The following is a 57,537-nucleotide window of genomic DNA, read 5'->3' on the forward strand; positions in this document are numbered from 1 at the left end:
GCCCTTGCGCACATTGCCGCCCGCCGCGATGGCTTGGCGAAACGTGAGCCAGCCGGGACGCTGCCAGCCATTCGCCAGTGCCGAGGCCCAGAGCAGCAGGATATTGATGCCCGAATAGCTGCGGGAGGTCAGGGCGTTGCGCGGCAGGCAGGGAACCGCTCCTGCTCCCCCCGCCCCGCCGCAAGCCGTGCTGCTCCATGGCTGGACCCACGGGACACGCCCCGCTTCCAGTTCGGCAATGATCCGGGCCGTGACCTCGTCATAAAGCGAGACCCGCGCCTCCTTCCTGCGGGTGTCCCGCCTGCCCGCCGAAGGACTGCCTGCGGAGTTACCCCCAAGGTTACCCTCAGGGTTATGGCGGGGGTTATGGTCAGGGTTATCCACACCCTCCGAAAACCCGCGCTCCCGAACCCGCACCGGATCGGCATTTCCGCCTCCCTGGCCCCTGCCGGAACAAGCATCGCCCTGAACCTGATCTTGCGGCCTCGCGCATTGCGGGACCTTGCGATTGCTGCGCATGTCTCACCTCCTGCACTGCCCAAAAACCCACCATGGGCCTCCCCCGGAAAGGCGGGGGGTGGGCGGCCCAGACGACCGACAGGGCCCGCAGCAAGCGGAGCCAGCACCTGAAAGGCCGTAACGGAGTGGAGGAGCCGCGACGCAGGAGCGACTTGCAGGGGCCGATGGCGGGCCCAGACGGTTGTTGAGTCCGCACCCCGACTTTCATCGGGAGAGGCTCACAAATGGTGCCGCGCGCGGGCGCAGCCTGCGCGCGTCCACATCGAGGCGGGGCATGCCCCGCCGACCCCGACGTCCCCCTTGAGCGCCAGCGATCGCAACCGAAGGCCGAGACCCTTTAAAAGGGGCTCGGTGCCGAAGCGCGGGCATCAGGGGCGGTGAGCCCGCCCGCGCGCGGCATAGAGCGCGGTCATGCCTTAGGGCAGGAGGCGCCGCTGTTCGCTCTTCCCGGCAACCTATTCAGTGCGACTTCGCCTTCCCGGCCTTGCATTGCCGACTGACGAAAACGGATAAGCCCCCGCACTTATCCACGAGGGAAACCGCCGCTCAGCCGATGGACCGAGGACACCCCTGCTGCCACTTTGCAATCAAAGGCTTATCCGAGGCGAGGCGAGGCGAGGCGAGGCGAGGCGAGGTCAGGGTAGGTCGCTCCTGACGACGCGAATGCTGTCGGCATCCGGCCCACCGGCCCCGGCAGGATCTCCCGCGGAACCGGCGGCCGAAGCGACAAGAGCGTCGTGCTCGGCAAAGACCCGCTCGATCTCCGCGCGCTTGTCGAAGATCATCCGCGCCACACCGCTGGTCATGCCCCCTTCATCGCCAACCCGGCCCAGGACTGCAGCCAGGTCTTCCAGCGTCGCCTTCTCGAGGCTGCTGTGAAGTCCGCCCTTGGCGTCGCGATAGGCCACACATTCGATCGCCATGATTTTCCCTTCGCATTAGGCTCGCCGCAATAATCTCAGAAGGGACAGCGGCGTTCCGCAAGAATCGCGAGGGCGCCGCCGGAAGAGCTCTGCAACAGCGGTACCGGCATCTATCAGGCGCTGCTTCCCGGTAGCCCGGGCTGAGCCGATGCCGGCTAACACGCCCTGCAACCTGACGTTCTTTCCCGTATGACAGGAATGAGGCCGCCGTTCGGAGGAAAGGTAGTCTCGAGATCGGCGTAGCCACGGGGCAGGTCACCCCTCGACGAAGTGTCTCGCTCATGACTAGCCACGGGCAAGCCGAAAACCTGCTGTAACTGGCAGCGCGCTGTGAGGCGGCAGCCCCCGTTGGAGCAGCGTCGCATCATCGGTGATGCCGATTGACGTTTGGCATCGCAGTTGTGGAGGTTGACCGTCTTGCGGTCTAGTGTCAGCCTGCTTGCAGTCCGACAGGAGGATTATTCATGCGCGAAAAGAGCATCTTCGCAGCGATCGCAGCACTTGTTGTTTTCTCCGTTCCTGCCGCGGCGCAGTACGATAATGGCGGCTACGGTAACCGCGGCAACGATAACGGTTATAGCCGAGGCGAAGGGTTTTATCGCGAACAGCGCGACCGGACAGTCTATTACCAATATGACCGAAATCGCTACTGCGGCGTGCAGAATGAAGAGCAGATGAAGATGCTGGGCGGCTTCAAGCAGGTGAACGTAGTCAACCGTCTGCGCCTTCAGGGTAGGAATACAGGTGCCTGCCAGTGGCCGAACGGATTCTATCGCCGCGACAATGGCCCTGCAGTCTATATGCTGGAAGGCTACGGTAGCGGTCAGGACGGAGGGCGCATTTGTGCGATCGGCAGTCCGCAACAACTACGACAGCTTGGCGGCAACAAGAACGTGAAAGTGATACCGGGCAATTCAAATCTTGAAGCAGGAAGAGGCCGAATTCGGCCATGCTAACGCCTTAAACAGCATTCCTGAGATGTCCGCTCTCCGACTTAGCCGTCCTTCAGATGGCCCCTTGCGCCTCCCTGCAAGCGACCGCTCGTTGGGTTGTTCACGATCTGTACGGACGGCCGATATGGATGGCGCAGATCGAGACCTTCTATGGCCAAAACGAAGGGCGTCAGACCTTCCGCTATCGGACGGGTAACTGCTCTACCGGCTACCCCGGTTCCTAGCGAGGAAGCGTGGAGATAATAATCGCAGCAGCGGTGACGCTCTACGCATTTTCAGGCACTCCCGCCAACGCCAGCGACATAGTGGAGCCGGGACGGTTCGGCGGCTATTCGCCGATTATCGGTCTGCTCGATGGTGAGAAGGTCACGACTCTGGAAGGTGGGATACACGGAGACAGCCTCCGCTGGGAAGGTGCTTTCCGGCGCGATGGACGCGGGCACGTTTTGTGCCGGCCTATCGGATGCAATCATGAACGCGCATAAAAGTGCCCGTTCATGCCAAAGCCTCGAAAGCACCCGGCCCGCAGGAACAAGGAAGCTTTCTTGACGAACATCGTTATCCTCACCGGTGCTGGCATCTCGGCCGAAAGCGGAATTGCGCCGTTTCGTTCGTCGGCAGCGGCCTGGGACGACAGCCGGATGGAAGAAATCTGTTCCGCCGACGCCTTCGCCGCTGACCGCTACCGGGTTCACGATTTTCACGACGCCCGGCGGGCGGAACTCGAGCGGGCCGCGCCCAATGCGGCGCACAGGGCACTGGCGCGGCTGGAAGAGCACTGGGCCCGCGAAGGAAGAGGCGAGTTCACGCTGATCACGCAGAACGTGGACAACCTCCACGAGCGGGCGGGAAGCGGCGAAGTCCTGCACATGCACGGCGAACTCAACGCGGCGCGCTGCGAGAACTGCGAACGCCGGTTTCCCTGGCACCGGGACCTTGCCGTTCGCGAGGACTGTCCGGTCTGCGACGAACCTGCGCTGCGCCCGGATGTCGTGCTGTTTGGAGAAAATCCCTATCATAGGCACCGGGCCGAGGAGGTTTGCGTACGCGCCAACATCTTCGCCGCGATCGGCACCTCGGGCCTGGTCCATCCCGCTGCCGGCCTCGTCAGGTATGCCCGCGAGAACCGGGCGATCACGATCGAGGTCAACCTGCGACGTTCGGGCAACCCGGATTTCCGGAGATTCTTCGAAGGACCGGCAACGATCGCGGTTCCGGCGATGGTCGATCTGCTCACCAGCCGGATCGAGACCGCCCGCTGAGGATTGTTCCAGGATACCGGAATTGCGCGCGGAGATCTCGCCCCCGGCCCATCTCTCTCCGCTCACCGTAACGTCGCAGCGGTATGGCGGAGACATCAGGGTCTGGCTTACAAGAAGCCCTTTCAGGCAATTCAACAAATTCTTGAAACTTCCATTTAACGGAAGTATCTAGAATTTATGTCTAGCCTCTCAGACGCCGTAGCGGCATCCGGCTTTGCAAGCCGGGTCGTCCATGACAGCCAGCTTGCCGATCTGCTGGGCGGCAGCGACGCGCGTCGCTACGGTCTGGTTAATCGGGCGCTGGCCGACCGCTCCCTTATCCGTCTGAGGCGGGGCGCCTATGTATTGGCCGAGGCGATGCGCAGCGGTGACCTTCACCCCTTCTCCATCGCCCAGGGCCTGGTGCCCGGAAGCTACGTCTCCTTCGAGAGCGCGCTGTCCTGGCATGGCTGGATTCCCGAGGCCGTCTTCACGACTTCCAGCGTCGTACCGACGCGCAAGACGATCGAGATCCCGACCGCACAGTTCGGGACCTTCACCTTCCATCCGTTGGCGATCAACCGATATCAATTCCTCACCGGGATCGATCGGGCGGCGGCGGGCAGCAGCATCGCCTTCGTCTCTCGGCCGCTACGGGCGCTGATGGATATTGTCGCCCTTCGCAAGATCGAATGGCCGGGTCTCGGCTGGGTGACCGACGGCATGCGGATCAGTGAGGAAAATCTCTCCACGCTGCGCCGCGCGGATTTTCATCGGCTGAGGCAGGTCTACAAGCACAAGGCCGCAAACGCCTTTCTGAAGGAAATGGAAGCGGCGGTGATGGATCTGAAGGGCGACAGGCGAAGCGGGAGCAAATCATGATCGACATTATCCGCGAGAAGCTGCGGCAATACGAAGCGACCAGCGAGCTCGAGGAAGAGAACGCGGTCAAGGAAATCCTGCAGGAAGTGGCGCTCTACGCGCTGTGGAGCGCCGGCTTCTTCAAGGTGGCCCTGTTTCAGGGCGGCACGAGCCTGCGCATTCTGCATGGCCTGCCGCGTTTTTCCGAGGATCTCGATTTCCTCCTGCGCTCGCCCGACCCAGCCTTCGACTGGGCGCCTTATCTTGGGGCGCTGATCGAGGTGACAGCACAGTTCGGTATCGTGCTGGAAGCGGACCCAAGGTCGCGCATGGACCGACCGATCCGCCAAGCTCTGCTGAAGAACGATTCCATTGCCAGCCAGCTCAACCTCTCCTTTGCGGGAACAGGCCGGCCCAAGACGATCAAGATCAAGCTCGAAATCGACGTCAATCCGCCCGAGGGTTCGGGCGAGGAGATGACGTTCCTTGATTTCCCGGCAGATTACGAGGTCCGCCACCAGGATCTGTCATCCAACCTGGCGCTCAAGATCCATGCCATGCTGTGCCGGCCGTACCTCAAGGGGAGGGACTGGTTCGATTTTTCCTGGTACGTGGCGGGCGGGACAGCGCCAAACCTAACCCTTCTACAGGCAGCGCTCCGCCAGGCCGGCCCGTGGTCCGGCGATGCAGGCCTCGCCGTCGATGCAGCCTGGCTCGAGGAAGCCCTTGCCGTCAAAATCGAAGCGATCGATTGGCAAGAAGCAAGCGCCGATGTGATGCGCTTCCTGCGACCCGCAGAGGCGAAATCGGTCGGTCTTTGGAGCGTGCGATTCTTTCAATCCCGCCTCGCAAAGCTGACCGCCTCGATCGCGGGGCGCATCGATTAACTTCTGCCTCCAGCGGATACTCAACCGGCCGGACCGCGCCCGCAATCTAAGAGGCCGCCCGTCCAGCGAAGGGCGGCCTCGAGATCAACGTGGCCGTGGGTGGGTCCGCCGCCGAGCTTGGCAGCATTAACATGCCGCGAGGCCGGTTGCTCCCTTCCCCATCAATGATAATCTGACGAACGCTGCGGCAGCACGGAAGGTCCGGCCCGCCCAAGCGACCACTTCGGCGGTGGGGCCTGGCGAGTGAGATAGCCAGGCAGCCGGTGTCGAACCCGGCCCGCAGCATTCGCTTCCAGACATGACGAGCGCGGTTCAGAACCCTCCGGGGATCTTAACAATGTCCCCGCGCCCGGCCCGGCGTTATCGCCAGCCGGCGCAAAAAAGCCGGCCAACAGCAAAAGACAGCTTAGAGCATTGGACTGCGTCAGCTACGCATGAGCCGCCTGTAGCCGCCTGCCGCCATGGCGCGGGCCTCACGGGCAAGGCGCCGGACCCGCGAGCGCAAGGAATCCGATCTGCGCGCGCTGTCAGCATCGTACACCCCCGCGCCGTACAGAGCTTCGGCAAGATCGCCGAGACTGGCACCTACGCCAAGGCCGTCGTGGACCCGCAGCATTTCGATGAGACGCGGCATTTTCGGATCGGGCGGAAAGAGCGAGGCGACGAAGCGCCGGTGGGTGCACAGCGCCAGGAGGCGTCGAAGCGGCAGCACGCGGGGACGCAGCGCGGCTATGCCTTCAAGCCGGTATCGCAGACAGACCGGTCCCTGCATCAACGAACCGGCAACGACATCCAGCCTGATGCGGCGAAACCCGTCGCTGATTACGGTATGCTCCGTGAAATCGTCTCCGCAGGCTATCGACAGCCACTTGCCGAATACCGCAGGATCGACGGCATCGCGGCTACCGGGCGAGGCGGGCAGCGCTTCGACCTCGATCGTTCCGGGATCGAATTCGGCCGACCAGATGAGCCTTGCCTCCGCCCCAGCGACCTCGGGGTTCTCGGCGAAAGTGGAGCCCCCACGCCCGGGCGGCGCCACCGTCCCATCCCGAACGCGTCACCTCGCTCGCGCGCACATACCAGTCGATATATCCCGGGTCGCGCCGCAGCCACTCCCATGCAAGTGCAGCCCGGTCCATCCCCGCAAGCGCACGGTAATGCCGCGGATCTAACCATTGGGACTGAAGAGCGGATATCCGGGCAATCGGTTGCGGCGCTACCGCAGGGAAATTCATGACACTTTTGTTACGAAATATGTTTTGCGGTTTGGCCTGCCGCTTATAGGATAAGCGCCATCTGCAATCGCGCGCCGGTTCCGGAATGAAGGCCGGAGGCCGATGTGCCTGAACATGCAAAGGACGGTTCGGTGCATAAAGGCGGCTTGAGACGCCGCGCCGAACCGAGGCGAAGCATGGGCTTCACAAGGACATACAGGATTTTCCAGAAGCGGATCGAGAACGCGGCCAACCTGGAGGACCTGAACAGTGCACTCGCCGAGATCACGCGTTTGATTGGCTGCGACTATTATGCGCTCGGTCACCATGTCGACTGGAGCGAAGAACGGAACAAGGCCCTGCGGCTGTGCAACTATCCGCAAAGCTGGGTCCGTTTCTATGACGACAACCATCTCGGCAGCCGCGACCCCGTCCACCGGGCGGTAGGCCGCACGCGCGAGGCGTTCCTGTGGAGCGAGGCGGGACAGTACATCGAATTCAGCCGTACCGACCACCGACTCATGGAACTGGCACAGCGCCACGGGCTTGGCGAGGGCTTCACGGTGCCCGCGCATATGCCCGGAGAAATCCAGGCTTCGTGCTCGTTTGCAGCGGTCCCTGGACGCAAGCTCGACGAGGACGGCCTCATCCTGGCCAGGCTGATCGCGGACGATGCGCTCAAGGCCGCACGCCGGCTGATCGGCTACCGGGAGTTCATCGAACAAATGCGCAGCGCTCCGCTCACCAGGAGGCAACGCGAGTGCCTCGCCTGGGTAGCTGCCGGAAAGACCGATTGGGAAATCGGCCAGATCCTCGGGATCCGGGAAGGGAGCGTAAGGCGCCATATCAGCGGCGCCTGTGCCCGGCTGGGTGCGGTGAGAAGGCCACAGGCAGTGTTCCTCGCATGTCGCGGCGGAGCGATCAGCTATCACGAGGTCCGCTGCGCCCGGTAGGCACGGTTCCGTCCCTACCGCAAAGCGCCGTGCGACAGGCAGGATCGCGAACCTTTTCGCAAAGGAGGTTTGCAATGATCCATTGTCTGCCCAATGCCCCCGGCGCTGCCGAACTAACGGTCCTGCGCAGCATGTTCGAGGCCCGCAAGCGCGTCTTCATCGATCTGCTGCACTGGGACCTACCGATGATTGCCGGCCGCTTCGAACTCGATGAATTCGACATGGAGCCTGCCACTTTTTTGGTGCTGAGCGGCGAGGATGGCGGGCACCGCGCCTCGGCCCGCCTGCTGCCGACCACGAGGCCGCATCTTGTCGCTGCCCTGTTTGCCGGGCTTTGCGATGAGGATATCCCGCGCGGTCCCACGACGATGGAGATCACCCGCTTTTGCCTGGAGCGACGATCCGGCGCCGCGCGGTGCCGACGCGACGGCGACGAACTGATCCACGCCCTCGTGGCATTTGCGCTGAGATGCGGCATCGAGCGTTCTACCGGCGTCGCCGAGGCTCCATGGATGCGCCAGATCGTATCGTTCGGCTGGCGGTGCCGCCCGCTCGGGACACCCAGAGCGTTCGGCACGCGCACACTTGCCGCCATGGTCATCGAGATCGACGAAGATACCCCGGCGCGGCTGCAGCGCTGCGGCCTCAACGTACCTGCCCCGTGCCGGGAGACATACGATGTCTTGCGCTGAACGCCGCCAACTCACCACCGGCGCCCTGTATCCGGTCGGGCGACGAGACGGGAGATGAACGCGGGCCCGCGCTCAAGACAGGCGTACGACGACCTGAAACGCCTGCTGCTGTCGGGAACTATCCCCCCCGGCGAGCGGCTCGATCCCGCGAGGCTAGCAGAAGATCTCGTTTCCGGCCTCACGCCGGTACGCGAGGCCTTGCTGCGGCTTGCAGGCGAGCGGCTAGTCGAGATCCGGCTCAACACGGGCTTTCACCTGCCGGTTATGACGGAGACGATCCTTATCGATCTCTATCGCCTGCACTTCGAGCTGCTGCGGCTGGTGCTCACCGCGACGGGCAGCAGGGAGCCTACACTGCCGATCTCCACACTGCCGATCTCGATGCCTGCTGCGTCCTATGCCGAGAGCGCCGCGGCCCTGTTTCTCGCGATCGCCGATTCGTCGCAGCGACCGGAACTTTTCGCCCAGTTCGTCACGATCAACAACCGGCTCGCGAGCGCCCGCGCAGCGGAAGCCATAGTGTTCGGCGACGTCATCGAGGAACTCAAGTCAATTAACGACATCAAATACGAAAGCAGAAACGCATGCATACGAAATCTCCGAACCTACCACAGCAGGAGAATAGCGAATGTGCGGGAGTTAGTTTCGGAAATTTACAATACAGACTGAGTTATATTGGAAAATATATTTGCATTATAACAAGATTATAAATTTTTTATAACCAATAATTCGCGTCACCTTGTTCCGGCCGCAATGTCGCGGTGCTTGAAGAAGGAGACTGACATGGAACGAGAAGACACCGTCATCGACCTGGGAGCCGCCAGCGTCGAAACCAGGGGCCCGATCGGCCAGGGCAACGATCTCGTGCTGGCTCTCGAGCAGCCGGGTCTCACGGACGACTGACCCACGAGGATGCGCGGCCGCGGCCGCGCATCCTTCTGCTCAGGACATTGTACGGGAAAAAGCATCATGCCGACATCGCTGCGCGGCGGCCTATCGTTCTGTGAGCTTGGTGATCGCATCGTCTTCCTCGACCTGCCCGCCGATCGCTATTTCGGCCTGTCGAACGACGCGGAAGATGTCTTCAGGCGGGCGTTGGCTGGTCTTCCGATTTCCGGGGCCGAGCGGGACCTGCTGGTAAAGGCCCGGATCATCGTCCCGGCCGATAACCCGCTGTACCTCGCACCCTGCGCCGCAGAAACCGCACATTACAGCGCTTTCGACCAGACGCCCTGCCCTTCGCGTCCACGTGACGTCGCCGCCCTCACCTGGCATTTGCTCCGTGCGCGGGCGAGCCTGCGGCTGCGAGGTCTACCGGCTACGGCAACAACTCTCGCGCGCTGCAAGGCCGCGGCGACACGGGATCGAGAGGCAGGCCCCGACACCGCACCGCAAGCTCTTGCTGCGATTGCCCGCGCGCAGGAGACCTGCGCCCGCATGTTCGGTTCCCATGACCTGTGCCTGCCTTATGCGATCGCGGCGGCGCACAGCCTCCATGCAGCCGGCGTCCCCGCCGATGTCGTGATCGCCGTCGGCATGCCGCCGTTCCGCGCCCATGCCTGGGTTCAGTGGCGAGATGTGCTGGTCAACGAGCGACTGGAGATCGCCGCCCACTACACGCCGATCGCGGTGCTGTAATGCAGAAGTATCTCATCGCCGTCGGGCTAGGCGAGGATCGGCAACACCACCTGCGTGAAAGAGTCCGCCGTGCCGGCCTTGCCATCGTTCTGGATCGCCCGGGACTGCTCACAGCAGGCAACGCGCCGTCCAAAACAATCCCGATCGGACAATCGGGCTGCATTTTCGGTTCGCTGTTTGCGCAGGGCAGCGCGAAGCGGGTGCTGTCTCTGCCCGGAACCGAGGCGGAGCAAATCCTGGTGAGCGGCGGCAGACACCTGATCGACCAGTATTGGGGCGACTACGTCGCGCTGATACCGCTTGCCGGAAGCGTAGCCATACTGCGCAGCCCGTTCGGTACGCTGCCCTGTCTCTATCGCGCCCCCGACCGGCATGCGCATCTCGCCTCCGATATCGACACCTTGCAACTCGGCACGGAGCAGTCATGGTCCATCGACTACGATGCGGTTGCCCGGCAACTTGTGTTTGCCGACATGCGGCTGCGGGAAACCTGCCTCGAAGACGTCCGCGAAGTGCGCGGCGGCGAACGGGTCCGTTTCCTCGGCGGCAGGGCCGAGCATCGCATCCTCTGGTCGCCATGGCATTTCGTACATGCGGGCAGGGTCCTGCCCGGGCCCGAGGAAGCCGCAGCAAGGCTTCGCGAGCAAGCAATCCGCTGCGTGCAGGCCAAAACCCGTGATGCAGATCGATGCCTTGTCATGCTCTCGGGCGGGCTTGATTCCTCGATCGTTGCTGCTGCGCTGACCGCCAATGGCCGGGGCGTCGCTTGCCTCAACCTCGTCGCCCCGGCTTCAGCCGGTGACGAACGCATCTATGCCCGTGCAGCCTGTGAGCGCCTCAAGCTCGCTCTTGCCGAGAGGAGAATGAATGAAGGCTCGCTGCTGCTGGAGCTGCCAGCTACAACGAGTCTGCCGCGACCGGTGGCCCGCAGCTTCGAACAGATGCTCTACCGGACGGCAGGAGACATCGCAGAAGAGCTCGGATGCGACACGATCGTCGACGGCGGCGGCGGCGACAATGTGTTCTGCTCGCTGCAGTCGGCTTCGCCCGCCGCGGATTGCCTGCTTGATCGGCAGGGGCCACGCGCGTTCCGGCAAACCTGCAACGAGATAGCAGCACTTACCCATGCCTCTGCATGGCGGGTAGCAAGAAAAGCCGCCCGGCGTGCCTGGGAGCGGTCGCGGCCTTACCGCTGGCCCACCGCCGAGCAGATGTTGTCGCCGGAAGCCGTCGCCGCGGCGCATCGCTCACCGCTGCATCCATGGCTGTTGGCCGGTATTCCGCCGCGACCGGGCCGGTCTGCCCAGATCGCGCAGCTCATCGGCGCCCAGAGTTTCATGGAGGACGGGCCCCACGGCGCGAAATGGAATGTCGTGTCTCCCCTCGTGAGCCAGCCGCTCATCGAACACTGCCTGTCGCTCGCGCCATGGCAATGGATCGAGCGCGGATGCAACCGGGCCATCGCCCGCCGCGCTTTCTCGGACATGCTGCCGCCCGAAGTGATCTGGCGGCGTAGCAAGGGCATCCCGGACAGCTACATCGTGCAGCTCTACGAGACCAACCGGGAGATGATCCGCGATCGGTTGCTCGGCGGCCTGTTGGCCGCGGCAGGCGTGATCGATATCGCTGCCGTTGAAGCCGCTCTGGACGATCCGACTCCCTTCAGGGGACGGGAATGCAGCCGGATCGTCAGGCTGATGGATGCAGAGATATGGGCCCGCGGAATCAGGGACTCATCGAGGTTCCTCCCTTCGGCGCCCTGCGCGCAAGCTCCTGCCAGCGAGCGTACTGCTCCCGTTTCCCAGGCGCCGGATCTTCATGATCCCGCAGCCAGAAGTTGAACCAGTCGATGGCGCGGTCATAGACCGCAAGCCGGTGTGCCGGCTGCCATTTGTTGTGATACTCGTCAGGGAACACATAGACTTCGAGCGGTTTGCGCGCCTCGGTCAGAGCGCCGATGGCCGGTAGTCCAAGCGACGCCTCCCGGTCCGCCACCTGCATGAGTATCGGGGTATCGATCTTGCGCGCGTTGACCGAGAGCGAGATGGGCTTCCAGTACTCCCGATCGTTGTCGACCGAAGGCGGGACGCCCCGCCGCAGGATTTCCTCGCCCCATGCAAAGCCCCCGAGCACAGTCTGGGTAAGCAGGTCGTCGCAGCAGGTGCTCATGGCCGCCGCCTTGAAACGGCGGGAATTGATCAGCGCGAACTCGATGGTGGAGGCACCGTCGCTGAGGCCGCTGATGCCGATGCGTTCAGGGTCGATTGCCCCGGTGGCCACGGCAGCATCAATGCCCGCCTCGATCGCTGACAGCGTATTCTTGCGATCGGCCCAGCCGTTCCAGTCGACGGCACGGCCCTGCTCGAAAGTTTTCACGGAAGGGTCCTGGCTGCCGACCGACGGTGGGCGATCGAAGCTCAGTACGGCAAGGCCTTTCGCGGCCATCGGAAAGATCGGATAGTCATCGCCGATCCCGCCACGCAGGAAGCCGGCGCTGCGATACTGGACGACGACGAGAGGGAGCTTGCTCCTGCCGTCGTAATCAGGTGGCAGAACCAGGTCGGCCCAGGCAGGATAGCCGCGATCGCTCCTGACCTTCAGGCGCGTAACCTTCCCGAGGTTAAGCTTCGCAAACTCCGGGTTCGGGTCGAAAATGAGGCGGCTGCGCCCCGACGCAAGATCGACCCCCATGATGCGTCGGGGCGTGGCGGCGTTCTCGCGGCCGCATACGAGCTCGTCACCTGCAAAGATACAGCCGGTCAGGGCATCGCTGGTGCGCAGGATCGTGGTGAGACGATTGCTGGACGGCACCCAGCGGTAGAGGACGAAATCCTCGCTGTTCCATCCTTCGCGGGCGAGGAAGACGACGGACTTGCCGTCTTGCTGCCAGAACAGGCGGCCGATCTTGCCGGTGCAGCCGTCGAGCTTGCAGGCGATGTCCTTGCCGCCGGGAACTCGCGCCCAGACCCGGCGCTTCGCATAGGGAAGGTCGCTGACCGGCGCTGTCCATGCCGATGCGCCGTTCGGAGCCCGAACGGCAAGCTCGTAAGGGGCTCCCGCTGCCGGCGGCGGATTTATGAACCGCTCCTCCTGCGGCGTCGCCAGGCGAACCCTGGGACCTGCGAGTTCCACCACGAAGGCCGTCCTCGCCAGGTCCTTTGCCCACGGCTGCGGCTCCCAGGATTGCATGGGCAGGATGCTCTTGTCGTAGAGCCAGCCGGTTCTGGCTTCGCGAGCGATCCTTTGTCTGGCCGCGTCCCGGCCCGGCCTCGTGAAGTAGGCTAGCGCCCCGGAATCCGGGAGCCACGTGAAATTCTCGACATTGCTGCCCTCCTGGGTGAGCACGCGGCTACCGCTGCCGTCGGTCTTCGCGGCAACGAGCTGGACAATACCGCCGACCTCCTTGCGGTAGGCGATCGCGGTCCCGTCCGGCGACCAGGCGGGAACGATCGTGTCGGGAAAGCCGGTGACGATGTAGAGATCGCGGAACACCGCAGCGAGGCGCGGGATCGCTCCCCCGCGGTCGATGATCCGCGGCGCGCCGCCGCCCTTGCGCGCCATGACGACCAGCGCCGAGCAGTAGCTATTCGTCGTGGGATCGCCCCTCGCGATGACGAAGGCGATGCTGCGCCCGTCGGGTGACAAGGCATAGGGGCTCTGGGGATTTGAAATCACCTCGGTGTCGCCGATATCGCGGATCCGGGCGAGATCCATGGTGGTCATGGCCCGGCCCGGTGCCCCGGAAGGCGCCGCTGACGACAACTCCGGCGACCGCAGGGCCTGGGCCGAAGGCAGGAGATCGTCGCAGGCGGCATGCGCCTCGCCCGCACCACAAAGAGCGCCCGCCAATGCGAGCAGGCTGGAAGAGAACTTTACCATTTCTTGGACACCGTGAGGCTGAGGACGCGGCCGAAGGGCGAGTAGTTGGTGCTGTCGTAGGGCGTATCGGTGTAGGCCCGGACCGCGATGGGGCTTGGCTTGTCGTTGAAGGCGTTCTGGATCGAGGCGATCACGTCGATCCCGGCGAACAGGGTACTTCTCCGGTTCGCGTGATTCAGGCCCGCGTCGTTCCGCTCCAGGTGATAACGCAAGGTCAGATCGACCGGCGCCATGGCGCCGATCCGGCGTGCGGAAGCCGAGCGAACATCGCGCACCGGCCCGATGTAGTTGACCGCGGCAAGCAGGGAAAACCGTTCGTCGCTCCATCCGACCTCGCCGCGCGCCCGGTAATGCGGCGGGTTAAAGATCGTCCCGGCCATCTGCGTGACCGCCTGTCCGGCGGCGATCTGCTGCCTGCTCTCAATGTAGCTGCCGTTGAAGGCGGCACGCAGCACACCTCCCCCCAGATCGAACCGATAGCCGGCGAGCACATCGACCCCGCGCACCGTCTGGCGTCCGGCATTGATGTTGGAATTGTCGACAATGGCGATCACCGTAGCCGGATCGTAGGCAGCCCCGGAATAGTTGGTGAAGGTTGCCCCTCGCGCCAGCGCGTCTGCCTGTTCGTCGGGGTCTGGATCACGCGTGACGTAAGGGGCGTAGATCGCGTTAGACAGCGACTGCGCGGTATAGGGGATCGGCGTGACGATCCGGTCGCGGTAGCGAATGTCGAAATAGCTGATTTCGAGGTTGAACCCTTCCAGGGCCCGGGGATGAATATCGAGCGTGGCCGACCAGTTGGTCGAGCGCTCGGGCCGCAAGTCCCGATTGCCGCCGGAGACCAGCAAGGCTGTCCCGCCGCCGCTCGCGCCGAGCACCGGGGCGGCGTAGAGCAAGACCGTCGCTGGTCGGAATTGCTCGTAGAGCGTGGGCGTGCGGTAGGAACGGCCCCAGCTTCCCTTGACCGAAATATCCCTGGTTGGCGCATAGATTGCCCCGATTTTGGGAGTGACGACGGAGCCGACGCCGGGATAGCGCTCGTAGCGCGCAGCAAGACTGAGATCGAGCCGCTCGCCGAGCGCGGGAAGCTGACCTTCACCGAACACGGGTACGGCAAGCTCGCCGAAGGCGTAGTAGCTGTCCTGCGAAGCTTCAATGGAGGCGCCGGGCGCCGAACCCGTCCGCCGGAAGTCACTGCGACGATATCCCCCGCCGAGCGCAGCCTTCACGCTGCCGCCGGGAAGTTCGACAAGCCTGCCGGTACCGGAGAGCTCGATATTCCCAGTGGTGTTGCGATAGACACCGGAACTGGCCTCGGTCCGCATCCCGCCAATCGTGTTCAGACCGCCGAACGCGGAGCGATTCCATCCGTAGCTGCTGCCCAGCGTCACCAGCCAGTCGGAAGGCAGCGCCAGGGTCAGCGACGGCGCCGCGCCCCAGGCTTCCGATTTGCGCGCGAAGTCGACGCGGCTCACCGCGAGATCGCCGGACGCATTGAGCGGCAGCGTCTGTTTCCACCAGCGTTTGTTGTAGAGGAGGTCGAGATCGAACGTGAGATTTGCGGCGAGATCCTGCCGCACGACGAGCGCGGCATTGTGATGGCGCAGGTACGGCGCCAGCGTGACGCCCGGGGTCCGCGTCTCGGCATAGGAGCGACGATCCGCTTCGATTGCGGTGGTGCGCGCGAATTCGTAGGAGGCGAGCACGCTTCCCGACTGCCAGGTCCTGCCCGCCGTGGCTCCGTACTGCTGCTGGAAGTTGCCGCCGTCCGTCGAACCGGCCAGCCGCGCGCTCGTCTCGAGGCCGTCAAACCGGCGGCGCAGGATGATATTGGCGACCCCTGCGACCGCATCCGAACCGAACAGCGCCGAAGCACCGTCCGGAACGACGTCGATGCGCTCGATGGCGCCGAAAGGAATGGCGGAGACGTCGACCCCTTGGGTCACGCCAGCGTAGCTCAGTCGCCGCCCGTCGAGCAGCGTCAGCGTGGCATCGCTTCCCAGGCCCCTGAGGTTGATCGAGGAGCCACCGTCGAGATCGACGCCTCGCCCGCCCGGCACGTTGTAGCCGACACCTGCATTCTGGCCGCCGCCGAAATTCTGCGGGATCGCGCGCAGGACCTCGGCAACGGACGATTGCCCTGCATCGCGCATGGCCTCGCGCTCGTAGGTTAAGGTGGTCGAGGCAACGGCTGCACCGCGAATTCGCGAGCCCGTCACGACGATCCCCTCGCCGCCCGGCCCTTCCCCGCCCTGCCCTTCCGGGTCCGGCAGCCCGATCACGAAGCCGTCGCCGCTCGCCCTCGCCTTCAGACCGGTTCCGACGAGAAGTACGCGAAGCGCCTCTTGCAGCGTGTAGTCGCCGTCGAGCCTGCGCCCGCTGAGATCGGCGATATCGGCGTCGTCGGCGCTGATGTTTACAGCGAAGATCTGTCCGAGTTCGCGCAGCGTGCCAAACAGCGGCTGCGCCGAAAGATGGAGCAACTTTCGCTCAGGCTCCCTCGAACCTTCCTGAGCCTGCGCCGTGATCGGAGCGCAGGATGCCATTGCGGCTGCAGCCAGACTGCAGCACGCCCATAAACGGTGACGCACTTGGTGACCTCCATCCCGGGGATCCGCTGTTCGCGGGATCCTTCGTGACGGGAACGGTGCCGGTTCGGATTTACCCTAAAGGTTTTTTCGATCTTTTTCCCGCATAGGATAAGCCAGCATCAAGGTACCGTCGTCTTTCGTTTCTACCTGCAAGCCGAACGTTTCGGCTACCTGCCAGGCAAAGGCCTCGGCATCGGACCGGTGGAACGAGCCCGTGATCTTCATCCCGCTCGGAACCGAACCATCGACGACCACGGGGATGGAACTGGTGCGATTGAAGGCAGCAACGGCGTCGACCAGTTCCTGTCTCTCGAACGTGATCATGTCTCGCGGCCACTGCCGATCCGCCGAGGCCGCGGTACGGGGTTTCCCCAGTTTTCCGCCAACCAGAGATACACTTTGCCCCGCCTCGAGATCGATGCTGCCCCCGCCCGCATGCAGGCTGCTAACCGCGACCGCGCCTTCGAGCAGGGAAACATCGGTGCCGTCCGGCAGAAGTTCGACATCGAAGAGAGTTCCGTGCGCGACGACGCCGCCCCCGCCCGCCTCGACGATGAAAGCCCTTCGCTTTTCGTGGGCTACGGCAAAGCGAGCACGGCCGGCAAGCAGTCGCAGGCGCCGCTCCCCTACGTCGAACGCGATCTGGAGACGCGCGCCGCGATCAAGGATCACCTTCGAACCGTCGGGAAGGCGGATAGTTCGGGGCACCTTGTCCATCGCCGCCGATTCGAGCCGATGTGAACTGGACTGCGCATCTCTTTCCCCCGCGCCATGAAGCGCCAGCATGATGCCGATTCCGATTGCGAGGAATGCCGCTGCAGCCCATGTCCAGGTTGGCCGGGTGAATTTCCTGCTGCGGTAGCCTTCAAGATTACGGTGCTTTCCCGTTGCGGTATTTGCCAGGAACATGGTCGCGTCCCAGACGCGCAGCTTGTCATCGTAGGCCTGGGCTCGCGCCGGATCGGAGCGCCAGACCTCGAAAGCCTCGCGTAAGGATTCCGCGTCAGGCCCGCGCATGCGCGCAAACCAGTCGGCCGCTTCCCGCTCAATGCTCATTGCCGTGCGGCTCCTGCCCTCACCGTCAACGTTTAAGGTGCCGCGAGACGTGCGCGATCGCCTTGCTCATATGTTTCTCGATAGCTTTCACGCTCAGACCGGTCATCGTCGCTATTTCACTATAACTATAGCCGTCGAGTCGGTGCGCGAGAAAGATTTCGCGGGTCCTGGGCTTGAGACGTGCCATGATCGCCTCGAGGCGGACCAACGTATCCCGCGCTTCGAGCGCCGACACCGTATCGAAGCCCTCGAGATCATCGACACCGCTATCGTGAAGGACTGCGCAGCGCCGGACTGCCTGGCGCGCTTCGTCCCTGATGATGTTGATGGTCGCCTGCCGCAAATAGGCGGCCGGGGCAGCGAGTTCGAGTGGCTCGTCCTTGCTTCGTCCAGCCAGACGCATGAAAAGCTGCTGCACGATATCGCCTGCTCTTTCCGCCGAAGCGTGCCGGCCGGCAAACCGCATGAGCCGGTCGCGATGCGCCTGGTAGAGGAGCTCGAGCCAGTCGGGATCGCGCCTTGTGACCCGGTCGTCCGGCGGCAGAGGATCACCTTCACTTATCGCGCCGGTTTTCAGGCAATCGTCCTGCGTCCTGCTCAGAACCATGACAGCGCCTCACCAGCAGCAAACTGCGCCGATGCATCCCGCAAGATGCGGAAAGTCAAGTTGCCCATCTTCATGGGCTTTCTCCAAGCGGAGTTCGTCAGGCCGGAGCCCGACGAAGCCAACACTTCGAAATCGAGTACCGGCGCCTTTAGCCTTATCGGCCTGGACATTCACGCCAGCGGCCCGGATGCTTTCGCGCCGAGCGATTGTTCCAAGAGGGGATTGGCTCACCTCTGCGCCGAAAGGCAGCGAGGTTCAGACTACGCACACTTGGTCACTTTGCAAGAGGGGTGAGTGCGGGACCCGGGCATGAAGGTTGCGATGCTTGAGCACGCGCCGGGATCTTTAGCCGTGAGCGGCCTGGACATGCATCCCGGCATCCCGAAGATTCCAATCGGCTGCAATAGAGAATTGCAGCATTATGAAATGTCGATCGCCGCAGCGTCAAACTATCATCTCGATCGGAGCACTCCGGTTAAAATAATGAAAGCAAAATTCACTGCTTCCATGGCGACCCCGCAGCCATTTCGATCGCCCTGATACCGCAGAGGGCGGTCGCTATGGAGCAACTCTGGTTATCTTGAGCTCCGTGACTGAAGGCGGATCTGATGCATCGACTACGCTGGTTTTGACACTTATTCGAACGATCGTGCAGGGAAGTCGCCGGATCATTCTTAAACGGTTCTTTGCCAAGCGGTTCACGGTGACGTCCCACTAAAGCCGACCCAGCAGCCCCCTGTGCATATGGGTACGCGCAGACATCGGATGACAGCCTTGTAGCCGCCCGCTATGAGCGCTGCTCCGCCGGCCGGAACACGCTCGAACGGTGTAGGACGCAAGGTCAAAGTAGCACAGCATAACAGTGACGATCGACGGAATGATATTCGCAGCTCTGCTGCTCGGCGCACTCCTGCTCGACGGTCTTGTACGCCCGCGTAACGGCAATTTCCCACCGTTCTCACTGCGTAGCACAGCGGGTTTATGGCTGCTAATATGGACAATAGCGGCACTTTTTGGCCTCTGCCTGGCCGCTTGCGGCAACGTCGCGGTATCTTCCGGACTGGCCCTGGGTGTTCTGGCCTTGTTGGCAGTAGCTTCGAACGCCAAGAGTGCGATGCTCGGCGAACCGCTTCTGTTTTCTGACCTAGCGCTCATCGGGGCGGTATTCCGGCATCCACAATTCTACCTCTCCGCCGTCGCGATCTGGCAGCGCATGGTCGCCGGACTGGTCGCGACCGTTCTTTTCGCCTTGCTCGCCTGGCTCTTCGTTCCAACCTTGCAAGTGCATCTGATCGGGCTGGGCATTCTGACGATCAGCCTCGCGGTTCTGACGCTTTCCGTCCGATGCGCACCGATCCGGCGGATAGCCCGCGTACCGGACGCACACGGCGATGTTCTGCGCCACGGGCTGCTGCCGGTGCTGCTACTCTACTGGCTACGCTGGCGGGAGAGCCGCGATCCTCTGCCCTGCGCCTATGCAAGGCGCACACCGCCTAGCGATGCACCCGAGCTGGTTGTGGTCGTTCAGTGCGAGAGCTTTGCGGATCCGGCCGAAATCTTCGAAGATACCTCACTCGTCTTGCCGGGTCTCAAGGCCGCGCGAGAAAAGGCCTGCCAGCATGGCCGGCTCATGGTCAGCGGGTTCGGCGCCTACACGATGCGCACCGAATACGGTGTGCTATTCGGATTGGACGAGGAGAAACTGGGGTTTCGCCGCTACGACCCGTTTCTAACTGCGCTGGGCGAGGGCTCCTATGCCATGCCAGCGCGTCTGAAGGCCGAAGGCGGAAACTGGCGTAGCCTGTTCCTCCACCCGCACGACATGCGTTTCTATGGCCGCGACCGGATCATGCCTGCCGCCGGTTTCGACAAGCTGGTCGGCGAAGACTGCTTTACAACGCCTTCTGCCGAAGAGGGACGCTATGTTACCGATGCGGCCATAGCTGACGAGATAATCTCGATCGCCGCAAAGGCTGCCGCGCCCAGCTTGATCTATGCTGTCACGATCGAAAACCACGGCCCTTGGGCACCGGACGGAAACGCAGACGGTGATCTTAAGCAGAGCTACATGCGACTCGTGAAAAACAGCGACGCAATGCTGACGACGCTCATCGGAGGGCTTGGCGCGCTCGCCCGACCGACCTTGCTGGTGTTCTTCGGCGACCATCGCCCAAGCATTCCGGGTGCCACCGCGCCAGGCGGAGATCGTCACACGCCCTATGTGATGGTGCGTCTTGATCGGACGGGGCAGATCGTCCGGGACGATAATCTCCAGGCCGACCTGACCCCTGCCGGCTTGCACCACGCCGTGTTGACGGCGGTTCTGGGCGACACCGGACCGCTCTGAGAGAGCTATTCTCACCGATATGGCCAAATAACCTCCGAAAGCGCGGAGTGACCTCAGCGCTCAGCAATGGGTCACGGCACACCGACCCGGCTCCTCTCATCAAAAGCACCGGTCATCGGAGTTTTCCCGATTGGAACTGGAATTCCCCCCGCTACCTCGGTGCAACACGCCTTAGGCTATCAACACCATGATGGTACTAATGGCTTGACAGTTCTTGGCACCTAATGTTCGAGATTGGACGCAATGCCATCGCTAGAACCTAGTCCGCAACGTATCCGTTTGTTCAAGAGTGAAACGCTCGAACGGTTTACGTTGATATCGCCGCGCGCTTTTGCGGTGGCTTGGGCCGTGTTGCTCCCTGCGATCGCGTGGGCTGGATGGGGCGCGGTGAGCCCTCTAACAGGACTGTTCCTGGTTTCAGCCGGCCTGCTGGTGTGGACGCTTTTCGAGTATGTCATGCACCGTTACCTGTTTCATTGGGAAACCAAGGTTCCCGTGTTGCGGGCCTTCGTGTTCCTGATGCACGGGAACCACCACGACGCCCCCAACGATCCTCTGCGCAGCCTTATGCCGCTGTCCGCCAGCCTGCCGATTGCCGCCATCGTCTGGGGCATCTTAGCGGTTCTGTTCGGCATGCCCGGCACCTGGCTGTTCCTGGGGTTCATGATCGGTTACGTGATCTACGACGTGGTCCACTACGCGGCGCATCAATGGCCGATGCAGAGCAAGCTGGCCCAGGCGATCAAGCGCCATCACATGCGCCATCACTACATCGATGAAGGCGGTAATTTCTCGATCTCGGCCATCTTCTGGGATCGCGTGTTCGGCAGCAAGATCCACTCTCTCAAGCGTTAATGGTCCGACAGGACCTGAAATCCGTCCTGAAGCGCAACCCTGGCGCTTCTGGGACGTAGATCCATTTGTCATTCTGCGATGCATACGGAGCCTATTCTTGAACTGGCAGCAGACCCTCAACTCGCGCGGTCGGAAAATTCCGTTCACGGGCAAGTCCCTGTTCCAGATCGGCAAGGAGCTGCGCCCCAAGATCGACCGGGTCATCATGCGCAACTCGCGCATTCCCGATGCCGCCGTTCAGGACAAGACGAATTTCCCCTGGATAGCCGAGCTTGAAAAGCACTGGGAAGCGATCCGCGACGAAGCCGTGCGTATCCGTACGGAGGACATCCCCTCATTGGGCGATATCTCCTTCGACCACGGACGGATCGCCGCCGACCGCCGCTGGCGCGCCTTCTTCCTCAAAGGATACGGCTACCGCCTGAAGCAGAACGCCGTCCGTGCGCCGTTCACGGCCGCCGCGATCGAGAAGATCCCCGGACTGGTCACCGCCAACTTCTCGGTGCTGGAGGCTGGCGGCCACATTCCGCGCCACTGGGGCATGACCAAGGGCATGTTGACTTACCACCTCGCGTTGAAGGCTCCGCAGGACCGCGAGAAGTGCCGTATGCACGTCGAAGGCGCCGACAAGCTGCACGTCCTCACCTGGGAGCCTGGGCAATCCTTCCTGTTCGACGACATGTTCAATCACGAAGTCTGGAACGAGACGGACGAGGATCGCTACATCCTGCTCATCCAGGTCAAACGTCCGTGCCGCTGGGTCGGCAACCTGATCCAGAACGCTTTCCTAAGCGCCGTACGCCACTCTCGCTTCGTGAAGGACATCACCAAGGCAATCGAGCGTGCAGGGCATAATCCAGCAACCAAAGGCGATTAATTCCGAGGCAGCATCTACAGATCCAGCGCTTGTGGATGTCGCCGGCAATCGTACAACAAGCGCTTGAGCCTGAAAAAGGCACTTTCAGCTGCACAGCGAAGCGTGCGGCGAAAACTTTTCGCCCGAACATCGCGGCGGAAAAGGTCTTTGCTAGTTTGAGGAACGGCTTTTTTGGTGGAGCGGATGAGGGGAATCGAACCCCCGTATTCAGCTTGGGAAGCTGCTGCTCTACCATTGAGCTACATCCGCAGATCGGCGGCATGGCTGTTTGAGCCTTGGCGATCAGTGGGCTGCGCTCTGGCACAGCGAGGCAAGACGGTCAATGGGCGCGATCGAACAGACGTGCGTTTGCGCGATATGTAAGTAGGCGCCGGCTTTGGACCGGCGCCTACTTTCTTATCAGGCCCGGCCGATGGCCAGGAAGCGTTCCTCGCGGCGGGCGAGGAGGTCGCGGGCCGGAAGTGCCGAGAGCGAATCGAGTTCCTCGTCGATCGCCCCGAACAGCGCCTGGGCCGCGGCTTGCGCGTCGCGGTGGGCGCCGCCGACCGGCTCGGGCACTACGCGTTCGATGACGTGGAGCGACAGCAGATCCTGCGCGGTCACTTTCATCGCCTCGGCAGCGTCGGGCGCCTTGTCCGGCGTGCGCCAGAGGATCGAGGACGCGCCTTCTGGCGAGATCACCGAGTAGATCGAGTGTTCCAGCATCAGCACGCGGTCGGCCGCGGCCAACGCCACGGCGCCGCCCGAGCCGCCCTCACCGACGATGGCCGAGACCATCGGCACCGGCACCGAAAGGCAGGCCTCTATCGAGCGGGCGATCGCTTCCGCCTGCCCGCGCTCTTCCGCCTCGACGCCGGGGAACGCGCCCGCGGTATCGACCAGGGTGACGACCGGCAGGCCGAACTTGCCCGCCATCTCCATCAGGCGGATCGCCTTGCGGTAACCCTCAGGCTTGGCCATGCCGAAGTTGTGCTTGATGCGGGTGGCCGTGTCGTGGCCCTTTTCGTGGCCCATCACCATCACCCGGCGCCCGTTGAGGCGCGCGAAGCCGCCGATGATCGCCTCATCCTCACCATAGAGGCGGTCGCCGCCGAGCGGGATGAAGTCGGTGAAGCCCATGCGGATGTAGTCCACGAAATGCGGACGCATCGGGTGGCGCGCCACCTGGGTCTTCTGCCAGGGCGTCAGCTTGGCGTAAGTCGCCGCCAGCATGGCCGCGCTCTTCTTTTCGAGGCGCGAAATCTCGCCCGCGATGTCGAGATCGCTGTCGCTGGCGGTCGTGCGCAGCTCGGCGATGCGCGCTTCCAGCGCGGCGATGGGCTTTTCGAACTCAAGAAACGAGATCATGCTCTTTTCCGTTTACCTGCCGGTTCCAGCGCGCCTCAGGAGGCGCGCTTGGCCAGCCATTCTTCCAGCCACTTGATGGTATAGTCGCCGCTCTGGAACTCGGGATCCTCAAGCAGGGCCTGGTGCAGCGGGATCGAGGTCTTCACGCCGTCGATCACCATCTCCTCCAGCGCGCGCTTGAGGCGCATGATCGCGCCGTTACGGCTGCGGCCGGAGACGATGAGCTTGCCGATCATCGAATCGTAGTACGGTGGGATGCGGTAGCCCGTGTAGAGCCCCGAATCGACGCGCACGTTCATGCCGCCCGCCGCGTGGTAGTTCGTCACCTGGCCCGGCGAGGGGGTGAAGTTCCACGGGTCTTCCGCATTGATGCGGCACTCGATGGCGTGGCCCTTGAACTCGATCTCGTCCTGCTTGAACGAGAGCGGCTGGCCGTCGGCGATGCGGATCTGCTCGCGCACGAGATCGACGCCGGTGATGGCTTCCGTCACCGGATGCTCCACCTGGAGGCGGGTGTTCATCTCGATGAAGTAGAACTCGCCGTTTTCCCAGAGGAACTCGATCGTGCCCGCGCCGCGATAGCCCATGTCGGCCATGGCCTTGGAGACGATGCCGCCCATGCGGTCGCGCTCTTCGGGGGTGATGACCGGCGAAGGCGCTTCTTCCAGCACCTTCTGGTGGCGGCGCTGCAGCGAGCAGTCGCGCTCGCCGAGGTGGACAGCCTCGCCCTTGCCGTCACCGAAGATCTGGAATTCGATGTGGCGCGGATTGCCGAGGTACTTTTCCATGTAGACGGTGGCGTCGCCGAAGGCGGCCTTCGCCTCCGAACGGGCCTGGCCCATCTGACTTTCGAGTTCCTCGGCCGTGTTCACGACCTTCATGCCGCGGCCACCGCCGCCCGAAGCGGCCTTGATGATCACCGGATAGCCGATCGTCTCGGCCAGGTCGCGCGCTTCGGCAAAGTCCTCGATCGCGCCGTCCGAACCCGGAACCAGCGGCAGGCCGAGCGCACCGGCGGAGCGCTTGGCTTCCACCTTGTCGCCCATCGTGCGGATGTGCTCGGGCTTGGGGCCGACCCAGATCAGGCCATGCGCCTCGACGATCTCGGCGAACTGGGCGTTCTCGGAAAGGAAGCCGTAGCCGGGGTGGATCGCGTCGGCATGGGTGATCTCGGCCGCAGCGATGATCGCCGCGACGTTGAGGTACGAATCCTTCGCGGCGGGCGGGCCGATGCAGACCGCGTGGTCGGCAAGGCGCACATGCATGGCGTCGGCGTCGGCGGTCGAGTGGACCGCGACGGTTTCGATGCCCATCTCGCGCGCGGCGCGGTGGATGCGCAGCGCGATCTCGCCGCGGTTGGCAATCAGGAGGCGCTTGATGGCCATGAAGCTACCGTCCTCAGGCGATCACGACGAGCGGCTGGTCGAATTCGACCGGCTGCTGGTTGTCGACGAGGATGGACTGGATCGTGCCGGCCTTGGGCGCGACGATCTGGTTCATGACCTTCATGGCCTCGACGATCACCAGCACGTCGCCGGCCTTGACCTGCTGACCGACGCTGATGAAGTTCGGCGCGGTGGGCTCGGGGGCGAGGTAGACGGTGCCGACCATCGGCGACTTCACGGCGTCGACCGGAGCGGCAGCAGGCGCGGCCTCGGCAACCGGCGCCGCTGCGACGGGTGCAGCAACCGGCGCAGCGGCATAGGCCGGAGCGGCAGCGGCAACGATCTGCTGGGCAACCTGGCGGGTGACCTTGATCTTGCGTTCGCCGTCTTCGACCTCGATTTCGGTCAGACCGGTTTCAGCGAGGAGCTCGGCGAGCTCGCGTACCAGCGCGCTGTCGATGTTCACGCAACTTCCTTTCGTTCAAGATATTCGAGCAGCGAGGCCAGCGTGCCTTTGAGGTCCTTGCGGTGGACCACCATGTCGACCATGCCGTGGGCATGGAGGTACTCGGCGCGCTGGAAGCCGTCGGGGAGTTTTTCGCGGATTGTGTCCTGAATCACGCGCTGGCCGGCAAAGCCGATGAGCGCGCCCGGCTCCGCAATCTGGACGTCGCCCAGCATCGCGTAGCTGGCAGTGACGCCGCCGGTGGTGGGATCTGTCAGGACGACGATATAGGGGAGCCCCGCGCGCGCCAGGCGGCGGATGGCGACGGTGGCCTTGGGCATCTGCATGAGCGAGAGGATGCCCTCCTGCATGCGGGCGCCGCCCGCTGCCGTGCAGATCACGTAGCCGCAATCCTCGGCAATGGCGCGTTCGACCGCCTCGACGAAAGCCTCGCCCACGGCCATGCCCATCGAGCCGCCCATGAAGGCGAAGTCCTGCACGCCGAGCACCAGCTTGCGGCCCTCGACCGTGCCGAGCGCATTGGTGAGCGCATCAGGGAACGGGTTGGCGGCGCGGGCGATCTTCAGGCGATCGGAATACTTCTTGCTGTCGCGGAAGTTCAGCGGGTTTTCGGGGACCCGCGCGGCGGGCAGCACCGCGTAACCGGCGTCGAGCAGCTGGTCGAAGCGTGCCTGCGCACCGATGCGGCCATGGAACTGGCAGCGCGGGCAGACCGACAGATTGTCCTCGAACTCCTTGGTGAAGAGCATCTCGCCGCAACCGGGACACTTGGTCCACAGGTTGTCGGGCGTGTCCCGCTTCTTCAGGCCCCCGAGGGAATTGCGTACCTTGCTAAGCCAACTCATGACGAACCCTTGCGTGAATCTCGTGCGGCCCGGTGAGTCCGGGCTCGCCTGTTGGACCGATCGGGCGCAGCGTTAGGGCTTGTTTTCCTGCGCCCTTGCGACCGAACGATCTCTGTATGCGACGTGCTCCGCGCTGGCCTGTCGGGCCCGCCGCAGTGCGCGGCAATACGCGGCAGATATGGCTAGATCAATCGCCAGCTAACTTCGGTATGCGTAAAAAGTGCCCGGAAACGGTAGGAATGGAGGCTGAAAGCCGCAGAAATCCGCTAATAACACAGGTCTGCCGCAGGCCCTGCAAAAGATCGGCAGGCGCGGTGAAAACAAGGTTTTTTCACCGGTTTACCATTACGTCAAGGCTAAATTCGTGGCCTTTTGGGCACGGAATGGGGCGTTGATGATGCAGCCGAAGAGGTCCAGACAGGCCCGATGATACAGGCTACCACGATCATCACGACAGGCACAGCCGGCAGAGGCCTGACCGACATCACCGCCACGATCGCCGAATGGTTGCACGAAACCGGCATCGAGGAAGGCCTGCTCACCCTGCTGTGCCGCCACACTTCGGCCTCGCTGCTGATTCAGGAGAACGCCGCGCGCGAGGTGCGCAGCGACCTTGTGGGCTGGCTGGACCGGATCGCGCCCGAGGGACCCCACTATGCCCATGATGACGAAGGCCCGGACGACATGCCAGCCCATCTCAAGGCCATGCTGACGGGTGTGAACCTCTCGATTCCCGTCATTGGCGGGCGCATGGCGCTGGGCACATGGCAGGGCATCTATCTGGCCGAACACCGCCGCGCAGCCCACCGGCGGGAGATCGCGCTCCATCTGATGGGCACCTGACACGTCTCCACACCTGCGGCGATTTTGCCGCACCGTGGCGGTCCCGGCTGCTTTCTTCAGGCTGGACCATTGCATCCGCCGAGACGATCCTTATCCACGCTCTTCAGTCGCAGTTCGGAGATTTTCCCGTGCCTTTCCCCGCCGCCGTGCGCGAGTCCCAGCCTTGATCTCCGCCCTCGATCTGTTCCGTATCGGCCTTGGCCCTTCCAGCTCGCACACCGTCGGACCGATGCGCATTGCCGCGCGCTTTCTCCAGACGCTGGAAGACGGCGGGCAGTTCGAGTCTATCGCGCGCGTGCTGGTGGAGCTGCAAGGCTCGCTGGCGCTGACCGGGGAAGGCCACGGCACCCCCGACGCCTGCCTGATGGGCCTGATCGGTTTCCAGCCGGAAACCGCCGATCCCACCGAAGCGCACGAGGCCGCGGCGGCCGTCCGCGCCTCTCATCGCATTGCCCTGCTCGGTCGCCGCGAGATCCCCTTCGATCCCGCGACCGACCTCGTGCTCGACTTCGATCATATTCCCGACCTCCACCCCAATGGCATGGTCCTGACCGCCTTCGACGCCGAGGGCGGAGAGGTCGCCCGGCATGAGTATTTCTCCACTGGCGGCGGCTTCTTCTCCAGCCGCCACCAGTTGGAACAGCCCGCGCCCGACGATCAGGTGGTTCACGGCCCGCCCGTCGCCTGGCCCTTCGGATCGGGTGCGCAGCTTCTGGAAGTCTGCGCGGAAAGTGGGCTCGACATCGCCGGGGTCATGCTCGCCAACGAAGCGGCCCGACGGCCCGAAGAAGAGACGCTGGCCGGGCTCGACATGATCGCCGACGCCATGAACCAGTGCATCGACAGCGGCCTCGAACGCGAAGGCCTGCTGCCCGGCGCGCTCAAGGTCCGCCGCCGCGCCCGGTCCATCCACCAGAACCTCCTCTCGCGCCCGCAGGACAATCAGGCCGAGACGCTGATGGACTGGCTCAATCTCTATGCCATGGCGGTCAACGAGGAGAACGCCAGCGGCGGCCGCGTCGTCACCGCGCCCACCAACGGCGCGGCAGGCATCGTGCCCTCATTGCTGCGCCAATATTGCAGCGAGGGCCGCAAGGCCCTGCCCTCGAAAGCGCGGCGCTATCTGCTGACCGCTGCCGGGATCGGCCTGCTCTACAAGCAGCGTGCCTCGATCTCCGGCGCGGAAATGGGCTGCCAGGGCGAAGTGGGCGTGGCCTGCTCGATGGCAGCGGCGGGCCTGGCGGCGGTCTGGGGCGGCACCCCGGAGCAGGTCTGCGCGGCGGCCGAGATCGGCATGGAGCACAACCTCGGCCTTACGTGCGATCCGGTCGGCGGGCTGGTGCAGATCCCGTGCATCGAACGCAACGCCATCGCCTCGGTCAAGGCGGTCAATGCCGCCAAGCTGGCGCTTCACGCGGGCGAAACCCCGCGCGTCTCGCTCGATCAGGTGATCGAGACGATGCGCCAGACCGGGCTGGACATGTCCAGCAAGTACAAGGAAACCAGCCAAGGCGGCCTGGCCATCAACGTGGTAGCCTGCTGAAGGTCTGTTTGAAAAATGCCCGAATGGGCATTTTTGCGCGGCACCGGCCCGCGCCCCCACCCTACCACCCAACGGTAGTATCCTGCGGGTGGTAGGGTGGGGGCGCCTGAATCCAAACGGGGCCGGTGCCGCAAAATTCGCATTTCGCGAATTTTCAAACGGACTCTGAGAAAGGGCGCGATCGCTCGCCCCTCCCCTCGGAGCCTTGTTCAGGCGGTGAGCGCCAGCCGGGCGTCCTCGTCGCGCACGACGCGCGGCTGATCTGGCCAGATGCCGCGCGTGTCGTAGACCAGCTTGTCCGCCCGTTCGGCCAGGGGGACCACGCGGAATACGTCGTGGTCGACCAGCACGATCAGGATCTCGCAAGTCTCCAGTGCGTCGTCGATGTCGATCTGGGTAACGCCGGTATCGGTGAACTCGATGGGAAGCTGCGCCGCGTAAGGTTCCACCACATGGATGCGGCTGCCGAACTTGCGGGCGAGGCGGCTAGTCACGAAGCGCGCCGGACTCTCGCGGAAATCGTCGATATTGGCCTTGAAGGCAAGGCCGAGGCAGGCGACTTTCGCCTCCGGGTTGGCCTCCACCAGAGCCTCTGCCCGGGCGATGACATGGCTCATCTTGCGGTCGTTCACCCCGCGCGCGGTGCGGATCAGCGTGGTCTCTTCGGGCGCGCCATGGACGATGAACCAGGGGTCGACGGCGATGCAGTGCCCGCCCACGCCCGGCCCCGGCGTCAGGATATTGACGCGCGGATGGCGGTTGGCGAGGCGGATCACTTCCCAGACGTCCAGCCCCATGCGGTCCGAGACCATCGAGAGCTCGTTGGCGAAGGCGATGTTGACGTCGCGATAGGCGTTCTCGACCAGCTTGGTCATCTCGGCCGAGCGCGCGTCCGTGGTCACGCATTCGCCGCGCACGAAGCGCTTGTAGAAAGCCAGCGCCTTGCGCGCGCAGCGCGGAGTGATGCCGCCGATCGAGCGATCGTTGTTGGTCAGCTCCTCGAGAATGCGGCCCGGAAGCACGCGCTCGGGGCAATAGGCGATCGAGACGTCGGGCGTGTCGCGCGTCATGCCCGGAATCTTCAGGTCGGGGCGCATTTCGGCAATCAGGTCGCGAAGCTGCTCGGTCGTGCCGACCGGCGAAGTCGATTCGAGGATCACCACGTCGCCCACCTTGAGCACTTCGGCAACCGCGCGGCCCGCCGCCAGCACATAGGAGATGTCGGGCGCATGGGTGCCCTCGCCGTCCTTTTCGAACGGCGTGGGCACGGCGATCACGAAGATGTCGGCAGGCGCGATCCGCGTCGAGGCCGAGAGCAGCCCGCGCGAAACGACGCCCTGCACCAGGCCGTCGAGATCGACTTCCTCGATATGGATCTCGCCCCGGTTGATGGTGTCGACCACGTCCTGCGAAACGTCGAGGCCAAGCACCTTGCAGCCGGCGCGGGCGATCACGGCGGCGGTGGGCAGGCCGATATAGCCGAGGCCCACGACGCAGACGTCAGGCTTGGTGTCGGACTTCATTGGCAAGCAACTCCACGATTCGGCGCGATGTCTGCCCGTCTCCGAAAGGATTGTGGGCGCGCGCCATGGCCTCGTAGGCCACTCTATCATCCAGCAAGGTTGATATTTCGGTAACGATCCGCTCGGCCGAGGTGCCGACCAGTCTTGCGGTGCCCGCCGCGACGCCCTCGGGCCGCTCGGTGGTTTCGCGCATGACCAGCACCGGCTTGCCCAGCGCGGGGGCTTCTTCCTGCACGCCGCCCGAATCGGTCAGCATGATCTCTGCCAGGGACAGCAGGCGGGCGAAATGCGGATAGTCCAGCGGCTCGATCAGGGCGACGTTGCCCAGCCCGGAAAGCCGCTCGTTCATCACCTTGCGCACGTTGGGATTGAGGTGGACCGGGAAGATCACGGCGATGTCGCTGCGCGCCGCAATCCTGCGGATGGCGGCGGCGATCTGCTCCATCCCCTCCCCGAAGTTCTCGCGGCGGTGGCTGGTGACGCCGATGATCCGCTTGCCCGCGAAGCGCGCTTCCAGTTCGGCAAGGCCGCCCGCGAGCGAAGGCTGCCGCTCGATTTCCGCCGTGACCCAGTGGAGGGCATCGATCACCGTATTGCCGGTGACATGGACGCGCGCGGGATCGACGTTCTCGTTCACCAGCGCATTGCGGGAAGTTTCCGTGGGTGCGAAGTGCAGGCTGGCCATGGAACCGATGATCTTGCGGTTCACCTCTTCCGGCCAGGGATGATAGATATTGCCCGAACGCAGCCCCGCCTCGACGTGATCGACCGGGAGCTTGCGGTAATAGGCCGCCAGCGTCCCCGCCATGGCCGTGGCGGTATCGCCCTGCACGATCACCCGGTCGGGCTGCGCGGCATCCATCACTTTGCCCAGCCCGGTGAGCAGGTTCGCGGTCAGCGCGTCGAGCGTCTGGTCCGGCTGCATCACGTCGAGATCGTGATCGGGCACGATCCCGGCGATCTCCAGCACCTGGTCGAGCATCTGGCGATGCTGCGCCGATACGCAGACCACGCATTCGAAACGCGGATCGGCCATCAGCGCATGAATCACCGGAAACAGCTTGATCGCCTCAGGGCGCGTGCCGAAGACGACAAGGATACGAGTGCTGGGCTGAGCGGTCATGGCGCCGGGCATAGCAAAGAGGAGTAGATGCTGAAATTAAAAGGCGTTTCGCCGGACGATCTTTTCGAGCGGCCCGCCGCCCCGGCCTGTTCCCCATCTGTCATCGTGGACAATATCGCGCTGCGGCCTTGCTCCCGCCCGTTCCATCGGCAATCACCGCAGCCATGTCTATCCTGAGCGACAAGTGGATCCGCGAGCAGGCGCTCGAACACGGAATGATCGAACCTTTCGTCGAGGCCCAGCGCCGCGACGGATGCATTTCCTACGGCCTCTCGTCCTACGGCTACGACGCCCGCGTCGCGCCGGAATTCAAGATCTTCACCAATGTCGATTCGGCCGTGGTCGATCCCAAGGACTTCGCGGCCAATTCCTTCGTAGACCGCACCACTGACGTCTGCGTGATCCCGCCCAACTCGTTCGCGCTGGCCCGCACGGTGGAATACTTCCGCGTGCCGCGCGACGTCCTGGTGATCTGCCTGGGCAAGAGCACGTATGCGCGCTGCGGCATCATCGTGAACGTCACGCCGCTGGAGCCGGGCTGGGAAGGCCACGTCACGCTGGAATTCTCCAACACCACACCGCTGCCCGCCAAGATCTACGCCAATGAAGGCGCCTGCCAGTTCCTGTTCCTCAAGGGCAACGAGCCCTGCGAGACGAGCTATGCCGACCGCGCAGGCAAGTACATGGGTCAACGCGGGGTAACGCTACCTAGGCTCTAGGAGTCTTTTTGAAAAATGCCTGAAGGGCATTTTTGAGCGGCACCGGCTCTAGGGAACAATAACCTCACCAGCCCGCTTCTCCCGGCATGAAAGCCATGTCGGGAGAGAAGACATGTCCAAGATCGCTGCCATCATCGGGCGTTTCCTGATCGCCCTGATCTTCGTGATTTCCGGCGCCTCCAAGCTCATGGACGTCGCCTCTACCGAGACCATGATCGTCGCCGCGGGCCTGCCGGGCGGGTTCGCCATTCCGGCGGGACTGTTCGAACTGCTGGCCGGACTCTGCCTCGCGGCCGGATTCATGGTCAGGCTGGTTTCGGTGCTTCTCGCGGTCTTCGTCGCCGCGACGATCCTGTTCTTCCACAACCGCTTCACCGACCCCATGCAGCAGATCATGGCGCTGAAGAACGTCGCCATCATCGGCGGCCTGTGCCTCGCCTTCGCGCATAGCCAGATGTGGAACCACTATTACGCCATCGCCCGCGAGCGCCGGGGCGAACTGGAGGCCCGCAATGCCGAGGAGCGGATTCGCGATGCGGAACTGCGCGCCGCCCGCGCAGAAGCCCGCGCCGACGCCATTGCCGAGGAACGCACCGCACCGGGCTATGTGGAGACCGCGCCGCGCACCGTAACGAGCGACTACACCCATGACGGCCTGCCAACCCTGCGCCGTCGCCGCTGGTTCGATTGGTAGACGACAAACGCGAAAAACCTCTTCGCGCCCGGTTGACCCGGGCGCGATTTGTCGTAAAGCGGCCTTCATCGAGCCACCCCATGCGGGTCGCTTCGGGCGGTTAGCTCAGTTGGTAGAGCATCTCGTTTACACCGAGAGGGTCGGGGGTTCGAGCCCCTCACCGCCCACCATTTCCCTTCATCCCTGATCGCACGTGCCGGTTTTCCGGCATCGGCGATGCGTTGCCTGCCATTGGCCGGTTAGTCGATTCGGCTAATTGCCGGTCTGGTCCGACCAGACCTTCCCCTCAAAATCCGACGCAGACCTTTCTCCGACAACCGCCGGACACGCCCTTTTTGCGCCCAAAACAGTCACATTCTTGAGCGATACGATATTTCGTATACGATATTTGACAATGAAGGAAATGTGACGCAAAGTCTGCGCAATCTAAAGGGAGTTACGACCATGAGGGGTCACAGAAGGAAACTTTATTGCGCGGCCGCATTGACCGCGATCATCGCTGGAACGGCACAGGCGCAGGAGGCCGCACCGGCCGACGGCGTTGCCAATGACATCGTCGTCACCGGCACCCGCATCAAACGCGCCGATCTCGAGAGCAACAGCCCCCAGACCGTCGTCGGTTCGGACGAGTTCCGCTACCAGGGCGCCACCACGGTCGAGCAGGTGCTGAACCGCCTTCCGCAGTTCACCGCCGACGCCAACGAGAACGTCTCGAACGGTTCCGACGGCACTTCCAAGATCAACTTGCGCAACCTCGGTTCGAACCGCGTGCTGACCCTGATCGACGGCCAGCGCATGATGCCCTCGCAGGCGATCAACACGTCCTTCATCCCCAGCGCCCTTGTCGAGCGCATCGACGTGATGTCGGGCGGCGCCTCGGCCGTTTACGGTTCGGACGCGCTTTCGGGCGTCGTGAACTTCGTGCTCAAGAAGGATCTCGACGGCGTCCGCATCGATGCCCAGACCGGCTTCGCGCAGCACAACAACAACAATAGCGCACTGCGCGCCATGCAGCGCGGCTCGGGCTACGAACCTGCCCCGTCCTCCGTTACCGACGGCGGCAAGCAGGACGTCAACATCGCGGCAGGCAAGAAGTTCGCCGACGGCCGCGGCAACATCACCGTTTACGGCGGCTACCGCAAGTTCAGCCCGGTCCGCCAGTCGAGCCGCGACGTTTCGGCCTGCGCCCTGCAGGACCGCGAATCCGTCGTCGGCTCCGGCAATTTCGACCAGCTGTTCTGCGGCGGATCCAGCAACACGCCTTACGGCTCGTTCATTCCGCTCTCGGACCTCAGCCCCTACAAGGGCCAGACGCTGATCAACAACGGCAGTGGCACGCTGGTGCCTTACGATCCCTCGTATGCCTACAACACCGCGCCCGACAACTACTTCCAGCGCTCCGACGAGCGCATCACCGCAGGCGGCTTCGCGCGGTACGAATTCAGCAAGGCAGCCGAACTCTACGGCAGCTTCATGTACATGCACGACCAGACCTTCTCGCAGGTCGCGCCTTCGGCGGTCTGGTTCGGCACGGCGTTCGACGTATCGTGCAACAACCCTTACGCCAACGCCTCGCAGCTTACCGCGATCTGCGGCAGCGCAGCGGGCACCGACGCCACCGCCCCCACCAACGTGGGCTACCGCGTGGTCGGCCAGCCCCGCCGCGACAACTTGCGCTTCAACGACTACCGCTACTCGGCGGGCCTGCGCGGCGACATCGGCAGCGGCTTCAGCTACGACGTCAACTACATGTATTCGCTGGTTAAGTTCAAGGAAACCTACCTGAACGACGTCAACCAGGCGAAAGCTGGCCTCGCGCTCAACGCCATCGACGTCAACGGCGTGCCGACCTGCCGCGCGGTGATCGACGGTACCGATCCGAACTGTATCCCGATCAACGTCTTCACCCCCGGCGGCGTGACGGCGGACCAGGCCGCCTACATCTTCGGCGAAAGCAACACCGCATCGCGCAACTCGCTCAGCGTGTTCTCCGGCTCGCTCAGCGGCGATCTCGGCGAGCTGGGCGTGACCATGCCCTGGGCCGAATCGGGCGTCGGCATCGCGCTCGGCCTTGAGCGCCGCCGCGAAACGCTGAAGTTCACGGCCGACGAAGTCGCGCAGCAGAACGGCACCCTGCCTTCGGACGGCATCATCGCCGTGACCGAAGCCTTCGGCGAAATCGAAATCCCGCTGATCGAGGACAAGCCGTTCTTCAAGTCGCTGACCATCAACGGCGGCCTGCGCTATTCGTCCTACGACAACAAGCAGAACTCGACCGGCATCAAGTCGGGCTACAATGTGTGGACCTACAAGGGCGAACTGTCGTGGGCCCCGGTCGACGACCTGCGCGTCCGCGCCAGCTACAACCGCGCCATCCGCGCGCCCAACGTGGCCGAACTGTTCGCTTCGCAGGCGGTCGGCAACGTCAACGGCACCGACCCTTGCGCGGGCAGCGATCCGAGCGCCTCGTTCGAGATCTGCCAGGCCACCGGCGTGACCCAGGCCATGTACGGCAGCATCCCCGATTGCCCGTCCGACCAGTGCTCCGGCCTTGGCGGCGGCAATGTCGCGCTCAAGCCGGAAACCGCCGACACCTACACGCTCGGCGTCGTCATCACGCCCAAGGCGCTGCGCCGCTTCTCGCTGTCGGTCGACTACTACAACATCAAGGTGAAGGACTATATCGGCTCGATCGCGCCGTCGCTGATCATGGGCCAGTGCGCCGCCACGGGTGATCCGTACTTCTGCGGTCTGTTCGTCCGCGATCCGCGTTCGGGCCAGGTCTTCGGCCAGAACTCGGGCTATATCATCTCCACGACGATGAACACCGGCTACCTCAAGACCTCCGGTCTCGACGTGAATGCCGACTACACCTTCGACATCGGCAACCTGGGCAGCGTCAACCTCGGCCTGGTCGGCACCTACCTGATCGAACAGGTCTCGCAGCCGGTTCCCGGCGGCGGTTCCTACGACTGCAAGGGCCTGTTCGGCTATACCTGCGGCCAGCCGACCCCGGAATGGCGCCATGTTGCGCGCCTCTCCTGGATGACGCCGACCGATACCACGGTCTCGCTCTCCTGGCGCCACATGGGCGGCACCAAGCTGTCGAGCCTGACCGACAATCCACTGCTCTCGGCCGACCGTACGGTCGTGAACAGCAAGATCGGCGCCTACAACTACTTCGATCTGTCGCTGACCCAGGCGATCGACAAGCGCTTCACCCTGCGCGCAGGCGTGAACAACATGTTCGACAAGGACCCGCCGGTTCTCGACTCGGGCCTGCTGCAGTCGTTCGGCAACGGCAACACTTATCCGGGCGTCTACGACGCGCTGGGCCGCACGATCTTCGTCGGCTTCACTGCCAACTTCTGATCTTGAGCGTCTTCGCAGTTAGCGAAGACGCTCAATTTCCTTGATGCCGCATTTTTCGAGTCGTTGACCGAAAACGGTCAACTTGAAAATGCTCCAGGAGGAACAGCGGCTCCTTTCACCCACCCTGGGGGTCGTGGTTCAGGAAAGCCCGTCCGGTCGCAAGACCGGGCGGGCTTTTTCCGCTCAGGAGACAGTCGCGGCGCGGATCATGCCGAATCCGTAGAGCAGATGTTCCAGCTGACCGTCCGGCACCGGCGGGAAAGCAAGCGTCTCGCCGCCTTCGCGGATCCTCCCGATCTCTGCGGCGACCTGTTCCAGCGACCAGTTCCTGCGGAAAACGCCCTCGTTCTCCACCACCTTGGCCCGCGCCAGACGCCCCCCCATGGCGACGAACATCTCCCCCGATGCCTCGCAGCTTTCATGGCATAAGTAGCCGACCATCGGCGCCACCTGCTCCGGCTCCATCGGCGGGAACTGGCTGGTGTCGATCCCGTCGGACATGCGGGTGACGGCGGCGGGCACGATCAGGTTGGACTTCACGTTGGCGTGCTGCCCTTCGATCGCAGCGGTGTTGGACAGGCCCATGAAGCCCGCCTTGCACATCGCGTACGTCACATTGTCCGACTTGCCGTAGAGCCCGTTGATCGAACTGGTCAGCACGATCCGCCCGAAGCCCTGCGCCATCATGTGCGGAAACGCCTCGCGCACCACGTGATAGGCGCCCTTCAGATGGACATCGAGGACAGCGGTGAAATCCTCGTAGGCAAGATCGGTCAGCTTGCCGCGCCGCACATTCCCGGCCGAGTGGATCAGAATATCGATCCGCCCGAAGGCGTCGAGCGCGCACTGGATGATCGCCTTGCCGCCCTCCGGCGTGGCGACGCTGTCGGTATTGGCGACGGCTTCCCCGCCCTGGCTGCGGATTTCGGCGACAAGTGCCTCTGCCGGGCCTTCGTCGGTGGCATCGCCCGCCATCGAGACGCCGGGATCGTTGATCACGATCTTGCAGCCGCGGCTCGCCAGCAGCAGCGCATGAGCCCGGCCCAGACCGCGCCCGCCACCGGTGATCACGGCGACTCTGTTATCGAAGCGCAGGTCGGCCATCTGGAAATCCTCTCAAGTTCTTGTCCCAGCCTTGCCGGATGAGACCGATCAGGCAACCACTCCGAGCTCCCGGAGCTGCGCAATTCGCTCCGGCGAAAGATCGAGCACGTCTTCCAGGATGGAATCGGTGTGCTCGCCCAGGACCGGCGGCGCGGTGGGCACCGGTTGCGGTGCATCGGTGAAGCGGATCGGGCGGCCCACGATGGGGATGGGGCCCAGCGTCTTGTGCTGCGTTTCGACCACCATCTCGCGCTCCACCGCCTGCGGCTGCGCCAGTGCTTCGGACACGCCGAGGATCGGCGCGTGCGGCACTTCGTGCGCGGTGAAGATCGCGACGAGTTCATCCACCGTGTGCCGCTCGGTAAAGGCGCTGACGATGGCGTTGACCTCGGCCCGTGCATCGCGGCGCTTTTCCAGCGTGTCGTAACGCGGGTCTTCGGTCAGTTCCGGCCGCTTGATCGAGCGGCAGATGCGGCTCCAGAATCCCGGCGTCAGGCAGGCGACGACGATGGAGCCCTCACGCGCCGGGAAGATGCCATAGGGCACCAGATTGGGGTGCTGCGACCCCACCCGGCTGGGGTCGGTGCCGTTGAAGAAGGCGAGCTGCGCGATGTAGCCCAGCATGCCGATCAGCCCGTCCATCAGGCTGACGTCGATATGCCGCCCCACCCCGGTCCGCTCGCGCTCGTAAAGGGCGGAGAGGATGCCGATCGGCCCGTTGATACCGCCAACCAGATCGCCCAGTGGAATGCCCAGCTTGGTCGGCAGCCCGTCCGGCTCTCCGTTCATGGAAAGCGCGCCGGACATGGCCTGAAGCACGATGTCGAAGCTGGGCCGGTCCTTCAGCGGGCCCGTCTGGCCATAGCCGGAGATCGAGCAGTAGATCAGGCGCGGATTGATCGCCTTCATGGCTTCGTAGCCAAGGCCGAGCCGGTCCATCACTCCGGGGCGGTAGTTCTCCACCAGCACATCGCACTTGGCCGCCAGATCGCGCACCAGCGCCAGCCCTTCCTCGCTCTTGAGGTCGACGACGATCGATTTCTTGCCGCGATTGACGGCGAGGTAATAGTGGCTCTCGCCATCGCGCGTGGGCGGGAACGTGCGCGTCTCGTCCCCGGTGCCGGGTGGTTCGATCTTGAACACTTCGGCGCCCATGTCGGCCAGCGCCAGACTGGCAGCGGGCCCCGCCAGTACGCGGGTAAAGTCGATCACCCGCACCCCGGCAAGCGGACCGGCCCAAGGTGTGTCAGCGGTCATCGGGACAGGTTCTCGCGGAAGAAGGAGAGGATCAGCGCCACGGCATCGCGCCCTTCGGCCATGTGGAGACCGTAGTGGTAGCAGTGGCCCATGCCCTCGCCCACGATCAAGGTAGAGCGGATACCGGCCTTGAGCAGCTGCGAGTTCGTGAAGATCGCCGGGCTCAGGTCCATCGCGCGGGTGCCGGTGATGATCAGCGTGGGCGGGAAAGTGGCAAGCACGTCCAGATGATAGCCCGGCCAGGCGCTGGGATCGTGCGGGTCGCAATGATCGAAATAGCCGCGCGTGATGTCGATGGGTGTGTTGCCGTCGGCGGGCGGCGGCGGGAACGAGCCGTCGATATAGCCCGCGACATAGGCGGACTCGCCGGCCCCGAACGGCACCCCGCCGGCGCCGAAAATGCCGACTGCGCCCGCTTGCGGCAGCCCGTGCGCCGGAAGCCATGCCGCCGCTTGCGCCGTCAGCGCGCCGCCCGCGGAACCGCCGTAGATGCCGATCCGGCCCGGCGCGTAGTCCTGCAGCAGCGCGGCATAGACCGCCGCGACGTCCTCCACGCCCGCCGGGTGCCGGTATTCGGGCGCCATGCGGTAATTGACGCTTACGACGCGGAACTTGCCGAGCGCGGCGATGGGAATCGCCTCCATCAGCGCAATGCCGTCCCACCCCACGGTGAAAGCCCCGCCGTGCAGGTTGATCAGCACGTGCTCAGGATCGTGGCTGCCATCCGCCGGGGTGACGTCCAGCACCTCTACGCCGCCGATGGTTTTCGGGGCGATCTCCACCGCGAAATTCTCGCGCAGGCGGGCGACGCCCTCAGCGGCATAGTCATTGATCTGCTCACGCCGGACGGCAACGTCCGCCTCGTGCTCCCCGGCAGCATCGAAAGCCGGCATCGTCGCGCGCGAACGCCGGAACGCGGCGGCTTCTTCGCTCAGCAGGCTGGAGGCAGGCAGGACGAAGGCCGGAACCCGCACATCGCCATTGGCTTCGAATTGCGGCTTGGCTGCAGCATCCTGTCCCATGCTCTCTCCCGTCGTTCTTTGCGCCATTCATACGACACGGCCCGGACCTTGCGCAAAGGTCCGGGCCGAAATCGCTCCCCCGGTGTTCGGGGCTTCAGACCATCAGGCCTTGCTGGGCAGTTCCGCAACGGCAGTGCCGAAGGCCGAAAGCTCGCCGCGATGGGTGGTCGCCTTCTGCGCCACTTCGACGAACTTCTTGCCGCCTTCCTCGAACTTGCGCGTCACTTCGCCGGTGATGACGATGGCGTCGCCGTCCGGGTTGTGGCGGCGGATCTGGCAGTCCGACTTCGTCAGGAAGCCGTCGTCACCGATCCAGTCGGTCATGTGGTGGGTCAGCCACGAGCAACGCTCCGGGCCGTAATCGTAAGCGCCCGGCGCGCCGACTTCCAGAGCGAAAGCTTCGTCCCAGTGCACGCGCTCGGGGCAGTCCGGCACGTTGAAGCGGTTGCGGATGCCCAGACCCGGGTGCGCCTTCTGCATCTTGTAGGCCAGCTTGTTGGCGCGGATGTAGAGACCGCCCCAGCCCTGCGCGTAGCAGATGAAGCCGGTGACGGTCATCGGGCCCTTCATCATCGGCGGCAGCTTGTCGCCAACCTGCACGTCCTCGAAGTAGCGCGGGGTCGCGCCGCGGGTCTCTTCGCGATCGTAGATGTCGTAGAATTCGTCGAGCTGTTTCTGCGTGAAGGGCTCCACGCGGCCGCGCGCCTCGGTGTACTTGGTGCCGCGTTCGCGCGCCTCGTCACGGTCCGTGCGGAACACCCACGAGTCCGCTCCGGCAACCTGCTCACCGCGCTGGTTGTAGAAATCGACGTGGTAGATCTGCTGGAAGGAGCGCCCTGCGAACTTGGTCTGATGCTCGACCAGATCCTTGAGGTAAGCGACGGTGGTGATGGTGTCGCCCCGCAGCACCGGCTGGTGCCAGGTCCAGTCGGCGCCCGCCCACATGGCGTGGACGCCGGAAAGGCCGCCGCAGTAGCCGGAGACGATGCGGCTGGTGGTGAACAGGAACGAAGGCAGCGCGACGATCGAGCCGTACTTCGTCGTCGCGGCATATTCCGGGTCGCACCACAGCGGATTGTCGTCACCGATGCCATGGGCATAGTGGCGGATCGCGTCGCGGGTGGCTTCGTAGTTCCACGGCTCGACGGTGTTCTCGATCTTCACGCCGATGCGGGCGCGCAGATCGTCGAGGCCGGCCTCGGTGATCTTGGGGAACTTGGTGGTAGGCTCTGCTGTGGTTGCCATTTCGGTACTCTCCTGGATTCTTGAGATAAGTTTCAGCCGACCGCCTCAGCGGCTTTCGCCGCCTCTTGGTCGCGCAGCATCTTGCGGTGGACCTTGCCGGCCGGGTTCTTGGGAAGCTCCTCCACGAACTCCACCACGCGCGGGAATTCGTGCTGGGCCAGACGTTCGCGGGTGAAGTCCTGAAGCTCCTTGACGAAGGCATCGTCGCCCGCGCGGTTGGCGACGACGAAGGCCTTCACCACTTGCCCGCGCTGTTCGTCCGGCACGCCGATCACGCCGCATTCGAGGACGTTCTCATGCCGCAGCATGGTGTTCTCGATCTCGACGGCGGACATCGTCCAGCCGGCGGAGATGATCACGTCATCCGCGCGGCCACAGTGGTAGAAATAGCCTTCGTCATCGATCTTCGCGCGGTCCTTGGTGGTCATCCAAGCGCCGCCACGCCAGAGCATCAGTTCGCCGATCTCGCCGGGCGCGGTGGGCGTGCCGTCGAGGCGTTGCACTTCCAGCTTCTGCCCCGGCACCGCCTTGCCCAGCGATCCCGGCTTCACCGTGAAATCCGCCGCGCCGGGGTAGTTCACCAGCACCACGCCGATCTCGGTGGTGCCGTACATCGAGCAGACGGGCACCTTGAAAGCCCCGTCGATGAATTCCAGCGTCGCCGGATCGATCGGCTCCCCGGTGTAGGACAGCTTGCGGAAGTGGAACGTGTAGTCCCCCGCCGCGCCGCTGTTCTTCATCATCCGGTAGTGCGTCGCCGCCGCCGACATGTTGGTGATGCCATAGTCATCCAGCGCCTTCATCAGCCGCACCGGATCGAAGCGCCCGGCGAACGTGCCGGTGGTGACGCCAAGGCCCAGCGGCGCCAGCGTGCCGTGCCACAGGCCATGCCCCCATGCGGGCGAGGACGGGCAGAAGAACTCGTCGCCCGGCCTGATCCCGGTGCCGTAGAGCGCCGCGAACATCAGCGTAACCAATGCCTTGTGCGTGTGCTTCACCGCTTCGGGCAATTCGCGCGTGGTCCCGCTGGTGTACTGGAACACCGCCAGATCGCCCGCCTTGGTCTTCGGCGCATAAGTCGCCGGGAACTTCGCGATCTCGTCCAGCAGCCCCTCGTCCGCGACGATCACGCGCAGCCCGTTTTCCGCCGTCACCGCCCCGCGTGCAAGGTCCGCCTTCTCGGCATTGGTGACGAGGATAGCGGGCTTGCAGTCGTCGATCCGCAGCTTCAGCGCGTCCGGCCCAAACAGCGTGAACAGCGGCACGGAGATCGCCCCGGTCTGCATCGCCCCGAACAGGCAGACGTAGAACGGCAGCGAGGGTTCCAGCATGAAGGCGATGCGCTCGCCCGGCTGCACGCCTTCGGCATCGAGCCAGTGGGCGAACCGCGCCGCCCCGGCGGCGATCAGATCGAAGCTGAGGATTTCGTCGCGGCCGTCCGCATGCGCGATCCGCACCGCCGCCCGGCCCGAGCCGTCGGCATGGCGGGTGATGCACTCATGCGCGATGTTGAGCACGTCGCGGTCGCCGTCGAACATCTCCCACAGCGCGGCCGACGAGGCATGCGCCTGCGCATCGGCATAGCTCGAAAAGTCGGTCAACTTCACCATCGCTCATCCCGCTTCGCGCCGCGCCGGATCGCTTTTCGCGACTCACGCGCCGGCCATTTGTCCTTGTGTTCAGCAATGGTGATGAAGCGTACTTGTTTTGTAAATATTGAATGTTATTCTATATATTGAACAATGAGTAGCGCAGACCCCCTCGAAGACGCCGTGCGCGCCAGCAAGGCCCCCGCCATCGCCCGGGCTGCGGCCGTGCTGCGCCTGCTGGGCAAGCGCGGATCGCCAATGGGCGTGCAGGCCATCGCCCGCGAACTGGGCCTCGTGCCCAGCACCTGTCTCTACGTCCTGAGGGCGTTAGTGGCCGAGGAACTGGTGGCTTTCGATCCCGATACCAAGCGCTACGCACTCGACGCGGGCGTGCTCACCCTGGCCCGCGCCTGGTTGAAGCGGGACCAGTTCAACGACCTTGCGCAAGGTCCGCTCGACCGCATCGCCCGCGAATTCGGGCTGACGACACTGGGCGTCCAGATCTTCGGGCTGGACCACATCATCGTCACGGCGATGTCGCAATCCAGCCAGAACTTCCAGCTCTCGACGCAAATCGGCAGCCGCTTCCCGGCGCTGGTTTCCGCTACCGGCCGTTGCATCGCCGCTTTCTGCGATCAAGATATCGCCGATCTCAGGCCACGCTTCGATTCCCTGCGCTGGGACGAGGCGCCTTCCTGGGCGGACTGGTGCGCACAAGTGTGCGAAGCGCGCGAAACCGGCGTGGCGGTGGATGCCGGGCATTACATCTCCGGCGTCACCGTGGTCGCCGCGCCGGTCTGGAAAAACGGCGCGGACGCCACCGGAGCGCCCAGCCATGCCCTCGTCGCCATCGGCATAGGCGCGGCGCTGCGCGGGGAACTGGAAGGACTGAAACAGGCACTTGCGGGCGCCGCCCGGTCGCTCAGCGAGCAACTGGCCGGTTAGGAACCGGTATAAAGGCGCCGCAGGATGTCCAGGAACGCGCTGCTCCGCGGACCGTGGCCATGCAGCAGCCCCACCTCGCGCAAGAGTTCGAAATCGCGCACCGGCACGAAGCGCACCGACCCGTCCGCGAAGCCTTCGGGCATCATGCCGATCCCGGCGCCGCTGCGGATCACTGCAAGCACGCGCTCGTCGCTGGTCGTCTTGAGCACGAAGCGCGGGCGCACGCCGTGCTGGGTGAAGAAGCGGTTGATCTCGGGCAGCGCCTCGCAGTGGCGGCGCAGCGCCATGCGGTCCTGCGCGAGTTGTTCGGCCAGGACTTCGCGCTCGGCCGCCAGCGGATGGTCCGGCGGCAGGACCATCATGTAGCGCTCGCGCGCGAGGACCTCGGGCCGGTAGCGGGCGTGGTGGGGGCGCACGACCGTCAGCGCCACGTCGATCCGCCCGCGCTCCAGCCGCTCGGCCAGATCGCGCTCGCTGCCATCGAGCAGTTCGAGCGCCTCTCCCGGTGATTCGGCGCTATGCTCTTCGAGCGCGCGGCCGATCAGCCCGGTGGGGATCGTGCTGAGCACCCCCACGCGCAGCAGGCTCGGCTCGGCGGGCTGGGCCAGTTCGACAAGGGCATGTTCGTACTCGGCAGCGATGCGGCGCGCGCGGACGAGGAAGCGGCTTCCTGCCGGGGTCAGGGCAACGCGCTGGCGATCCCTGTCGAACAGCCGCGCGCCCAGTTCGCGCTCCAGCTTGGCGATTCCCGCCGAAAGCGTCGGCTGGGTAACGGCCACACTGCGCGCTGCGCGGCTGAAATTGCCGGTTTCGGCCACGGCCAGGAAATAGCGCAGCAGATATTGGTCGATCATAGACACGGTCTATTACGAAGCCGGGAAACTTTCAATTTCCGCCGGGGTTTCGGCTTGTCTACAGTGGCGATACACTTCATTCGAACTTGGGAAGAGGCCGAAACGGCCGGACCGGAGAAACAAGCATGAGCGCACCGGTGCTCCAGACAAGCCTCAATCTCGACAGTCCCGAAGCGCAGGCGCGCGATCGGCACAACCGGGCGCTGGCGGCCGAACTCCACGCGAAAGTCGCCCATGCGGCGCTCGGCGGGAACGAGAAATCGCGCGAACGCCATGTTTCGCGGGGTAAGCTGCTGCCGCGCGAACGGGTGGAGCGGCTGCTCGATCCCGGCTCTCCCCTGCTGGAACTGGGGCAGCTTGCCGCCCAGGGGCTCTACGAGGACGACATTCCCGGCGCCGGGCTGATCACCGCCATCGGCACGGTTTCCGGTCGCCAGTGCATGATCGTCTGCAACGATGCCACCGTGAAAGGCGGCACCTATTACCCGATGACGGTGAAGAAGCACCTCCGCGCGCAGGAGATCGCGCAGGAAAACCGCCTGCCCTGCATCTATCTGGTCGACAGCGGCGGCGCCAACCTGCCCCACCAGGCGGAAGTCTTCCCGGATCGCGATCACTTCGGCCGCATCTTCTTCAACCAGGCGCAGATGTCCGCCCAGGGCATCCCGCAGGTCGCCTGCGTGATGGGAAGCTGCACGGCGGGCGGCGCCTATGTTCCGGCGATGAGCGACGAATCGGTGATCGTGAAGGAACAAGGCACGATCTTCCTTGCCGGGCCGCCGCTGGTGCAGGCGGCAACCGGCGAAGTGATCTCTGCCGAGGATCTGGGCGGCGGCGATCTCCACAGCCGCAAGTCGGGCGTGACCGATCACCTTGCCGATAACGACGAGCACGCCCTGACCATCGTGCGCGATATCATGAGCCATCTCGGCCCGCGCCATCATCACGACCAGCCGCTGCGCGCGCCGCGCCCGCCCAAGTACGATCCGCAGGAACTCTATGCCATCGTCCCCGAGGACGTGCGCGCCTCTTACGACGTGCATGAGGTAATCGCCCGCATCGTCGACGGCAGCGAATTCCACGAGTTCAAGGCGCTCTACGGCAGCACGCTGGTCTGCGGCTTCGCCCATATCCATGGCCAGCCGGTCGCGATCCTCGCCAACAACGGCGTGCTGTTCTCGGAAAGCGCGCAGAAGGGCGCGCACTTCATCGAACTGGCCTGCCAGCGCCGCATCCCGCTGCTGTTCCTCCAGAACATCTCGGGCTTCATGGTCGGCGGCAAGTACGAGGCGGAGGGCATCGCCAAGCACGGCGCCAAGCTCGTCACCGCCGTCGCCACTGCCACGGTGCCGAAGATCACCGTGCTGATCGGCGGCTCGTTCGGCGCGGGCAACTACGGCATGTGCGGGCGCGCCTACGATCCGCGCTTCCTGTTCACCTGGCCCAATGCCCGTATCTCGGTGATGGGCGGCGAGCAGGCGGCATCGGTACTGGCCACCGTCCACCGCGATGCCGCGAAATGGTCGCCCGAAGAGGCCGAAGCCTTCAAAGCGCCGATCCGCCAGAAGTACGAGGACGAAGGCAACCCCTACTACGCCGCCGCCCGCCTGTGGGATGACGGCGTGATCGACCCGGCCCAGACCCGCGACGTGCTGGGCCTGGCGCTGGCGGCATGCCTCGAAGCCCCGATCCCGGAGGCACCCCGCTTCGGGGTGTTCCGGATGTGAGCGGCGGAACGGGAGACAAGACATGATTCAATCGCTTCTGATCGCCAATCGCGGGGAGATCGCCTGCCGCGTCATCCGCACCGCCCGCCAGATGGGCATCCGTACCGTTGCGGTCTATTCGGATGCCGATGCCGATGCCCTGCATGTGCGCGAGGCGGACGAAGCCGTGCATATCGGCCCCTCGCCTGCCCGTGAGAGCTACCTTGTGGGCGAGAAGATCCTCGCCGCCGCGAGAGAGACCGGGGCCGAGGCGATCCACCCCGGCTACGGCTTCCTGTCCGAGAACGCCGCGTTCGCGCAGGCGGTGAAGGATGCGGGACTGGTCTGGGTCGGGCCGAACCCGTCCTCGATCACCGCGATGGGCCTCAAGGACGCGGCCAAGACGCTGATGGCCGAGGCCGGGGTGCCGGTGACGCCGGGCTACATGGGCGCGAACCAGGAACCTGCCCTGCTGGCGGAAGAAGCCGCGAAGATCGGCTATCCGGTGCTGATCAAGGCGGTCGCCGGCGGCGGCGGCAAGGGCATGCGGCTGGTCGAGGCGCCAGAGGCTTTCATCGACGCGCTGGCATCGTGCAAGCGCGAGGCGGCCTCCTCGTTCGGCAACGACCACGTGCTGATCGAGAAGTACATCGCCAGCCCGCGCCACATCGAGGTGCAGGTCTTTGGCGACAGCCACGGCAATGTCGTCCACTTGTTCGAGCGTGACTGCTCGCTCCAGCGCCGCCATCAGAAGGTGATCGAGGAAGCCCCCGCCCCCGGCATGGATGCCGCGACGCGCGAGGCCCTCTGCGCCGCGGCGGTGCGCGCGGCAAAGGCGGTCGATTACGTCGGCGCGGGGACGATCGAGTTCATCGCCGATGGTTCGGGCCCGCTTTCCGCAGACCGCATCTGGTTCATGGAAATGAACACCCGCTTGCAGGTCGAGCATCCGGTGACCGAGGAGATCACCGGGGTCGATCTGGTCGAATGGCAGCTTCTCGTCGCCAGCGGGAAGCCGCTGCCAAAGTCCCAGGAAGACCTCACGATCGACGGCTGGGCGATGGAAGCGCGCCTTTATGCCGAGGACCCGGCCAAGGGCTTCCTGCCCAGCATCGGCAAGCTCGAATTGCTGGAGTTCGGCGAGGCTGCCGAAGACGACTTTGGACGCGGGCGCATCGATACCGGCGTCTACGAAGGCGCGGAAGTCTCGCCCTTCTACGACCCGATGATCGCCAAAGTCATCGCTTGGGGCGAGGACCGCGACGAGGCGCGCGAGCGGCTGGGCGAGATGCTGGAGGACACCGCCGTCTGGCCGGTGCGCACCAATGCCTCGTTCCTCGTGAAGGCCCTGCAGCATCCCGATTTCGCGGCAGGCAAGGTCGATACCGGGCTGATCGGCCGCGATGGCGAGGCGATGGCAGAGGCGCCCGCGCCTTCGGACGAAGTGCTGGAGGCCGCCGCCAATTCGCTCGTGCCGTTCTCCCCGCTCGCCGGTTTCCGTCTCAATGCCGCACCGGCGCGCGCAGCATGGTTCTCGCTCAACGGCGAAAAAGTGGAGATCGCGCTGACCGGCGAAGGCAGCGAGGAACCTGATGAAGCCGTGCTCATCACCGAACAGGGGCAGGCCTGGCTGCTCACCCCCTGGCGCCGTGACGGCGTGCATGGCGGCGCGGATGCCTCGGGCGCGATCCTGGCGCCGATGCCGGGCAAGGTGATCGCTGTGGACGTCACCCAGGGGCAGGCTGTCACCAAAGGGCAGAAACTGCTTACCCTCGAAGCCATGAAGATGGAACACACCCTTACCGCCCCGTTCGACGGCGTGGTGGCCGAACTCGAAGCCGTCGCCGGCGCACAAGTTCAGGTCGAGGCACTGCTGGCGCGGATCGAGGAAGCCGGGGAATGAGCGGCGAACTGGTCATGCGCCGCGCGCGCGAGGACGATCTCGCCGCCATCGTCGTCATGCTGGTGCAGGACCAGATCGGCGACGCCGACGATGCCGGACCGCCGCTGGATCCGGCCTATCTGGACGCCTTCCGGGCGATCGATGCTTCGCCGGACCAGTTGCTGATGGTGGCGGAGTTCGAGGGGCGCATCGTCGGCACGATGCAGATCACCTTCATTCCCGGCCTGCTGATGCGCGGCGCCTGGCGCGGGCAGATCGAGGCCGTGCGGATCGACAGTTCCGTGCGCGGCCAGGGGCTGGGTTCGCGCATGATAGAATGGGCCGTCGATCGCTGCCGCGAACGGGGATGCGCGCTGGTCCAGCTGACCTCGAACAATGCGCGCACCGATGCCCACCGCTTCTACGAACGGCTGGGCTGGAGCAAGAGCCATGCCGGTTTCAAGCTCATGCTCGCCAAGGGAGATCACTGATGCCCGGACGCTTCTTCGACGAATGGACAGTGGGCGACCGGATCACCCACCAGCCCAGCCGCACCGTCACCGAGACCGACAACCTGATGTTCTCGGCCATGACCCACAACATGCAGCCGCTCCACCTGGACGCGGAAACCGCGAAGAAGAGCGAGTTCGGGCAGATACTCGTCAATTCCACTTTCACCTTCAGCCTCGCGGTGGGTCTGTCGATCGCGGACACCACGGTCGGCACGCTCGTGGCCAACCTCGGCTTCGACAAGGTGGTGACGCCGACGCCGACGTTCATCGGCGATACCCTTACCTGCACCAGCGAAGTGATCGAGATGCGCGAAAGCAAGTCGCGGCCCACGCAGGGCATCGTCGTGTTCCGTCACGAACTCACCAACCAGCGCGGTGAAGTGGCGCTGTCCTGCCTGCGTTCCGTCCTGTTGAGGAAGCAGGATCAGGTCACGCCTTCAGCCGCGGCATCGTAGCCTCCAGCAGCAGGAGACTTTTCCAGCCTTCCTCGGGCGACAGGCCGCCCAGGAGCGGCTGGAAGCCGATCTGGCCCGCTTCCATGCCGCGGACTTTCTCGACGAGCTGATCGGGCGTCCATGCCGCGAACATTCCGGCCTGCCGCAGCACTGCCGGATCGGTCAGGCCCTTGAACGGCGAATTCGAACCGTCGCCCTCCTGCTCGGCCCACTTGGCATATTCGGTGATGACGTGGACCGCATGGGGTGCGATCGCCTCCCAGCCCTTGTCCGGGTCCTCGCAAAGATGGACGGCCAGCGGCATGCCCGGCACCGGCCGGAAGTAGGTACGCGGCCTGTGGCCCAACCGCTCGCATTCGGTGAGGTAGAGGTCGATCAGTTCCGGCTTCATCGGCCCGAAGCCGACGCCGAACTTCGCCGCGCGCCTGGCCGAGGCAGGGACGCCGCCGCCCACCATGACGATGTCTTCCGGGGCCTGCACCGGCAGCGGGCGAACGTAGATCGGGCGGCCGTCGAACTCGAACCGCTCTCCCCGCAGTGCGCGCAGGATCACCTCCAGCCCTTCGTCCATCAGCCGTGCGCGGTCCTTCAGGGACTTACGGAACATGGCGAACTCGAACGGCACGTAGCCCGCGCCGAAAATGACGTTCAGCCGCCCGTTCGACATCTGGTCCACCACGGCGATCTGCTCGGCCAGTTCCACCGGATCATGCAGCGGCAGAACCACCGCGCCGAGCAGAAAGCGGATGCGGCTGGTGACTGCCGCCATGCCGCCCGCCAGCGTGAAAGGTTGCGGCAGGTAGCCGTCGTCGGAGCCGTGATGCTGCATCAGCCCGATCTGATCCGCACCGATCCTGTCGACGAAGGCGGCCATCTCGATCGCGGCGCGGTAGAGTTCGTGCGTGGGCGTTGCCCAGCCGGGCGAGCGCATGTCGAACGAGACGTTGATGCGGATATTCTTCACGGGCCGACTCCCCTCCAGCAGGCAAGGCCCCGGTGGTGCGGCAATCGCGTGCGGGCGGCAATTTCGTGGTGGCAGATACCGCCCGGGCGGTCAGGCTCGTTCTAATCCCGACCGGAGTTCAGCCACCCGGGCGCGGTAGGCAATGACACCGGCCTCCTTCACAGCGCCGAACCCGGCGATCAGCGCAGGCGCTGCAGCGAGGTCTATGGCGGCGTCCATGGTGGGGGGCTCCACCTTCCCGGCGATCCGGCGCGCGAGTTCGCGGTACTCCCCGATCAGCGCGCGTTCCATGCGGCGCTCGGCGGTGTGGCCGAAGGGATCAAGCCATGTTCCGCGCAGACGTTTGGCTTTCGCCAGCGCCGCGAAGATCGGGAATATCCAGCTTCCAAACGCGATCTTGCGCGGGCGGCCGGTCTTGCGATCCTTGCGGAAAGCCAGCAGCGGCGGGGCAAGGTGCAGCTTGAGGCGCGGCTTGCCGTCGAAGGTATCGAATAGTCCGGCGCGGAAGGCCGGTGCGCTGTAGAGGCGCGCGACTTCGTACTCGTCCTTGTAGGCCATGAGCCGACCAAGCTGCCGCGCGATCTCGCGCAGCAGAGGTTCGCTGTCCTCCAGCCCTCGCGCCGCCAACGCAGCCGAAATCTCGTCAAGGAAATTGCGGTAGTCTGCCGCATAAGCCGCGTTCTGCCAGTCGGTCAGCAACCGCACGTAGCTTGCGGTCACGGTCGCCAGATTGCGCGGCGGCTCGGGCGCGGAAGGCGCAGCATCGGCGAGAGCGAAGAGGTCCTCTCCACCCGCCGCTGCCAGCCTTCCCAGCGACAGCGCGGTAAGGTTCGCGCGCACCGACACACCGTTCAGCCGCACCGCCTCCTCCACCGAAGCCAAGCGCACCGGCAGCAAACCCTTCTGCGCGGCAAAGCCGAGCATCATCAGGTTGGTAAAGATCGAATCTCCCAAGAGCCGCGTTGCCAGCGAACCGGCCCGCAGCGAGGCGATCATTGCCGGATCGACGCGCTTGCCGATGGCGCGGAGGAAGCGGCTGGCGGTAAGGTCGAGGCCCGGATTGCGCTGGAATTCGCCGGTGGGCACCACGTCCTCGTTCGCCAGCACCCGCGTATCGGACCGCGCCAGCGCCATAACTTCGGGCGAGGAGGCCACCACCAGATCGCAGGCGATCACCAGATCCGCCATGCCCGGACCCAATCGCGCGGAGGGGATCGCCGCAGCATCGGCTCCGATGCGGATATGGCTCGCCACCGCGCCGCCTTTCTGCGCCATGCCGGTTTGGTCCAGCACTTTGGCGGCCTTGCCCTCCATCTGCGCCGCCATCGCCAGCACCACGCCCACTGTGAGCACGCCGGTGCCGCCAATGCCCGCCACCAACATGGCGCAGGCTCCGCCGGACAAGTCCGCCACCGCCGGTTCGGGCAAAGCGGCGACCATGCGCGCCAGCACGGCATCGTCCATGCTGCGCCTTCTGAGCGTGCCGCCCGAAACCTCGACGAAGCTGGGGCAGAAACCCTTGATGCAGGAGAAATCCTTGTTGCAGCTCGACTGGTCGATGGCGCGCTTGCGGCCGAATTCGGTCTCGACCGGCACGACCGAAAGGCAGTTCGACTGCACCGAGCAATCGCCGCAACCTTCGCAAACCGCCGGATTGATCCAGAGCCGCCGGTCGGGATCCGGGTAGGCCCCCTTCTTGCGGCGGCGGCGCTTCTCGTTGGCGCACGTCTGCTCATAGACGATGGCGCTGGTGCCGGGGAGATCGCGCAAGGTCCGCTGCACTGCGTCCAGTTCGTCCCGGTGCAGCACGCGGATTGCGGCGGGCAGATGGGAGGCCGCGAAGCGGGCCGGGTCCTCGCTCACCAGCACCACCGGATGGACGCCTTCCACCACCAGTTCGCGCACGATCTGCTCGGGGCTGAGCGCGCCTTCGGCGGGCTGCCCGCCGGTCATGGCGACGGCATCGTTGTAGAGGATCTTGAACGTCACCCGGCTCTTCGCCGCCACCGCCGCGCGGATCGTCAGCAGGGCGGAATGCGTGTAAGTCCCGTCGCCCAGGTTCTGGAACATATGCGGCGTATCGACGAAATGCTGCGCGCCGATCCAGGGCATCCCCTCCTGCCCCATCGACACCGTCTGCATCGTGTTGCGTTCGGGCATGTAGTGGGCAAGGCCGTGGCACCCGGTCGCTCCCATCGCCGCCGACCCTTCGGGCACTACGGTCGAGGTATTGTGCGGACAGCCCGAGCAGAAATAGGCAGGCCGAATCGCGGTGCGTTCAAGCGCGGCGGCGGAATCCTCCCGCGCGCGCAGCATGGCATCGTGCGCGGCGAGATCCTCGCGCAGCATGCCCATCGCCGCCATGCGCGCGATCAGCGCGCGGCGCACCGATGCCGCATCGAGCACGCCCACTTCGAACAGCAGTGGCGCACCATCGGGCGCGGTCTTGCCCGACAGCGCCGGCGCATCGGCGCGGCCGTAGAACAGGCGGGCGATCTGGTCCTCGATAACGGGCCGCTTTTCCTCGACCACCATGACTTCGGCGCTGCCGCCGCAGGCCTGCCGCACGAACGCAGCATCGAGCGGCCAGACAAGGCCAAGCTTCACGACCCGGAGCCCCAAGGCCGCACACCCGGCCTCGTCCAGCCCCAGATCCGCCAGCGCCTGGCAGAGATCGAGCCAAGCCTTGCCCGCGCTCACCACCGTCAGCCGCGCGCCGGGCGCTTCATGACTTACGCGATCGATGCGGTTTAGCGCGGTGAACAGCGGCACGATCGGCAGGCGCCGCTCGATCACCATCCGCTCCTGCTCCAGCGCCGACATTGCGATGCGCAAGTTCGGCGAGGGTCCGCCGGGAATCTCCGGCAGGGCAATCGGGAAGCTGTGTCCGGGCAGCGTGACGGTGGTGGTCAGGTCCAGCGTATCGGTCACCGCCTTCATCGCCACATAGAGTCCGCTGGTCCGCGACAGCGCCCAGCCGAACTGGCCGAAGCTGAGAATCTCGTCGGTCGTCGCCGGGTAGAGTACCGGGACCATCCCGGTAATCAGCACATGTTCGGATTGATGCGCGGTCAGCGAGGACTTGGCCGCATGGTCGTCCCCGCAGAGCAGCAGCGCGCCGCCCTTGGGGTGCGTACCTTCGAAGTTCGCCGCCTTGATCGCCTCCCCCGCGCGCTCGACGCCGACGCCCTTTGCGTACCAGAGCGCGAAGACACCATCGACGTTGGGCTTGCCGTACCAGTAGAGCTGCTGGGTGCCGCGCACGGAGGTCGCCGCCAGTTCCTCGTTCAACCCGGGCTCGAAGCGCACATGATGTTCGGTGAGCAGCTTCTCGGAGGCCCACAACTGCGCATCGAGCGTGGTGATCGGGGAGCCGCGATAGCCGGTAACATAGCCCGCCGTGTTCAGCCCCGCTGCGCGGTCGCGTCGCGACTGATCGAGCAGCAGGCGCACGACGCCCTGCAGCGCCGAGAGCATCACCTGCCCATCGGCCTGCCTGTACTTGTCTTCCAGCGTGACGACCGTCTTGGTCACTCGGATCCCCGGTTTTCCTGTCCTTTCTCGCGGCCTTTCAGATGGCGCGCGGGGGTGCAAGCGGGGAGCGTTCGGTGCGCCGTGGGGGTCAATTGGGGGTGCGGTTGGGTCCGCTTTCGCTCTCGTTCAATCCTCCCCTGCAACGGGAAGTTGACCGCCCCCGCTCATCCTGATCTTGTCGAAGGAAGGGTGGCGGAGGGGCGTCAGCCTCTCCGTCGCGCACTACCGCGCCGGTTACACCCCTCCGTCAGCCCTTCGTGCTGCCGCCTTCCCTTGCAGGGGAGGATTGACGTCATGCCGGTTGGCGCAGTTCCTCCACCAGCCTCGGCACATCGGCCAATGCGCGCAGGGCGTCGTTGAGATGGGTGCAGCCTTCCGGCCCGCGCAGCATCTCCAGCACGTCCTCGCGCACTTGGCCCAGGTTGCGGCCGACGAGCCGCGCGACGTTGTGGACGGCACCGGGGCACTCGCGGAACGGCAGGATGCGCGCTTCGGGGTCGAGGCTCAGCACTTCCAGCGTCTCGGCATCGACAGTCGCACCAAGGTTGTATTCGTGAATGGCGACTCGGCCGCCTTCGCGCAGCTTGGCGCTGTCCTGAAAGGCCGAGGCGATGCGGATCAGGTTGCCGTCTCGCGTAACGTCGATACGGCGGGCGCGGCGGAAGCCCGGGCCTTCGTGTTCGAGGAATTCGTGCCAGCCTTCGGGATCGGCGGGGTTGCGCAAATGCCCAGCGTCCGCATCGGCTACGTTTTCCAGCGACGCGCCGCCAGTGACCCCGCTGTTGCCGTCCTGAAGCCCCCAGCAGACATTGGCGCGCTGGGCCAGCACCGGATTATCGTCATTGCCGCCAAGCCGCTTGCGGATCAGTTCCATCCGCTCGGGAAACCACTGCCCCCAAGCGAAGGAGGAGACGAGCGCCGTGCCCGAAAGATCGTCGAGCACGAGGTAGAGCGGATCGGCCTGCGCAATCAGGTCCGGCATGATCTCGCGCAGGGTCATGCGCAGATGCCCGCCCGCGCGGGCGCCGACGAGCTGCTCGATGCTCGCCGGGGCAGGCTCGGCGGCGATCCGGGTGATCATCTTGTCCTCGGTCATCCGCAGCGAGAATTCGCCCATGGCCAGCGTCCGGCCAATGCCGTCCGGCCCGGTCAGATAGTCGCGCGCGCGGCCAACGAAGAGGCGCTGGCCGTCCACGCCATCGGGCCAGGCGACATCGATGCTGGAGGTACGGCGCAGCGAGTTCGCGGGGCGCACCGGGGCCGGATTGGCCGTCTGGCGCGGCGGCGGCGGGTAGGACGCGGAAGAAATCTGCGTGGTCATGGTGGCATCCTGCGATTTTTGTTTTCGCCGGTCAGCCTGACACCTTCACCAGCAGCTTGCCTAGATGGTTGTTGCCAGAAAACACCCCGGCGAAGGCTTCGGGCGCTGCCTCCAGCCCCTCGACCACCGACTCGGGGCAGTGGATGCGCCCCTCGGCAATCCAGCCGGCGATGTCGTCCAGCGCCTGCTGGCCGCCGACGAGAAAGCCGCCGAAGCCCTTGATCTCCAGCCCCTTGGCCATGATCGTGCGGAAGAAACCGGGCAGGCGGTCCGGCCCCGGACCTTCAAGCCCCATGCCGTAATAGGCGATGAAGCCGCAGACCGGCATACGGGCACCGCGCTTGAGATGGGGCAGCACGGCCAGCATCACCTCCCCGCCAACATTGTCGATGAAGACATCCGCGCCTTCGGGAAGTGTCTTGGCCAGTTGCTGGGCGAAGTCCGGCGCCTTGTAGTCGGCGGCGGCATCGAAGCCGAGGTCGATCAGCCCCCGGCACTTGTCCGGCCCGCCGGCGATACCGATCACGCGGGCGCCGCGAATCTTCGCGATCTGCCCGGCAAGGCTCCCCACGGCGCCGGCAGCGGCCGAGATCACCACCGTCTCGCCCGCCGCAACGCGGCCGATGCCGATCACGCAGGCATGGGCGGTCTGCCCCGGCATCCCCAGTGCGCCGAGTGCGGTCGAGACGGGCGCCTGCGCGGGATCGAGCTTGCGTGGCGGCCCGCGCCAGTCGGCCTTGTCCGGCGCGACGATCGCATATTCGCGCCAGCCGGTGCGGTCTTCCACCACATCCCCCACCGCATAGCCGGGGTGGTTGGAGGCGACGACTTCGCTGACCGTCGGTCCGTACATCACCTCGCCGGGATGGACCTGTGTCACACCGGAAAGGCGCTTTTCGTCGATGGCGAAGCGGATCAGCGGATCTAGGCCGAGCCACAACGTGCGCAGCAGCACTTCCCCCTCACCCGGCTGCGGGATCGGGGCATCCTCTACGCGGAAATCGGAGGGCTTCGGATTGCCCTGCGCATAGCTTGCCAGCACCACCTGCTTCATGGTGCCGCTCACCGCAGTTTCACCGTCACCGCCGACATGCCGCGATGGTCGAGGCCGCGATATTCAGGCTTCGGCCTGGCGGGATCGAGCGTCATGTTCGGGAAGCGGTCGAGCAGCCCGTTGATGGCCACCACCATCTCCTGCCGCGCGACATCCATGCCGAGGCAGCGATGCGGGCCGAAACCGAAGCCCATGTGGTGCTCCTTGCGGCGGAAGATGTCGTATTCCTCCGGCTTATCGAACACCGCCGGATCGTGGTTGGCGGCACCGAGGCACAAGTGGATGCGGGTCCCGGCGGGAACCTTCACGCCCTCCATCTCGGTATCCTCCATGCAAAGGCGCATGAACACCGGATCGGTGGCGCGCCAGCGCAAGCCCTCTTCCACGGCAAGATCGATCAGGCTGCGGTCCTGCTTGCAAGCTTCCCAGAAGTGGCGGTGCGTCATCAGCGCATCGATGGTGATGCCCAGTTGCCGCCATGTCGTGCCGCCGCCTGCGAAGATGGCGAGCTTGCAGTAGCCGAACAGCTCATCCTCGGTAAGCGGGCGCTTGGAGCCGTCCTCGTGCGTGATCTCACAGCCGATCAGCCCGGCGATCAGGTTGTCGCCGGGCTCGCGCTGGTTCTCCGCGATCAGGCGGCGCAGCGTGCCGTCGACCCAGGCGCGGGCCTCGGCCGCTTCCTCGGGCGGCAGGTTCCTCGCGCCGAAGGTGGCGCGGTTGAGCTGGTAGCGGAACTCGATCACGTCCTCCCCCTCCAGCCCGATGGCGCGGGTGACGGTGGCCATCGGCAGGCGCGCGCAGAGGTCGGTGTTGAGGTCGGTCGTCTCGCGGTCCCTGATCTGGTCGAGCAGGACGTCCACCGTCTCCTCGATCCAGCGCTTGTTCCACCAGTCCAGCACCTTGGGCCGCTTGAACAGCGGCTGCGCGGCGGAGCGCAGGCGCTTGTGCGGCTTGCCGACCATCGAAAGGATGGTGGTGCCGATCGTCCGCACCCCGGCGCTCTCGTTGTAGCCCTCCGACGAATAGAGCTGGTTCTCGCGGAAGCCGATCTCGCAGGCGCGGTAGGAGAAGAACGTCATGTTCTCTCGCGGCGGGCCGAGCATGTCGACCATTTCCGGCACGCCCAGCAGTTCGCGCAGGGTACCCTTGTGAACCGCACCGGCCTCGCGAAGACGGTCCATGTCCTCGGTATAGTCGCGGCGCGGGTCGACGCCGGAATTGGCCTCCACCTTGTCGACATCGAACATCTCCGCATAGCGCGGATTGTCCGAAAGCAGCGATGCGAGCGCGTTGGAGCGGGAATCGTTACCCGAATAGGGACAGGTTGCCATGGTCAGCCTCCTACCTTGCGACCGGCCGAGAGCCCCCCGTCCACGGGAAGGTTCACGCCGGTAATGTTGCTGGCGAGATCGGAACAGAGGAACAGTGCCGCCGAAGCGGTGTCGCGCGGGTCGATGGCGCGGCCCAGCGGATGCGCGCGGCCCATGCCTTCCAGGATGCGGTCGCGATTCGCGCTGTCGGGGTCCATCCCGGCATAGTGGGTGAGCATGCCCGCCGGGCAGACCGCGTTCACGCGAATGCCCTTGTCCGCCACTTCGATGGCGAGCGCGCGGGTAAGCTGCACCACTGCGCCCTTGGTGGCGCCGTAGAACACGCCGCCATAGCCGATCAGCCCGGCGACCGAGGCGGTGGAGACGATGGCGCCGCCCTCCCCTTGTCTCTCGAACTGCCGGATCGCCGACTGGCAACCGTGGATCACGCCCATAACGTTGACCTCGGCCACGCGGCGCATGTCCTCGCCCTCGCATTCCACCAGCGTGCGCAAACCTTTGCCGGGGATCGGGCTGATGGTGACGCCGGCGTTGTTGTAGATGCAGTCCAGCCGCCCGAACGCCTCCACGCCCGCCGCCACCGCGCCATCGACCGAGGCGGGATCGGCAACGTCGCACCCGGCGGCGATGGCCTCTCCCCCTTCGGCGCGGACCATGGCCGCCGTCGCTGCCGCGTTGTCTGCGTTCACATCCGCCGCGATCACTTTCGCGCCATGCTCGGCAAAGAGCAGACAGGCGGCGCGGCCGACGCCCGATCCGGCCCCGGTAATCAGTGCGACTTTGCCTTCGAGCAGTCCTTGCATCCCGGT

Annotated in this window: 49 protein-coding genes, 2 tRNA genes and 1 pseudogene; 25 read left to right on the forward strand and 27 right to left on the reverse strand. The window is 64.8% G+C overall.

What is annotated here, in order from left to right; translation table 11 throughout:
- A partial coding sequence (locus tag NTCA1_RS19705) for an ArdC-like ssDNA-binding domain-containing protein (RefSeq protein WP_159831570.1) occupies positions 1–519 on the reverse strand: 519 nt, incomplete at its 3' end.
- Positions 520–1,154: 635 nt separating this feature from the next.
- A complete protein-coding gene (locus NTCA1_RS19710; RefSeq protein WP_159831571.1) occupies positions 1,155–1,442 on the reverse strand; it encodes a hypothetical protein in 288 nt (95 codons plus the stop codon).
- A gap of 464 nt (positions 1,443–1,906) precedes the next feature.
- On the opposite strand from NTCA1_RS19710, the gene NTCA1_RS19715 reads away from it, so the two are divergent.
- From NTCA1_RS19715 to NTCA1_RS19730, 4 genes are all read left to right on the forward strand, one after another.
- Complete coding sequence (locus NTCA1_RS19715) at positions 1,907–2,398, forward strand: hypothetical protein (RefSeq protein WP_159831572.1); 492 nt, start codon at positions 1,907–1,909, stop codon at positions 2,396–2,398.
- Positions 2,399–2,940: 542 nt separating this feature from the next.
- Complete coding sequence (locus tag NTCA1_RS19720; protein WP_236549478.1) at positions 2,941–3,657, forward strand: Sir2 family NAD-dependent protein deacetylase; 717 nt, start codon at positions 2,941–2,943, stop codon at positions 3,655–3,657.
- Positions 3,658–3,834: 177 nt separating this feature from the next.
- Complete coding sequence (locus tag NTCA1_RS19725) at positions 3,835–4,518, forward strand: hypothetical protein (RefSeq protein WP_159831574.1); 684 nt, start codon at positions 3,835–3,837, stop codon at positions 4,516–4,518.
- Positions 4,515–5,384, forward strand: coding sequence for a nucleotidyl transferase AbiEii/AbiGii toxin family protein (locus NTCA1_RS19730; protein WP_159831575.1), 870 nt, complete (start codon positions 4,515–4,517; stop codon positions 5,382–5,384). The genes NTCA1_RS19725 and NTCA1_RS19730 overlap by 4 nt, the downstream gene beginning before the upstream one ends.
- Before the next feature lie 424 nt (positions 5,385–5,808).
- On the opposite strand, the gene NTCA1_RS19735 is transcribed toward NTCA1_RS19730, so the two are convergent.
- Positions 5,809–6,423 carry a DUF2285 domain-containing protein gene (locus NTCA1_RS19735; protein ID WP_159831576.1) on the reverse strand — a complete coding sequence of 205 codons (615 nt, stop codon included), beginning with the start codon at positions 6,421–6,423 and terminating at the stop codon, positions 5,809–5,811.
- 25 nt (positions 6,424–6,448) lie between these two features.
- A pseudogene (locus NTCA1_RS29160) lies at positions 6,449–6,619 on the reverse strand (transcriptional regulator domain-containing protein); the annotation flags it as partial.
- Between the two features lie 176 nt (positions 6,620–6,795).
- On the opposite strand from NTCA1_RS29160, the gene NTCA1_RS19740 reads away from it, so the two are divergent.
- From NTCA1_RS19740 to NTCA1_RS19765, 6 genes are all read left to right on the forward strand, one after another.
- A complete protein-coding gene (locus NTCA1_RS19740; protein WP_159831577.1) occupies positions 6,796–7,551 on the forward strand; it encodes a LuxR family transcriptional regulator in 756 nt (251 codons plus the stop codon).
- A gap of 74 nt (positions 7,552–7,625) precedes the next feature.
- On the forward strand, positions 7,626–8,243 hold the full coding sequence (locus NTCA1_RS19745) for an acyl-homoserine-lactone synthase (protein ID WP_159831578.1): 618 nt from the start codon (positions 7,626–7,628) through the stop codon (positions 8,241–8,243).
- A gap of 54 nt (positions 8,244–8,297) precedes the next feature.
- A complete protein-coding gene (locus tag NTCA1_RS19750; RefSeq protein WP_159831579.1) occupies positions 8,298–8,912 on the forward strand; it encodes a GntR family transcriptional regulator in 615 nt (204 codons plus the stop codon).
- 114 nt (positions 8,913–9,026) lie between these two features.
- Positions 9,027–9,146 (forward strand): benenodin family lasso peptide, encoded by a 120-nt coding sequence (locus NTCA1_RS19755; RefSeq protein ID WP_133084923.1) that lies wholly within the window; start codon positions 9,027–9,029, stop codon positions 9,144–9,146.
- 66 nt (positions 9,147–9,212) lie between these two features.
- Positions 9,213–9,881, forward strand: a complete 669-nt coding sequence (locus NTCA1_RS19760) for a lasso peptide biosynthesis B2 protein (protein ID WP_159831580.1) — start codon at positions 9,213–9,215, stop codon at positions 9,879–9,881.
- The gene (locus NTCA1_RS19765) at positions 9,881–11,722 is read left to right on the forward strand and encodes an asparagine synthetase B family protein (protein ID WP_159831581.1); all 1,842 of its coding nucleotides are present in this window, start codon (positions 9,881–9,883) and stop codon (positions 11,720–11,722) included. Before NTCA1_RS19760 ends, NTCA1_RS19765 begins: the two co-directional genes overlap by 1 nt.
- On the opposite strand, the gene NTCA1_RS19770 is transcribed toward NTCA1_RS19765, so the two are convergent.
- The 4 genes from NTCA1_RS19770 to NTCA1_RS19785 form a co-directional block, all read right to left on the reverse strand.
- Positions 11,607–13,760 (reverse strand): Atxe2 family lasso peptide isopeptidase, encoded by a 2,154-nt coding sequence (locus tag NTCA1_RS19770; RefSeq protein WP_159831582.1) that lies wholly within the window; start codon positions 13,758–13,760, stop codon positions 11,607–11,609. The two genes, NTCA1_RS19765 and NTCA1_RS19770, sit on opposite strands and share 116 nt — an antisense overlap.
- Positions 13,754–16,243: a TonB-dependent receptor gene (locus NTCA1_RS19775; RefSeq protein WP_159831583.1), complete on the reverse strand. Its 2,490-nt coding sequence runs from the start codon at positions 16,241–16,243 to the stop codon at positions 13,754–13,756. The genes NTCA1_RS19770 and NTCA1_RS19775 overlap by 7 nt, the downstream gene beginning before the upstream one ends.
- A 183-nt stretch (positions 16,244–16,426) precedes the next feature.
- Positions 16,427–17,407, reverse strand: coding sequence for a FecR domain-containing protein (locus tag NTCA1_RS19780; RefSeq protein ID WP_086493804.1), 981 nt, complete (start codon positions 17,405–17,407; stop codon positions 16,427–16,429).
- Between the two features lie 25 nt (positions 17,408–17,432).
- A complete protein-coding gene (locus NTCA1_RS19785; protein WP_086493803.1) occupies positions 17,433–18,014 on the reverse strand; it encodes an RNA polymerase sigma factor in 582 nt (193 codons plus the stop codon).
- 309 nt (positions 18,015–18,323) lie between these two features.
- Between NTCA1_RS19785 and NTCA1_RS19790 the strand changes: the two genes are divergently transcribed.
- From NTCA1_RS19790 to NTCA1_RS19805, 4 genes are all read left to right on the forward strand, one after another.
- Positions 18,324–18,554, forward strand: coding sequence for a hypothetical protein (locus tag NTCA1_RS19790; protein WP_133084929.1), 231 nt, complete (start codon positions 18,324–18,326; stop codon positions 18,552–18,554).
- Between the two features lie 322 nt (positions 18,555–18,876).
- Positions 18,877–20,361, forward strand: a complete 1,485-nt coding sequence (locus tag NTCA1_RS19795) for an LTA synthase family protein (RefSeq protein WP_236549479.1) — start codon at positions 18,877–18,879, stop codon at positions 20,359–20,361.
- A 387-nt stretch (positions 20,362–20,748) separates the two neighbouring features.
- A complete protein-coding gene (locus tag NTCA1_RS19800; protein ID WP_236549480.1) occupies positions 20,749–21,216 on the forward strand; it encodes a sterol desaturase family protein in 468 nt (155 codons plus the stop codon).
- Positions 21,217–21,313: 97 nt separating this feature from the next.
- Complete coding sequence (locus NTCA1_RS19805; RefSeq protein WP_086493800.1) at positions 21,314–22,093, forward strand: aspartyl/asparaginyl beta-hydroxylase domain-containing protein; 780 nt, start codon at positions 21,314–21,316, stop codon at positions 22,091–22,093.
- 175 nt (positions 22,094–22,268) lie between these two features.
- Here the strand turns inward: NTCA1_RS19805 and NTCA1_RS19810 are convergent.
- From NTCA1_RS19810 to accD, 5 genes are all read right to left on the reverse strand, one after another.
- Positions 22,269–22,342 (reverse strand) — tRNA-Gly (locus tag NTCA1_RS19810).
- Positions 22,343–22,492: 150 nt separating this feature from the next.
- Positions 22,493–23,440: an acetyl-CoA carboxylase carboxyltransferase subunit alpha gene (locus NTCA1_RS19815; protein WP_086493799.1), complete on the reverse strand. Its 948-nt coding sequence runs from the start codon at positions 23,438–23,440 to the stop codon at positions 22,493–22,495.
- A gap of 35 nt (positions 23,441–23,475) precedes the next feature.
- On the reverse strand, positions 23,476–24,825 hold the full coding sequence (gene accC / locus NTCA1_RS19820; RefSeq protein ID WP_086493798.1) for an acetyl-CoA carboxylase biotin carboxylase subunit: 1,350 nt from the start codon (positions 24,823–24,825) through the stop codon (positions 23,476–23,478).
- Between the two features lie 13 nt (positions 24,826–24,838).
- Positions 24,839–25,291, reverse strand: coding sequence for an acetyl-CoA carboxylase biotin carboxyl carrier protein (gene accB / locus NTCA1_RS19825; RefSeq protein WP_159831584.1), 453 nt, complete (start codon positions 25,289–25,291; stop codon positions 24,839–24,841).
- Positions 25,288–26,136, reverse strand: coding sequence for an acetyl-CoA carboxylase, carboxyltransferase subunit beta (accD, locus tag NTCA1_RS19830; protein WP_159831585.1), 849 nt, complete (start codon positions 26,134–26,136; stop codon positions 25,288–25,290). Before accD ends, accB begins: the two co-directional genes overlap by 4 nt.
- 426 nt (positions 26,137–26,562) lie before the next feature.
- On the opposite strand from accD, the gene NTCA1_RS19835 reads away from it, so the two are divergent.
- Positions 26,563–26,979 (forward strand): secondary thiamine-phosphate synthase enzyme YjbQ, encoded by a 417-nt coding sequence (locus NTCA1_RS19835; RefSeq protein ID WP_159831586.1) that lies wholly within the window; start codon positions 26,563–26,565, stop codon positions 26,977–26,979.
- A 163-nt stretch (positions 26,980–27,142) separates the two neighbouring features.
- Positions 27,143–28,522, forward strand: coding sequence for an L-serine ammonia-lyase (locus NTCA1_RS19840; RefSeq protein ID WP_159831587.1), 1,380 nt, complete (start codon positions 27,143–27,145; stop codon positions 28,520–28,522).
- 209 nt (positions 28,523–28,731) lie between these two features.
- On the opposite strand, the gene wecC is transcribed toward NTCA1_RS19840, so the two are convergent.
- Positions 28,732–30,045 (reverse strand): UDP-N-acetyl-D-mannosamine dehydrogenase, encoded by a 1,314-nt coding sequence (gene wecC / locus NTCA1_RS19845; protein ID WP_159831588.1) that lies wholly within the window; start codon positions 30,043–30,045, stop codon positions 28,732–28,734.
- A complete protein-coding gene (gene wecB / locus NTCA1_RS19850; RefSeq protein ID WP_159831589.1) occupies positions 30,023–31,168 on the reverse strand; it encodes a non-hydrolyzing UDP-N-acetylglucosamine 2-epimerase in 1,146 nt (381 codons plus the stop codon). The genes wecC and wecB overlap by 23 nt, the downstream gene beginning before the upstream one ends.
- Positions 31,169–31,332: 164 nt before the next feature.
- Between wecB and dcd the strand changes: the two genes are divergently transcribed.
- The 4 genes from dcd to NTCA1_RS19870 all read left to right on the forward strand — a co-directional run bounded on the left by dcd (position 31,333) and on the right by NTCA1_RS19870 (position 35,953).
- A complete protein-coding gene (gene dcd / locus NTCA1_RS19855; RefSeq protein WP_086493793.1) occupies positions 31,333–31,887 on the forward strand; it encodes a dCTP deaminase in 555 nt (184 codons plus the stop codon).
- A 112-nt stretch (positions 31,888–31,999) separates the two neighbouring features.
- Entirely contained in the window at positions 32,000–32,581 is a 582-nt protein-coding gene (locus NTCA1_RS19860; protein ID WP_086493792.1) for a DoxX family protein, read from the forward strand.
- Positions 32,582–32,675: 94 nt separating this feature from the next.
- A tRNA-Val gene (locus NTCA1_RS19865) sits at positions 32,676–32,751 on the forward strand.
- Positions 32,752–33,025: 274 nt separating this feature from the next.
- Positions 33,026–35,953 carry a TonB-dependent receptor domain-containing protein gene (locus NTCA1_RS19870; RefSeq protein ID WP_159831590.1) on the forward strand — a complete coding sequence of 976 codons (2,928 nt, stop codon included), beginning with the start codon at positions 33,026–33,028 and terminating at the stop codon, positions 35,951–35,953.
- Between the two features lie 183 nt (positions 35,954–36,136).
- Here NTCA1_RS19870 and NTCA1_RS19875 read toward each other — a convergent pair whose 3' ends face one another.
- The 5 genes from NTCA1_RS19875 to NTCA1_RS19895 all read right to left on the reverse strand — a co-directional run bounded on the left by NTCA1_RS19875 (position 36,137) and on the right by NTCA1_RS19895 (position 42,191).
- On the reverse strand, positions 36,137–37,057 hold the full coding sequence (locus NTCA1_RS19875; RefSeq protein WP_159831591.1) for an SDR family NAD(P)-dependent oxidoreductase: 921 nt from the start codon (positions 37,055–37,057) through the stop codon (positions 36,137–36,139).
- 48 nt (positions 37,058–37,105) lie between these two features.
- On the reverse strand, positions 37,106–38,314 hold the full coding sequence (locus NTCA1_RS19880; RefSeq protein ID WP_159831592.1) for a CaiB/BaiF CoA-transferase family protein: 1,209 nt from the start codon (positions 38,312–38,314) through the stop codon (positions 37,106–37,108).
- Positions 38,311–39,336: an alpha/beta hydrolase gene (locus NTCA1_RS19885; protein ID WP_159831593.1), complete on the reverse strand. Its 1,026-nt coding sequence runs from the start codon at positions 39,334–39,336 to the stop codon at positions 38,311–38,313. Before NTCA1_RS19885 ends, NTCA1_RS19880 begins: the two co-directional genes overlap by 4 nt.
- Before the next feature lie 102 nt (positions 39,337–39,438).
- The gene (locus tag NTCA1_RS19890) at positions 39,439–40,581 is read right to left on the reverse strand and encodes a MaoC family dehydratase N-terminal domain-containing protein (protein ID WP_159831594.1); all 1,143 of its coding nucleotides are present in this window, start codon (positions 40,579–40,581) and stop codon (positions 39,439–39,441) included.
- Positions 40,582–40,613: 32 nt separating this feature from the next.
- On the reverse strand, positions 40,614–42,191 hold the full coding sequence (locus tag NTCA1_RS19895; RefSeq protein ID WP_159831595.1) for an acyl-CoA synthetase: 1,578 nt from the start codon (positions 42,189–42,191) through the stop codon (positions 40,614–40,616).
- A 132-nt stretch (positions 42,192–42,323) separates the two neighbouring features.
- Between NTCA1_RS19895 and NTCA1_RS19900 the strand changes: the two genes are divergently transcribed.
- Positions 42,324–43,115, forward strand: a complete 792-nt coding sequence (locus NTCA1_RS19900) for an IclR family transcriptional regulator (protein ID WP_086493347.1) — start codon at positions 42,324–42,326, stop codon at positions 43,113–43,115.
- Here NTCA1_RS19900 and NTCA1_RS19905 read toward each other — a convergent pair.
- The gene (locus NTCA1_RS19905; RefSeq protein WP_159831596.1) at positions 43,112–43,969 is read right to left on the reverse strand and encodes a LysR family transcriptional regulator; all 858 of its coding nucleotides are present in this window, start codon (positions 43,967–43,969) and stop codon (positions 43,112–43,114) included. The genes NTCA1_RS19900 and NTCA1_RS19905 overlap by 4 nt on opposite strands.
- A 125-nt stretch (positions 43,970–44,094) precedes the next feature.
- Here NTCA1_RS19905 and NTCA1_RS19910 point away from each other — a divergent pair, with 125 nt between their 5' ends.
- From NTCA1_RS19910 to NTCA1_RS19925, 4 genes are read left to right on the forward strand one after another with little or no spacing between them, the layout of a single operon-like run.
- Entirely contained in the window at positions 44,095–45,696 is a 1,602-nt protein-coding gene (locus tag NTCA1_RS19910) for a carboxyl transferase domain-containing protein (RefSeq protein ID WP_159831597.1), read from the forward strand.
- A gap of 22 nt (positions 45,697–45,718) precedes the next feature.
- Positions 45,719–47,578, forward strand: a complete 1,860-nt coding sequence (locus tag NTCA1_RS19915) for an acetyl/propionyl/methylcrotonyl-CoA carboxylase subunit alpha (RefSeq protein ID WP_159831598.1) — start codon at positions 45,719–45,721, stop codon at positions 47,576–47,578.
- Positions 47,575–48,048 (forward strand): GNAT family N-acetyltransferase, encoded by a 474-nt coding sequence (locus NTCA1_RS19920; RefSeq protein ID WP_201282549.1) that lies wholly within the window; start codon positions 47,575–47,577, stop codon positions 48,046–48,048. The genes NTCA1_RS19915 and NTCA1_RS19920 overlap by 4 nt, the downstream gene beginning before the upstream one ends.
- Complete coding sequence (locus tag NTCA1_RS19925) at positions 48,048–48,524, forward strand: MaoC family dehydratase (RefSeq protein ID WP_159831599.1); 477 nt, start codon at positions 48,048–48,050, stop codon at positions 48,522–48,524. The genes NTCA1_RS19920 and NTCA1_RS19925 overlap by 1 nt, the downstream gene beginning before the upstream one ends.
- Here NTCA1_RS19925 and NTCA1_RS19930 read toward each other — a convergent pair.
- The 6 genes from NTCA1_RS19930 to NTCA1_RS19955 form a co-directional block, all read right to left on the reverse strand.
- Entirely contained in the window at positions 48,499–49,488 is a 990-nt protein-coding gene (locus NTCA1_RS19930) for an LLM class flavin-dependent oxidoreductase (RefSeq protein ID WP_159831600.1), read from the reverse strand. The genes NTCA1_RS19925 and NTCA1_RS19930 overlap by 26 nt on opposite strands.
- Before the next feature lie 90 nt (positions 49,489–49,578).
- Entirely contained in the window at positions 49,579–53,022 is a 3,444-nt protein-coding gene (locus NTCA1_RS19935) for an indolepyruvate ferredoxin oxidoreductase family protein (RefSeq protein ID WP_159831601.1), read from the reverse strand.
- Positions 53,023–53,314: 292 nt separating this feature from the next.
- On the reverse strand, positions 53,315–54,343 hold the full coding sequence (locus tag NTCA1_RS19940) for a DUF2889 domain-containing protein (RefSeq protein ID WP_236549481.1): 1,029 nt from the start codon (positions 54,341–54,343) through the stop codon (positions 53,315–53,317).
- 31 nt (positions 54,344–54,374) lie between these two features.
- Positions 54,375–55,409, reverse strand: a complete 1,035-nt coding sequence (locus NTCA1_RS19945; protein ID WP_159831602.1) for an NADP-dependent oxidoreductase — start codon at positions 55,407–55,409, stop codon at positions 54,375–54,377.
- A complete protein-coding gene (locus NTCA1_RS19950; protein WP_159831603.1) occupies positions 55,406–56,728 on the reverse strand; it encodes a cytochrome P450 in 1,323 nt (440 codons plus the stop codon). The genes NTCA1_RS19945 and NTCA1_RS19950 overlap by 4 nt, the downstream gene beginning before the upstream one ends.
- Positions 56,729–56,730: 2 nt before the next feature.
- Positions 56,731–57,531 (reverse strand): SDR family NAD(P)-dependent oxidoreductase, encoded by an 801-nt coding sequence (locus NTCA1_RS19955; protein WP_159831604.1) that lies wholly within the window; start codon positions 57,529–57,531, stop codon positions 56,731–56,733.
- Positions 57,532–57,537 lie beyond the last annotated feature (6 nt).

The sequence above is a fragment of the Novosphingobium sp. TCA1 genome, assembly GCF_009811895.1.
GTDB classification, from domain to species: Bacteria; Pseudomonadota; Alphaproteobacteria; order Sphingomonadales; family Sphingomonadaceae; genus Novosphingobium; species Novosphingobium panipatense_A.

Coding starts and splice junctions, on each gene's coding strand:
- NTCA1_RS19730 (WP_159831575.1), top strand. CDS start 4,515: ATGATCGACATTATCCGCGAGAAGCTGCGGCAATACGAAGCGACCAGC.
- NTCA1_RS19715 (WP_159831572.1), top strand. CDS start 1,907: ATGCGCGAAAAGAGCATCTTCGCAGCGATCGCAGCACTTGTTGTTTTC.
- accC (WP_086493798.1), bottom strand. CDS start 24,825: ATGGCCATCAAGCGCCTCCTGATTGCCAACCGCGGCGAGATCGCGCTG.
- NTCA1_RS19785 (WP_086493803.1), bottom strand. CDS start 18,014: ATGGTTCTGAGCAGGACGCAGGACGATTGCCTGAAAACCGGCGCGATA.
- NTCA1_RS19755 (WP_133084923.1), top strand. CDS start 9,027: ATGGAACGAGAAGACACCGTCATCGACCTGGGAGCCGCCAGCGTCGAA.
- NTCA1_RS19750 (WP_159831579.1), top strand. CDS start 8,298: ATGAACGCGGGCCCGCGCTCAAGACAGGCGTACGACGACCTGAAACGC.
- NTCA1_RS19710 (WP_159831571.1), bottom strand. CDS start 1,442: ATGGCGATCGAATGTGTGGCCTATCGCGACGCCAAGGGCGGACTTCAC.
- NTCA1_RS19725 (WP_159831574.1), top strand. CDS start 3,835: ATGTCTAGCCTCTCAGACGCCGTAGCGGCATCCGGCTTTGCAAGCCGG.
- NTCA1_RS19920 (WP_201282549.1), top strand. CDS start 47,575: ATGAGCGGCGAACTGGTCATGCGCCGCGCGCGCGAGGACGATCTCGCC.
- NTCA1_RS19895 (WP_159831595.1), bottom strand. CDS start 42,191: ATGGTGAAGTTGACCGACTTTTCGAGCTATGCCGATGCGCAGGCGCAT.
- NTCA1_RS19740 (WP_159831577.1), top strand. CDS start 6,796: ATGGGCTTCACAAGGACATACAGGATTTTCCAGAAGCGGATCGAGAAC.
- wecC (WP_159831588.1), bottom strand. CDS start 30,045: ATGAAGTCCGACACCAAGCCTGACGTCTGCGTCGTGGGCCTCGGCTAT.
- NTCA1_RS19745 (WP_159831578.1), top strand. CDS start 7,626: ATGATCCATTGTCTGCCCAATGCCCCCGGCGCTGCCGAACTAACGGTC.
- NTCA1_RS19870 (WP_159831590.1), top strand. CDS start 33,026: ATGAGGGGTCACAGAAGGAAACTTTATTGCGCGGCCGCATTGACCGCG.
- NTCA1_RS19815 (WP_086493799.1), bottom strand. CDS start 23,440: ATGATCTCGTTTCTTGAGTTCGAAAAGCCCATCGCCGCGCTGGAAGCG.
- NTCA1_RS19925 (WP_159831599.1), top strand. CDS start 48,048: ATGCCCGGACGCTTCTTCGACGAATGGACAGTGGGCGACCGGATCACC.
- NTCA1_RS19760 (WP_159831580.1), top strand. CDS start 9,213: ATGCCGACATCGCTGCGCGGCGGCCTATCGTTCTGTGAGCTTGGTGAT.
- wecB (WP_159831589.1), bottom strand. CDS start 31,168: ATGACCGCTCAGCCCAGCACTCGTATCCTTGTCGTCTTCGGCACGCGC.
- NTCA1_RS19885 (WP_159831593.1), bottom strand. CDS start 39,336: ATGGGACAGGATGCTGCAGCCAAGCCGCAATTCGAAGCCAATGGCGAT.
- NTCA1_RS19880 (WP_159831592.1), bottom strand. CDS start 38,314: ATGACCGCTGACACACCTTGGGCCGGTCCGCTTGCCGGGGTGCGGGTG.
- NTCA1_RS19950 (WP_159831603.1), bottom strand. CDS start 56,728: ATGGCAACCTGTCCCTATTCGGGTAACGATTCCCGCTCCAACGCGCTC.
- NTCA1_RS19910 (WP_159831597.1), top strand. CDS start 44,095: ATGAGCGCACCGGTGCTCCAGACAAGCCTCAATCTCGACAGTCCCGAA.
- NTCA1_RS19900 (WP_086493347.1), top strand. CDS start 42,324: ATGAGTAGCGCAGACCCCCTCGAAGACGCCGTGCGCGCCAGCAAGGCC.
- NTCA1_RS19905 (WP_159831596.1), bottom strand. CDS start 43,969: ATGATCGACCAATATCTGCTGCGCTATTTCCTGGCCGTGGCCGAAACC.
- NTCA1_RS19890 (WP_159831594.1), bottom strand. CDS start 40,581: ATGGCAACCACAGCAGAGCCTACCACCAAGTTCCCCAAGATCACCGAG.
- NTCA1_RS19770 (WP_159831582.1), bottom strand. CDS start 13,760: ATGGTAAAGTTCTCTTCCAGCCTGCTCGCATTGGCGGGCGCTCTTTGT.
- NTCA1_RS19860 (WP_086493792.1), top strand. CDS start 32,000: ATGTCCAAGATCGCTGCCATCATCGGGCGTTTCCTGATCGCCCTGATC.
- NTCA1_RS19765 (WP_159831581.1), top strand. CDS start 9,881: ATGCAGAAGTATCTCATCGCCGTCGGGCTAGGCGAGGATCGGCAACAC.
- NTCA1_RS19915 (WP_159831598.1), top strand. CDS start 45,719: ATGATTCAATCGCTTCTGATCGCCAATCGCGGGGAGATCGCCTGCCGC.
- NTCA1_RS19875 (WP_159831591.1), bottom strand. CDS start 37,057: ATGGCCGACCTGCGCTTCGATAACAGAGTCGCCGTGATCACCGGTGGC.
- NTCA1_RS19790 (WP_133084929.1), top strand. CDS start 18,324: ATGAAGGTTGCGATGCTTGAGCACGCGCCGGGATCTTTAGCCGTGAGC.
- NTCA1_RS19955 (WP_159831604.1), bottom strand. CDS start 57,531: ATGCAAGGACTGCTCGAAGGCAAAGTCGCACTGATTACCGGGGCCGGA.
- NTCA1_RS19940 (WP_236549481.1), bottom strand. CDS start 54,343: ATGACCACGCAGATTTCTTCCGCGTCCTACCCGCCGCCGCCGCGCCAG.
- dcd (WP_086493793.1), top strand. CDS start 31,333: ATGTCTATCCTGAGCGACAAGTGGATCCGCGAGCAGGCGCTCGAACAC.
- accD (WP_159831585.1), bottom strand. CDS start 26,136: ATGAGTTGGCTTAGCAAGGTACGCAATTCCCTCGGGGGCCTGAAGAAG.
- NTCA1_RS19835 (WP_159831586.1), top strand. CDS start 26,563: ATGATACAGGCTACCACGATCATCACGACAGGCACAGCCGGCAGAGGC.
- NTCA1_RS19780 (WP_086493804.1), bottom strand. CDS start 17,407: ATGAGCATTGAGCGGGAAGCGGCCGACTGGTTTGCGCGCATGCGCGGG.